Source organism: Pectobacterium artocarpous, assembly GCF_046159765.1.
GTDB lineage: Bacteria > Pseudomonadota > Gammaproteobacteria > Enterobacterales > Enterobacteriaceae > Pectobacterium.
Genome location: NZ_JBJXVK010000012.1, coordinates 57,672 through 115,342, shown reverse-complemented (window position 1 = coordinate 115,342; position 57,671 = coordinate 57,672). Strand labels below are relative to the sequence as shown.

The window sequence follows — 57,671 nt, the reverse complement described above, 5'->3', positions numbered from 1 at the left end:
TTGCGTAGCCCGTTAGCAGCATTAAAAGTTCAAACCGAAGTCGCGCAGTTGGCGCATGACGATGAAGCCATGCGCTGCCATGCACTGGTCAATCTGGACAAAGGGATCGAGCGGGCCACACGGCTGGTGGATCAACTCCTGACGCTGTCGCGACTGGATGCCGACGCATCCCCCGAAGGGATGCAGCCCGTTCAGTTTAATGACTTACTGCAACAGGCGGTGATTGCGCATTACCCTACGGCGCAAACCGCAGGGATCGAACTGACGCTGGATTTACCGGACGCCCCGATTATCCGACAGGGCCATGCGCTGTTGCTGACTCTGCTGGTACGTAATCTGCTGGATAACGCCATTCGCTACAGCCATGAAGGCGGGACGGTAAGTCTGACACTAACGGAACGCGGCTTTAAGGTGGCTGATAACGGACCGGGCATCAGCGAGGAAGCACTGACAAGAATCGGAGAGCGTTTTTATCGCCCACCGGGGCAGGAAAAATCCGGCAGTGGTCTGGGGATTTCCATCGTCAACAATATTGCCAAACTGCACCACATGCGGGTCACGTTCACCAACCAACCCGAAGGCGGGCTGGTTGTGTCAGTGAATTGGTAAAGGCTGTTAGACATTACATTGGGGTAAGATCGAGATACACGGTCGACCACAGGGCGAGGTGTCGGGAACCTCATCCCCGTGTTTCCCTAATAACAAACAACGAGTCGCTGCAGTGTGTTAACGATAGAGAATATAGAGGGATCGCTTAAATCTCGACCTGTATCCCCAGCTCAATCAGCCGGTTCGGCGGTATTTCAAACTGATCCGCCGCTCGTAGCGCATTGCGGCTGAGCATCATGAATAGCTTGCCGCGCAAGCGCAGATACCATGGGCGCTCACCGATAATCAGCGATTCGTTGGACATAAAGAAAGAGGTTTCCATCATTTGACAGGTTAACCCATCTTGCCAACAGCGCTGGAAGACCTCTTCCACATCCGGCGTTTCACGCCAGCCATAGTTGGCTATCACGCGCCAGAACGTCGGCGAAAGCTGTTCAACCGTTACGCGGCGCGCGTTCAGCACATAGGGTGCATCCTCCGTTCGCATGGTTAACAGCACCACGCGCTCGTGCAGGATCTTATTGTGCTTAAGGTTATGCAGCAGCGCGAACGGGATCACGCGAGTCGCACGCGAGAAATAGACAGCGGTTCCCAGTACACGTGTCGGCGGCGACTTCTCCAGCGATGCAATCATCGCATCCAAGGAGTTACCATGCTCATGTAACCGACGCAACAGCCTGAAGCGCTCGCTTTTCCACGTTGTCATGATAATAAACATCACCATACCTAACGCCAGCGGTAGCCAGCCGCCGGACAGAATCTTGACCACGTTCGCCAAAAACATCGGTATGTCGATAACCAGTAACCCCGCCAGCAATACCCACACCAGATAGCGATTCCAGAGCCAGTTCTTCACCGCCACCGTACAGAACAGAATACTGGTAATCACCATCGTGCCCGTTACCGCAATCCCGTAAGCCGCAGCCAGATTGCTCGAATGTCCAAAGCTGACAATCACGATGACGACGGCGATATACAGCATCCAATTAATAGCGGGAATGTAAATCTGACCAGATTCCATATCTGACGTGTGTACGATACGCATTGGCGGCAAATAACCCAGCCGCACTGCCTGACGGGTCAGGGAGAAAACGCCGGAAATCACCGCCTGCGAAGCAATGATTGTCGCCAGCGTAGCCAATATCATCAGTGGAATCAGCGCCCAATCTGGCGCCAGCAGGAAGAAGGGGTTCTTGATCGCCTCCGGGTTCTTCAACAGCAACGCGCCCTGCCCGAAGTAATTTAATACCAGCGACGGCAGCACCACCGTAAACCAGGCCAGACGAATCGGGAATTTGCCGAAGTGCCCCATATCAGCATAGAGCGCCTCGACCCCGGTAATCGCCAGCACTACCGCCCCCAGCGCGAAGAACGATACCGCTTTATATTCGGCAAAGAAGCGCACAGCGTACATCGGATTCAACGCCTGTAAGACTTCTGGGTTGGCGATCACGCTGCGCGCGCCCAGCACACCGAGCGTCAAAAACCAAATCAGCATCACCGGAGCAAACAGCTTGCCGACGCTGCCCGTACCGTGTTTTTGAATGATAAACAGTAACGTCAGGACGACAATCGAGAGCGGGACGATATAGCTGTCCATCGACGGCGCGGCAATTTCCAGCCCTTCCATCGCCGACATTACCGAGATGGCTGGCGTGATGACCACTTCCCCATAGAAGAAGCTGCCGCCAATCAACCCCATAATAACCAGCACAGACGTCATGCGATCGGAAGTATTGCGCCCGGCTAGCGACATTAAGGTAAGAATCCCACCTTCGCCTGCGTTGTCCGCACGCATCACATAGGTCAGGTATTTCAGCGACACCACAAGGACCAACAGCCAAAAGATCAGTGAAAGAAAGCCAAAGACCGAATCAGGCTCGACCCCAAAACCAAACTGCCCTGATAAACATTCCCTTAACGTATAAAGAGGGCTGGTTCCTATATCTCCATAAACCACCCCGATGGCCGCCAGCGTGACAGCCGGAAGCGAACGTTTATGTTCTGAGCTCATAAACCTATCTTCTGTTATTAATCAGTCCGCGAAGCGCGTCATTCACAACAACTCGTCCAAAAGCGCACAGTATGCACAAATCAGGGTAAAACCCCATTTTTATTGTGCTGTTCATCTGTATAGGAAACATCCTGTAAAAAGTGGTTTATTGCTTACTCACCCCGTTAGGGTGTAATAATCCGTAAAAAGTATTCTAATAAAAATCTGTGATCTGCCGTTTATTATCACTATTGTCTTTCTAAAAGTAGGGTTTTTCTTAACCTCGACGTTCAGTAGAGCAACCGAGTTTAAAAATAAACGATTTCAATACATCACATCATGGGACTAACGGATTAATTATGCGTCAAACTGCGGCATTGGCTGAAAGAATTTCTCGTCTCAGCCATGCGCTAGAACACGGGCTCTACGAAAGACAGCACGCCATTCGTCTCTGTCTTCTGGCTGGGCTAAGCGGGGAAAGTGTTTTTCTGCTAGGGCCGCCAGGTATCGCCAAAAGTATGATCGCCCGGCGTCTTAAATTCGCGTTTCGTCACGCGAACGCGTTTGAATACCTGATGACCCGCTTTTCCACCCCGGAAGAAGTATTCGGTCCCCTTTCCATTCAGGCATTAAAAGATGAAGGCCGCTATCAGCGTCTGACCGCTGGCTATCTTCCGGAAGCTGAAATCGTGTTTCTGGATGAGATTTGGAAAGCGGGTCCTGCAATTTTGAACACATTGCTGACGGCCATTAACGAGCGACGTTTCCGTAACGGCAACAGCGAAGACACCATCCCCATGCGCCTGCTGGTCGCGGCATCGAATGAACTGCCGGAGGCGGATGGCGGTCTGGAAGCGCTTTATGACCGCATGCTCATCCGCCTGTGGCTCGATCGTGTCCAGGAAAAACAGAATTTCCGTGCGCTCCTCGTGAACAACAGCAGCGAACGTGATAACCCCGTTCCGCCTGCTCTTAGCGTCAGCGATGAAGAGTACCTACAGTGGCAGAAGGATATTGAGCACGTCGCACTGCCGGAATCGTGCTTCGAGCTGATTTACACGCTGCGCCAGCAGCTCGATATGCTGGAACAGGCACCTTACATTTCCGATCGACGCTGGAAAAAAGCCCTGCGCCTGCTTCAGGCCAGCGCATTTTTCTGCGGTCGGGACGCCATTACGCCGGTTGATATTATTCTACTGAAAGACTGTCTCTGGCACGACCAAAACACCTTGAAGCTCATCGAACACCAACTCGAGCTACTGATTACCGAGCACGCTTACCAGCAGAAAAGTCTGCTGTTCCGGCTGCAACAGGCGAACACCAAACGTCAGCAATACCAGCGTGAACAAAGCGAATTACAGGCATTTTCGGTAGAGAAACAGGGGCACTTCCTCGGCCGGACATTCCATTATGCCTTGCCCGACACAATCGACACTGAAACATTGGAACTGGTGCTGCAACGCCCGTTGATCCTGCACGATATTGAAGTTAACTACCTGATCATTGACAAGAATGCCCTGCAAGGCTGGCTACAAAAAGGCGGGGAAATCCGGGGTAAGCTCAACGGTATTGGTTTTACCCAGCGCCTCGATCTGCTGGTGGACGATCGCCAGCATCTGGCCATTCGCGATATCAGCCTGCAATCCTCAATTCTTTCTCTGCCGGAAAAGCGCGACGTTGCGCTTCCTGCCGAAATTACCGATGAATATGAAAAACTGAACATGCAGTTGCGTGAACAGCGCCGCTTATTCAGCCAGCATCAACCTTGCCTGTTCGTTCCGAGCGAGTGGTTGGCCAAAATAGAGGCCAGCCTGCAACAGGTTGCCGAGCAAATCCAGCAATCAGAGCAACAGGATTAACGCCGATGATCACGCTGGAATCACTGGAAATACTGCTGTCTATCGATGAAAACGAGCTGCTGGACGATCTTGTCGCCACGTTGCTGGCGACGCCTCAGCTCGCTTTCTTCTTTGAAAAGTCCCCCAGCCTGAAGTCAGCGTTACTCAATGACCTTCCTCATTGGAAAGAAACCTTAAAGCAGCGCTTGCGTACCACCCAGGTACCGCCAGAGCTGGAAAAAGAATTTAGCTGCTACCAACGTTCACAATCAGTCGACAACCAGACTTTTCAGACACGCCTGCCTGCGATTATGGATACGCTGAACACCGTGGAGTCACCGTTTCTGACGCAGGCCTCACAGCTTATCCCCCCCCCAGAGCGAACCTTGGGGCAGAAGATCACCAGTGGGCTCCATGCGCTCTTTCTTCAACGCTGGAGGTTGAGCCTCACATTGCAAACCGTTTCACTGCATCAGCAGTTGATGGAGCAAGAACGGGAAATTCTGCTGGATGAACTACAACAGCGCCTGACGCTCAGCGGCAAGCTCGAACCGATTTTGGCCGAAAATGAACATGCAGCCGGACGACTCTGGGATCTCAGCGCCGCACAGCGTATTCAAACCGATCCCCGTCCGTTATTGGATTTTGGCGCTTTTCTGCAACGCCAGCCCGCATTGCAAAAACTGGCAGAACGTCTGGGACGCAGCCGGGAAACCAAATCTATCCTCACACAGGAAGCGCCACAAGAAGCCTTTCGGGTAAGCGTACGGGAACCTGCCACCGTGCCTGAGCAAGTGAGCGGCGTGCATCAGAGCGACGATATCCTACGTTTAATGCCGACAGAGCTAGCCACACTGGGCATCAGCGAGCTGGAATACGAATTTTATCGCCGTCTGCTGGAACACCGTCTTCTGACGTATCGTTTACAAGGTGAGAGCTGGCGCGAGAAAATCACCGAACGCCCCGTGGTGCATCAGCAAAACGAACAGCAGCCGCGTGGCCCGTTTATCGTCTGCGTTGATACGTCAGGCTCAATGGGCGGCTTTAATGAGCGTTGTGCCAAAGCCTTCTGTCTGGCGCTGATGCGCATCGCGCTCGCTGACAACCGCCGCTGCTATATCATGCTGTTTTCTACCGGCGTGGTGAAATACGAACTCACGTCTGCGGATGGATTAGAACAGGCAATACGTTTTCTCAGCCAGTCCTTCCGTGGCGGTACGGATATAAGTGCCTGTCTGTCAGCGCTGCTGGATAAGATGGATGACGCGCTTTGGCATGACGCCGACGCCGTGGTGATTTCGGATTTTATCGCCCAGCGATTGCCAGACGAGGTAGTAAATAAGGTGAAAAGCCGCCAGACGCAGCTACAGCACCGTTTCCATGCTGTAGCGATGTCCGATCACGGCAAACCCGGCATCATGCACATCTTTGACCATATCTGGCGTTTTGATACCGGGTTAAAAAGCCGCTTAATGCGCCGCTGGCAGCACAGCAACGCGTATTAAAGCAGGCCGGAAACCGACTCACGCAGCGGCTGTGGCCACACGCCGCACTGAACCTGACCAATGTGTGACAATTGCAACAACAGCATAACCAGACGAGACTGACCGATTCCTCCACCGATCGTTTGCGGCATTTCACCGCGTAGCAGCGCCTGATGCCATTCCAGCTTCAGACGTTCTTCATCTTGCGTCAGAGCCAGCTGGCGGGTGAGCGCTTCTGCATCCACGCGAATGCCCATGGATGAAATCTCAAACGCATCGTTCAGAACCGGGTTCCATACGACGATATCGCCGTTCAGGCCCGCCAGTTCCTGCTCACCTGGCGTCGTCCAGTCATCATAATCCGGCGCACGCACATCGTGAGATTGCCCACTGGACAACTTGCCGCCAATCCCTATCAGGAAGACCGCGCCCAGTTCTTTCGCAATGGCTCGCTCACGCCCTTTGGCATCCAGATCGGGATAGCGCTGTAGCAACGTTTCGGTATGCACAAAATGAATCTGTTCCGGCAGGAAAGGCTGAATGCCAAATGCCTGATATACCGCAGCCTCCGTCGCTTTGATTCCCTGATAAATACGCGTTACCGTCGATTTCAGGTACTCTACATGGCGCTCGCCGTCTCCCATCACGCGCTCCCAGTCCCACTGATCGACATAAACCGAGTGGATCGGGCTCAGACGATCTTCGTCCGGGCGCAGAGCCTTCATGTGGGTATAAATGCCTTCACCGCTGCTAAAATCATGCGCGCCCAGCGTTTTACGTTTCCATTTAGCCAGTGAGTGCACCACTTCAAATGTGGCATCCGGCAGGGCTTTCACCTTAACCTGCACCGCTTTTTCCGTACCGGACAAGTTATCCTGCGTACCATCACCGATACGGCTAAGAATCGGTGCCTGGACTTCAATCAATCCCAGAAGCTGCTCCAGTTGGCTGGAGAAGAAAGATTTAACGAAGCTGATTTGCTGCTGTTTTTCGATGTACTGCTTTTTCATTGCCGCGTCTCTTATTCACCGTATTTAGTTATTCATTAAGCAATAAAAACAGCTAGTCATTCAATAATCTTATGGATAAATTGCTCTTGTGCTTTTAATCCGTCATTTTATAGCGATATAAAATCATTATTCGCTAAAACAGGAGGCTCAAAGTGGCAGAAATTTATCAGATCGATAATCTCGATCGCGGCATTCTTTCCGCCTTAATGGAAAATGCGCGCACCCCCTATGCCGAACTGGCAAAACAGTTTTCTGTCAGTCCGGGAACAATCCACGTTCGGGTGGAAAAAATGAAACAGGCGGGCATCATTGTCGGCACGCGTCTGGACGTGAACCCGAAACAGCTTGGCTATGACGTGTGCTGCTTTATCGGCATCATTCTGAAAAGCGCCAAAGATTATCCCTCGGCGCTGGAGAAACTGAACAATCTGGAAGAAGTGGTCGAGGCCTACTACACCACCGGACATTACAGCATCTTTATTAAGGTCATGTGCCGCTCGATAGAAGCACTGCAACATGTACTTATCAACAAGATCCAAACCATTGATGAAATTCAGTCCACGGAAACGCTAATCTCTCTGCAAAACCCCATCATGCGGACGATCGCGCCGTAATGCTTTTTTCCTATACCCATATTATCCACAGGTAGATCCCAGCCAGATCACAGCGTACAATGTCCTGTCTTTTATCGGATGGGATCGCTATGGCAGACATTACCTTGATCAGTGGCAGTACCCTTGGCAGCGCCGAATACGTCGCAGAGCATTTGGCTGAACTGCTGGAGAAGGATGATTTTTCCACTGAACTTCTACACGGTCCTGAACTTGATGCACTGCCTGAAAGCGGTGTATGGCTGGTGGTGACCTCCACCCACGGTGCGGGAGAATTTCCTGACAATCTGAAAGCGCTGTTTAACCAACTGGAACAACAGAAGCCCGATCTTTCTCAGGTGAGCTTCGGTGCGATAGGGATCGGTAGCAGAGAGTACGACACATTCTGTGGCGCGATCCAAACAGCGGATCGTGTGCTAACCCAGTTAGGGGCGAAACGGATCGGTGAAATCCTTGAGATCGACATCACCCAGCATCAGATTCCTGAAGATCCGGCTGAAGAATGGCTAGGATCGTGGGTTAATTTACTCAAATAAGATTAAATATTCGGCAGTTGAATGTGGATAACTATACTTAATTCTGGTGTAAAAGCCGTAGTTATCCCAATAAAAACCCGAGTATGTTTTTTGTCCTGTGTATAAACCCACATTAAGATCCCAGCTTATACTGGCCAGGATCACCGATCATTCACAGGTAAGGATCAATGCCATTCTCTTGATCTTTAATGTGAATAATCACTTATCCACACAACCAGACGATCCTAATAAGAGATCTAATAAAGAGATCTTTAAATAAAAAGATCTTTCTTTAATTAACGAGGATCCAACGGACTTGGTCGTTGGCTCAAAGTTGAGTAGAATCCCCCACCCCAGGGCAAATAACGATCGTTTTCCACTCATCATTCGCAATAATGCGAGGAGCAGTACCATGTTTTATCCAGATCCCTTTGACGTCATCGTGATCGGTGGCGGTCATGCCGGAACAGAAGCTGCGATGGCTTCTGCCCGAATGGGCCAACAGACGCTTTTACTTACACACAATATTGATACGCTGGGGCAAATGTCTTGTAACCCGGCGATTGGCGGTATTGGCAAAGGCCATCTGGTTAAAGAGATCGATGCCATGGGAGGGTTGATGGCGCACGCTGTCGACCAGGCCGGTATACAGTTTAGGATACTAAACAGCAGTAAAGGCCCGGCAGTTAGAGCCACTCGCGCACAAGCGGATCGCGTGCTCTATCGCCAGGCTGTCCGCACCGCGCTGGAGAATCAACCCAACCTGATGATCTTCCAGCAGGCTGTTGACGATCTGATTGTGGAAAACGATCGTGTCGTGGGTGCAGTAACCCAGATGGGACTAAAATTTCGTGCAAAAGCCGTCGTATTAACGGTAGGCACTTTCCTTGACGGCAAGATTCATATCGGGCTGGATAACTACAGCGGTGGGCGTGCAGGCGATCCACCTTCTATTCCGCTGGCACGTCGCCTGCGTGAGCTGCCCCTACGCGTTAACCGTCTGAAAACGGGTACTCCGCCACGTATTGACGCCAGAACGATCGATTTTAGTGTGCTGGCTCAACAGCACGGTGATAACCCAATGCCAGTTTTCTCATTCTTGGGGAATGCAAGCCAGCATCCGGCGCAAATGCCGTGCTACATCACACATACCAACGAGAAAACCCATGATGTGATCCGTAATAATCTGGATCGTAGCCCAATGTATGCCGGGATCATCGAAGGGATCGGCCCGCGTTATTGCCCATCGATCGAAGACAAAGTCATGCGTTTTGCCGATCGAAACACGCATCAGATCTTTCTTGAGCCAGAAGGCCTGACCAGCAACGAAATTTATCCTAACGGGATCTCAACCAGTTTGCCGTTTGACGTTCAGTGGCAGATTGTTCGTTCAATGGCAGGAATGGAGAATGCACGCATTGTCCGCCCTGGCTATGCGATTGAATACGATTTCTTTGATCCTCGCGATCTGAAACCGACGCTGGAAAATAAATTTGTTCATGGCCTGTTCTTCGCCGGACAAATCAACGGCACAACAGGGTACGAAGAAGCCGCTGCGCAGGGCATGCTGGCCGGGCTGAATGCCGCTCGATTCGCTGCCGATAAGGAAGGCTGGTCACCGCGTCGCGATCAAGCCTATCTCGGCGTGTTGGTTGACGATCTCTGTACGTTGGGAACGAAAGAACCCTACCGTATGTTTACGTCGCGTGCTGAATATCGTCTGATGCTGCGCGAAGATAATGCCGATCTGCGTTTGACTGAAATCGGTCGCGAGTTGGGAATGGTTGACGATCATCGCTGGGCACGTTTCAACGAGAAGCTCGAGAATATTGAAAAAGAGCGCCAGCGCCTGCGTGATATTCATGTTCACCCGCAGTCTGAGCAGTTAGAGCAAGTTAACTCGTTGCTGAAAACGCCGTTGTCCCGCGAAGCAAACGGTGAAGAACTACTGCGTCGCCCGGAAGTGGATTACGTTCAACTGACTGCGCTACCGCTGTTTGCTCCAGGATTAACCGACGAGCAGGCTGCTGAACAGGTTGAAATTCAGGTCAAATACGAAGGGTATATTGCTCGTCAACAAGATGAAATAGAGAAACAGCTGCGTAATGAAAATACGTTGCTGCCTGCCGCTCTGGACTACAAGCAGGTTAACGGGTTGTCCAACGAGGTTATCGCCAAACTGAACGATCACAAACCGTCGTCTATCGGTCAGGCTTCACGGATTTCCGGTATTACGCCTGCGGCAATCTCCATTCTGCTGATCTGGCTTAAAAAACAGGGTCTGCTGTGCCGCAGCGCCTGATTTAAGGTAAACTTATCCCTTAAATAGCCGGTTATCCGGCTATTTTTATTATTAACCTCATCTTTTTCATCGGGATATTATTGTGCGCAACACACTCGATAATCTGCTAAACGCGGCTGGCATTGTGATTTCAGATAAGCAAAAAAATCTTCTGATACAGTATATTGATATGCTGAATAAGTGGAACAAAGCTTATAACCTGACGTCTGTGCGCGATCCGCAGCAAATGCTTGTCCGCCACATCATGGACAGTATCGTGGTTGAGCCACATCTACGCGGACAACGTTTTATCGATGTGGGAACAGGGCCAGGTTTGCCGGGGATTCCATTAGCAATTGTTCGCCCTGATTCGCATTTTACCTTACTGGATAGCCTGGGTAAGCGTGTACGTTTCCTGCGTCAGGTTCAGCATGAACTGCAGCTTGAAAACATCACACCGGTGCAAAGTCGTGTTGAAGAGTTTCCCGCAAAGCTGCCTTTTGATGGCGTGATCAGTCGGGCATTTGCTTCTCTGCATGACATGATTAGCTGGTGCAGCCATCTTCCTGCCAGAGCGACAGGGCGGTTTTATGCGCTAAAAGGCGTACTTCCAGAAGATGAATTGTCATCCTTGCCACAAGGTGTTCTATTGGATCAGGTTGTTCGCTTATCTGTTCCCGAACTGGAAGGCGAGCGCCATTTGGTCGTGCTTAAACCAAACTAATTTTGTTTTTTATCAAAAAAATTATAACTAAATATTGCGTGTGACGTTGCCACCTCGTTTATCGGCGGCAGCGTTCCAGAACGCATCACGATCACTGAAATTTTACATCTTCGTTTTTTCAGCGTTGTCCTTTTGCTTTCGCACTGAATAATAACGAACGAAAATAAATCATCGTCATCAAAATTTAGTTGTTTTTTTGTTAATTGAGTAAAAAAACGATATCAATAATGTCAATAGGGGGTTGAAACGTTGTTTGTGACGTTTTTAAAATAAAGGTTTTTATAATCTATTGAATTTAAATAAAATAAATAGCTTATTTTGCTAAAGGCAAAAAAAAACATGTTCTATTATAAATAGTCGTAAAGCCTGTTATGTGAGTCACATCACAGATTAGAGGCCTTTAGAAATTAATTACACCAGACGTGAACAGGGATGATTGTTAGTAAAAACGGGGCTTCAGAAAGAAATTTAAATAATTGTTCACCTTTTCGCTACTTATCGATTGAATTCGCAGGTATGACCCGTATAATTTGCTCGGTTTTTGCTGCTTGACTCAATGGTGTAAAGGCAGTTTTATACGTTATTCGGTATACCTCTGAAAAGGTACGGAGAGAGCAAACGTCATGCCTGTATCCCTTTACAGCGGAAAAGTAGCCTTCAGGCTGCTGTTGTTACAGTTAGTGACTTTTGCTTTGTTGAGTGCTGTTTTCAGCCTCAATAGCGTCAATGCTGCCGCTTCTGCATTAGGTGGGGGATTGGCAGCCTGGTTGCCGAATGTTTTGTTTGTGCTGTTTGCCTTACGTCATCAGTCGCACAAGCCCGCTGATGGGCGTGTGGCCTGGTCATTCGCGATTGGCGAGGCGCTTAAGGTATTTATCACCATTGCACTGTTAGTGGTGGCGTTAGGCGTGTTTAATGCGGCATTTTTTCCGCTTGGCCTGACTTATTTATCGGTGCTGATTATGCAGATCGTGGCACCGGCCGTAATTAATCGTTACCGTAGTTAACAACAAAAGGGTAAGGGACATCATGGCTGCTGGAGAAATCTCTACTCCGCAAGAGTATATCAGTCACCACTTGCACCATTTGCAGGTAGGGACGGGTTTTTGGTCGATCAACGTCGATTCGATGTTTTTCTCCATCGCTCTTGGGATCCTCTTTCTGGTTATCTTTCACCGTGTCGCCAAGCGTGCAACCAGCGGTGTGCCAGGCAAGCTGCAAACGGCCGTCGAACTGATTATTGGTTTCGTTGACGGTACCGTGCGCGATATGTTCCATGGCAAAAGCAAATTGATTGCTCCTCTGGCACTGACCATTTTCGTCTGGGTTTTCCTGATGAACCTGATGGACTTGTTGCCTATCGATCTGTTGCCGCAAGCTTGGGCTGGAATCTATAGCTTGCTGGGATACGATCCGGCGCATGCTTATCTGCGTGCTGTACCGACGGCTGACGTAAACATTACGCTGTCGATGGCGCTTGGGGTGTTTATCCTGGTTTTGTTCTACAGCATAAAAATGAAGGGTCTCGGTGGTTTTGTTAAAGAACTGACCATGCAACCGTTCAACCATCCAGTATTTATTCCTATTAACCTGATTCTTGAAGGTGTGAGCCTGCTGTCCAAACCTATTTCCTTAGGCTTGCGACTGTTTGGCAATATGTATGCGGGTGAGTTGATCTTCATCCTGATTGCCGGTCTGTTGCCGTGGTGGTCACAATGGCTGTTAAATGTGCCTTGGGCTATTTTCCACATTTTGATTATTACGCTTCAGGCTTTTATTTTCATGGTTCTGACGGTTGTTTATCTCTCGATGGCATCTGAAGAGCATTGATTTTCTTTCAACAAATAACGTTTTTAACTGAAACAAACTGGAGACTGTCATGGAAAACCTGAGTGTGGATCTGCTGTACATGGCTGCCGCGTTAATGATGGGTTTGGCGGCAATCGGTGCTGCGATCGGTATCGGCATTCTGGGTGGTAAATTCTTGGAAGGCGCTGCTCGTCAGCCTGACCTGATTCCTTTATTGCGTACACAGTTCTTTATCGTCATGGGTCTGGTTGACGCCATCCCGATGATCGCTGTTGGTCTGGGGCTGTATGTGATGTTTGCGGTGGCCTAAGCAGAATGTTTTCTGCTGAGGTTAAAACATCAACTTATTTAACTTTGAAAGAGGCATTGTGCTGTGAATATTAATGCAACAATCCTCGGCCAGGCCATTGCGTTCGTCCTGTTTGTCTGGTTCTGCATGAAGTATGTATGGCCGCCGATGATGGCAGCCATCGAGAAACGTCAGAAAGAAATTGCTGACGGTCTGGCTTCTGCTGAACGTGCCAAAAAAGATTTGAACTTGGCTCAGGCCAATGCGACAGATCAACTGAATAAAGCCAAAGCGGATGCTCAGGTTATCATCGAGCAGGCGAACAAACGCCGTGCTCAGATCCTGGATGAGGCGAAAGCTGAAGCGGAAGCTGAACGTAACAAGATTGTGGCGCAGGCGCAGGCTGAAATTGAAGCCGAACGTAAGCGAGCTCGTGAAGAGCTGCGCAAGCAAGTTGCCGTATTGGCGATTGCTGGTGCCGAGAAAATTATTGAACGTTCCGTGGATGAAGCTGCTAACAGCGACATCGTTGATAAACTGGTCGCTGAACTGTAAGGAGGGAGGGGCTGATGTCTGAATTTGTCACGGTAGCTCGCCCCTACGCCAAAGCAGCTTTTGACTTTGCGGTTGAGAATCAGGCCTTGGATCGCTGGCAGAACATGCTGGCGTTTTCGGCCGAAGTAGCGCGCAATGAGCAGATTGCCGAGTTGCTTTCCGGTGCGGTTGCACCGATTGAGCTGGCGAAAACGTTTATTGCCGTTTGTGGTGATCAACTTGATGAAGCCGGTCAGAACCTGGTTAGGGTGATGGCCGAGAACGGACGTTTACCGGTGCTTCCTGAAGTACTGGAACAATTTATTCAACTGCGGGCAGCTCTGGAATCGACGGTTGACGTCGATGTGATTTCTGCCAACACGTTGAGTGAGCTGCATCTGTCGAAGATCGCTGCCGCTATGGAAAAACGTCTGTCACGCAAAGTGAAGCTGAATTGCAAAATTGATAAGTCTGTCATGGCTGGCGTGGTGATACGCGCGGGCGATATGGTGATAGATGGCAGCATTCGCGGTCGTCTGGAACGTCTGGCAGACGTCTTGCAGTCTTAAGGGGACTGGAGCATGCAACTGAATTCCACCGAAATCAGCGAACTGATCAAGCAGCGCATTGCTCAGTTCAATGTGGTGAGCGAAGCTCACAATGAAGGTACTATTGTTTCCGTCAGTGACGGAATCATCCGCGTCCACGGTCTGGCAGACGTGATGCAGGGAGAGATGATCTCTCTGCCGGGTAATCGTTATGCGATCGCACTGAACCTGGAGCGCGACTCCGTTGGTGCGGTAGTCATGGGCCCGTATGCGGATCTGGCTGAAGGCATGAAAGTAAAATGCACCGGCCGTATTCTTGAAGTTCCCGTTGGCCGTGGCCTGCTGGGCCGTGTGGTCAACACGCTGGGCGCACCGATTGACGGTAAAGGCGCACTGGATCACGACGGTTTCTCTGCGGTTGAAGCGATTGCGCCTGGCGTTATCGAACGTCAATCCGTTGATGAGCCGGTACAAACGGGCTATAAGTCCGTTGACGCCATGATTCCAATCGGTCGTGGTCAGCGTGAGCTGATTATCGGTGACCGTCAGACGGGTAAAACCGCGCTGGCTATCGACGCCATCATCAACCAGCGTGATTCCGGCATCAAATGTGTGTACGTCGCCATCGGCCAGAAAGCCTCCACGATTTCTAACGTGGTGCGTAAACTGGAAGAGCATGGCGCACTGGAAAACACTATTGTCGTCGTTGCTACCGCGTCTGAGTCTGCTGCTCTGCAATATCTGGCGCCATACGCCGGTTGTGCAATGGGGGAGTATTTCCGTGACCGCGGTGAAGATGCACTGATTATTTATGATGACCTGTCTAAACAGGCCGTTGCTTATCGTCAGATTTCTCTGCTGCTCCGTCGTCCGCCAGGTCGTGAAGCTTATCCTGGTGACGTTTTCTATCTCCACTCCCGTTTGCTGGAGCGTGCATCGCGCGTTAACGCCGATTACGTTGAAGCATTCACCAAGGGTGAAGTGAAGGGAAAAACCGGTTCGTTGACCGCTCTGCCGATCATCGAAACGCAAGCGGGTGACGTTTCTGCGTTCGTTCCGACCAACGTAATTTCTATTACCGATGGTCAGATCTTCCTGGAGTCCAACCTGTTTAACGCCGGTATCCGTCCTGCGGTTAACCCAGGGATCTCCGTATCCCGTGTGGGTGGTGCAGCACAGACCAAGATCATGAAGAAACTGTCCGGTGGTATTCGTACCGCTCTGGCACAGTACCGTGAACTGGCGGCATTCTCTCAGTTCGCTTCCGATCTTGATGATGCAACCCGTAAGCAGTTGAGCCACGGTCAGAAAGTGACCGAGCTGTTGAAGCAGAAACAGTATGCGCCGATGTCTGTCGCACAACAGTCTCTGGTTCTGTTTGCGGCGGAACGTGGTTATCTGGAAGATGTTGAGCTGTCGAAAGTCGGTAGCTTTGAGGCGGCTCTGCTGGCTTACGCTGACCGTGAGCATGGCGAACTTCTGCAACAAATCGACCAGACTGGCGCTTATAACGATGAGATCGAGAGCAAATTTAAAGGCATCCTCGATACTTTTAAGGCAACCCAGTCCTGGTAACGCCCGGTGGCCTGCTGTAAAGCAGGCCGCAAGGCTTTGAGGAGAAGCAAAGATGGCCGGCGCAAAAGAGATACGTAGTAAGATCGCAAGCGTCCAAAATACGCAGAAGATCACCAAAGCAATGGAAATGGTCGCCGCTTCCAAAATGCGTAAATCGCAGGATCGTATGGCGGCCAGCCGTCCTTATGCGGAAACCATACGCAATGTGATTGGTCACCTTGCGTTAGGAAATCTGGAATATAAACACCCGTACCTGGAAGAACGCGATGTTAAGCGTGTTGGGTATTTGGTGGTGTCTACTGACCGTGGCCTGTGTGGTGGCTTGAACATTAACTTGTTCAAGAAACTGTTGGCTGATATGAAATCCTGGAGCGATAAAGGCGTTGAAACTGATTTAGCGCTGATTGGTTCCAAAGCGGTTTCTTTCTTCGGTTCGGTAGGCGGAAACATTGTTGCTCAGGTTACCGGTATGGGGGATAACCCTTCCGTATCAGAACTGATTGGCCCGGTTAAAGTTATGCTGCAAGCCTATGACGAAGGTCGTCTGGACAAGCTGTATATCGTCAGCAACAAGTTTATCAATACCATGTCTCAGGAACCGCTTGTTGTTCAAGTATTACCGTTACCGCCTTCGGATGACGGTGAGTTGAAGAAGAAAGCCTGGGATTACCTGTATGAACCTGATCCTAAGTCGCTGCTGGATACCCTGCTGCGCCGTTATGTAGAATCTCAGGTTTATCAGGGCGTCGTAGAAAATCTGGCCAGTGAGCAGGCCGCGCGAATGGTTGCGATGAAAGCCGCGACTGATAACGGCGGTAGCCTGATCAAAGAGCTGCAGTTGGTATACAACAAAGCTCGTCAGGCCAGCATTACCCAGGAACTCACCGAAATCGTCGGGGGAGCCTCCGCGGTTTAAAGCAGGTTTACGAATTACGTATTGTCGAATTACGTAGAGGATTCAAGATGGCTACTGGAAAGATTATCCAGGTAATCGGCGCCGTGGTGGACGTCGAGTTCCCGCAAGATGCCGTACCGAAGGTGTACGATGCGCTTGAGGTAGAGAACGGCGCTGAAAAACTGGTGCTGGAAGTACAGCAGCAGTTAGGCGGCGGTATTGTTCGCTGTATCGCAATGGGTTCTTCTGACGGTCTGCGTCGCGGGTTGAATGTGAATAACCTGGACCACCCGATCGAAGTACCGGTAGGTAAAGCAACGCTGGGTCGTATCATGAACGTGCTGGGTAACCCCATCGACATGAAAGGCGACATCGGTGAAGAAGAACGTTGGGCTATTCACCGTGCAGCGCCTAGCTATGAAGAGCTGTCAAACTCACAAGAACTGCTGGAAACCGGCATCAAGGTTATCGACTTGATGTGTCCGTTTGCCAAGGGCGGTAAAGTGGGTCTGTTCGGTGGTGCGGGCGTAGGTAAAACCGTAAACATGATGGAGCTGATCCGTAACATCGCGATCGAGCACTCCGGTTACTCCGTGTTTGCTGGTGTTGGTGAGCGTACCCGTGAAGGTAACGACTTCTACCACGAAATGACCGACTCCAACGTAATCGATAAAGTATCACTGGTGTATGGCCAGATGAACGAGCCACCGGGTAACCGTCTGCGCGTTGCGTTGACCGGCCTGACCATGGCGGAAAAATTCCGTGATGAAGGCCGTGACGTACTGCTGTTCGTCGATAACATCTACCGTTATACCCTGGCCGGTACGGAAGTATCCGCACTGCTGGGTCGTATGCCTTCTGCGGTAGGTTATCAGCCGACGCTGGCGGAAGAGATGGGCGTTCTGCAAGAACGTATCACCTCAACCAAAACCGGTTCTATCACCTCCGTGCAGGCTGTTTACGTGCCTGCGGATGACTTGACTGACCCATCACCAGCCACCACCTTTGCCCACTTGGATGCAACCGTGGTACTGAGCCGTCAGATCGCGTCTCTGGGTATCTACCCGGCCGTTGACCCGCTGGATTCCACCAGCCGTCAGTTGGATCCGTTGGTTGTTGGTCAGGAACACTATGATGTTGCTCGTGGCGTGCAGTCTATCCTGCAACGTTATCAGGAACTGAAAGACATCATCGCGATTCTGGGTATGGACGAGTTGTCTGAAGAAGACAAGCTGGTCGTATCCCGTGCGCGTAAGATTCAGCGCTTCCTGTCTCAGCCGTTCTTCGTAGCGGAAGTATTTACTGGTTCTCCGGGTAAATACGTTGCCCTGAAAGACACTATCCGTGGCTTTAAAGGGATTATGGAAGGCGAATACGACCACCTGCCAGAGCAGGCGTTCTATATGGTTGGTTCCATTGACGAAGTCGTGGAAAAAGCCAAGAAACTGTAACGCCTTGTAGGAGGGTGACATGGCTATGACTTACCATCTGGATGTCGTGAGTGCAGAACAGCAAATGTTCTCCGGTCTGGTGCAGAAGATCCAGGTAACGGGGAGCGAAGGCGAACTGGGTATTTATCCGGGACATGCCCCTCTGCTTACTGCCATTAAGCCTGGTATGGTTCGTATCGTTAAGCAGCACGGTGAGGAAGAATATATTTATCTTTCTGGTGGCATCCTTGAGGTGCAGCCAAACATAGTCACCGTACTGTCTGATACCGCTATCCGTGGGCAGGATCTGGATGAAGCACGTGCGCTGGAAGCGAAACGCAAGGCCGAAGATCATATCCGCAATTCGCATGGCGATGTGGATTATGCTCAGGCTTCCGCAGAGCTGACTAAAGCGATTGCGAAGCTGCGTGTTATCGAGCTGACCAGAAAAGCGATGTAACAGATAAGCTTGTAATAATTGAAGGCCAGTCAGTTCACACTGACTGGCCTTTTTGTATTTAAGATGATGCCCCTTCCCTGCCTTCATAGATTCGCTTCTTAGTGACATTTTTATGCAGACTAAGAGACGGTTTCGTGCGCGATAATGCCGTCATTTTCATGCGGCTCTGTAGCACGCGCCCGACGTGGCGCAAGCTTTCGCCGCGTCCATGCGGCTCATCCTAAGCCTGCTACCTCCTCAGCATAATTTTTTACGCCGGATAACGGCAAAATCTGTGATGCTCTCTGCGCTGGCTTATTTTTTCTTCAGGAAATCGCCCAGTACCAGATTGCCTTTGGCATCACGCGTAAACGTTTCAGGTACGGTTACCGATACGAAGTTATTTACCGCGATTTCCTTACCTTGCGCGTTAACAGAGCGGTCGCCTTTGATGAAATAGTTGGTGTTATCGATATTGCCGACAACGGCATCATCATATTTACCCGCTTTGGTTTTCAGCGAAATGTTGTGTTTGAAGACGCCTTGTTTTTCCGGGCCAGAGTAAGGGCTTGGGCGGAAAATAAAGTTAAAGCGTTCGTTATCTAACGCGATGTTGTCTTCAACGATCAGTGCGCCAGGGTTGAAGTTGTCAGTGAAACCATCAAGTTGGTTACCCACGGCAATGCTGTTTTTAACCTGATGCGCCACTGGCTGACCTTCGCCACCCATTTTGAAGCCGTTGCTGGTGTTGTTCATGGCAATAGAATTCTCGATCACCACAACGCCGTTGGCACCGTCTTCAATTTTGTTAAACAGGTCGAAGCCGTCATCGATGTTGTTGTGTGAGAACGCGCCGCGAATCACGTTGCCTTCACCCACACGCATTTTCACCGCGAAACCGTCGGCGTTAATTTTTCCTGGGTCCTGGTTGCTGTGAGATTCTGAATTCAGAATCAGGTTATGGCTGGCCCACAGTGGTCTGCCCACATCGGCCGTTGAGGTCACCTGAATACCGGTATCGTCAGCGTGGTGCGCCACAACGCGTTCGATGGTGTTGTAGCTCCCCTCGATACGGAACGGTTTCTCTGTGATTTCAATCCCTCTAACATGCCAATGGCTAGCCTTCAGTTTCAAGCCGTGAATGACGGCTTTATTACCGACAGTAAATAGATTTTTGACGGCTTTTTGCTGACCGCTGGCGTTGACAGGAATTTCAGACGCGCTGTAATCACCATCGCTGAGCCAAATGGTACCACCTGCTGGTAGAGCGGCGACGGCGTTGTCTAAATCGAGCGGTGCGTTTTTACTGCCATCATTACTGGCTGAACCTTGTGGCGAAACATACAGATTTTTAGCGTCTGCATAGGCCACACGTTCAACCTTGAATGTGCTCTCTTTTACCGCTTTGTCATCCCCTTCCGCAGGCTGGTAGGCGACCTTGAATTCAGCACCGTTGCCTGCAATCTTCGCTGGCAGAGAGAAGATCTCTCCCGCTTTTACCTGCTTTGCATCACCCAGCGATTTACCGTCTTGTGATACGGTAATCGTACCGTTGTAATTGGCTTTCGCCTGGATGATATAGTGTTCGCTGGTGGTTTTCGGTGATGACATCACCTGGAGCAGAGGATCAAAAGTCTTAGCCTTAAACGCCGGTGATGTTTTGGTTTGCGCCGGTGTTGTCGTCAACTGTGCATTGCTGACGGTGATTTTGGCGTTACGAGAAGCAAAGAAACCGACGTAGTAGTGGTTTTTATCCAGCTTGGTAACGACGTCCGCGCCTTTGACTTCTTTCGAGACCCAGTTATCCGTGCCTTCAGGAGCATAAGAAGTGATAAAGCCGTCGTTGGTACGCTCCAGTTTCAGGCGGAACGTAGGCGTTTGCTCCAGATTCACATTTTCCTGATAGCTGGTTTTGGTAATCTTCGCGCCTGCATTGCCCCACGGCTGCGTTACGCCATTACGCAAAATCGCCTGTAGTTTGATTTCGGTATGAGACTTTTTATCCTGCGTCATGATGGCGTTCATCACCATGTTGGATGCAGCAGGGAATTCTTCATACCCTTCTTTTAGCGGTTCCTGACGCGGCACGCCGATAATATCGCGCACCAGAATCCCCGCCCCTTCCTGAGCCGCAGGTTTGGCACCGTTTTCTGGCCCAAATTGTTCCACGGTAATATCAGACTGAAGCGTAAAATTCACATTGGCAGGCAACTGCGTATAGAAGAACGTCAGTCCGTCATGGGTGTTGGCAATCTTTCCGCCACGACTTTCGATTGTGATCGGTGCGGACAAATCCGCGTTATCCCCCGGCGCTAATTTCTTGCCATTGATGGTAACGTCATTAACACCAATTTTTTCCGGCAGGACATTGGATGAGAAGTTTACGTCTGTCGACTGACCAAAGGCGACACCGTGCCAGACTGGTGTTGATTCTGTCGCAGCGTGTGTATTGAAGCTGAAAAGTAATGCATTCGTCAACGCGACGGCAGCGAGGTATGAAGAACGGTGTTTCCGTAAAGAATCACATTTTGGTGAAGAACAACGTTTCATTGTATCTCCTTCGTTATTGAATTATTCGCCCGCGTATATTGCTATAAATGAAACGCTGTTTCTTTTGTGTGTGTCACAAATGGAAATACTTAAAAATAAAGTCTGTTTTTTATGAAACTTCGTGCCATTTTTGTTTTTGGGGGCTTCACTCTCCCACCATGAGTATTCATCGTGTTGTGCGAGATTTTCAGAAAAAACTCACCAAAAAGTATCCGCGTTATGCAGCGGCTTAGGTAAACTCTGGTTATTCGCGCCAACTGGTTGGTCATTTTTTATTGTTGCGGAGCGGTGGCTTCGCACTGTTAGGATGCTTATGTCAAATAGTGCTATGAGTGTGGTGATCCTTGCTGCGGGTAAAGGCACCCGCATGTATTCCGATCTTCCTAAGGTGTTACATAAACTGGCAGGTAAGCCGATGGTTCAGCACGTCATTGATGCGGCAATGACAACAGGCGCACAGCACGTTCATCTGGTATATGGTCACGGCGGTGATTTGCTAAAACGTGAATTGATCGATCCGGCCTTGAACTGGGTGCTACAAGCGAAACAGCTGGGAACCGGTCATGCGATGCAGCAGGCTGCTCCTCATTTCGCCGATGATGAAGACATCCTGATGTTGTATGGCGATGTGCCGCTGATTTCGCCGCAAACGCTGGGGCGTTTACGTCAGACTAAGCCGCAGGGTGGAATTGGTCTGTTGACGGTGAAACTGGACGATCCGACAGGCTATGGGCGAATTGTGCGTGAAAACGGTACTGTTGTGGGGATCGTCGAGCACAAGGATGCCAGTGAAGAGCAGCGCCAGATTAACGAGATCAATACCGGTATTTTGATTGCGAACGGCAAGGATTTGAAGCGTTGGTTAAGCCAGTTGAATAACAACAACGCACAAGGCGAGTTTTACATCACCGATATCATTGCGATGGCAGCGGAAGAGGGCCAGCGTGTTGAAGCGGTTCATCCCGAGCGGCTGAGTGAAGTGGAGGGCGTCAATAATCGCCTGCAATTGTCGGCGTTGGAGCGGGTCTATCAACGTGAACTGGCGGATAAGCTGTTGCTAGCCGGTGTCATGCTGCTCGATCCGGTACGGTTTGATCTGCGTGGCGAATTGACCCACGGTCGCGATGTCGTGATTGATGTCAATGTCGTCGTTGAAGGCAATGTTAAGCTAGGCAATCGGGTGAAAATCGGCGCAGGCTGTGTGATTAAAAACAGCATCATTGGCGACGACTGTGAGATTAGTCCTTACTCTGTGTTGGAAGACGCTGTGCTGGAAGCAGAGTGTACCGTCGGCCCATTTGCCCGCTTGCGTCCAGGCGCTGAACTGGCTGAAGGCGCGCATGTTGGTAACTTTGTCGAATTGAAAAAGGCGCGTTTGGGTAAAGGATCAAAAGCGGGCCACCTCAGCTATTTGGGGGATGCGGACATCGGTTCCGGTGTTAATATTGGCGCAGGAACGATTACCTGTAATTATGACGGTGCGAATAAACACAAGACGGTGATTGGTGACGACGTGTTTGTAGGGTCGGATACGCAACTGGTGGCACCCGTTAGCGTTGCCAGCGGGGCGACAATCGGTGCGGGAACAACGGTTACGCGCGATGTGGCAGAGAATGAGCTGGTGATCAGCCGCGTGAAACAGCGGCATATTTCCGGCTGGCAGCGTCCGGTGAAAAAGAAATAATATTTGTTGCCTCCGCTCGCGGCGGAGGCCGTTTTGTCCTGTGTTTTGGCCTAATCCAGAGTACAGAACAAAACATAATAATCCCCAACTCTCTACAAGGCTCGGGGAACCCGGAAAAACCGGAACAATCAGGTCTAAGACATCCCTGGTGACACAATATGTCACTTTTATAGGAATACCATCAATGTGTGGAATTGTAGGCGCAGTTGCGCAACGTGATGTTGCTGAAATTTTGTTGGAAGGTTTACGCCGTCTTGAGTATCGCGGCTATGACTCTGCGGGGTTGGCGGTTGTTGATGGCGAAGGCAACGTTACCCGTTTACGCCGTCTGGGGAAAGTGCAGGCGCTGTCTCAGGCAGCCGAAGAGCGCGATCTGCTCGGCGGTACGGGTATCGCTCACACCCGTTGGGCAACGCACGGTGAACCTTCTGAAGAGAACGCACACCCGCATGTTTCTGAACATATCACTATCGTCCATAACGGCATTATCGAAAACCATGAGCCGCTGCGCGAACTGATGATCGGTCGCGGTTATCGTTTTGTTTCTGAAACGGATACGGAAGTGGTTGCCCATCTGGTTCATTTTGAACAGGCGCAGAACGGCGGAACGCTGGTTGAGGTGGTTAAGCGTGTGATCCCACAGCTGCGCGGTGCGTATGGCATGGTCGTGTTGGATAACCGCGACCCAAGCGTACTGGTTGCCGCGCGTTCTGGTAGCCCGCTGGTGATTGGCCGTGGTGTCGGTGAAAACTTCATTGCCTCCGATCAGCTGGCTCTGCTGCCTGTGACGCGTCGCTTTATGTTCCTGGAAGAAGGCGACATCGCGGAAATCACCCGCCGTGACGTACGCGTGTTTGATAAAGCCGGCCAGCTTGCTACGCGCGAAGAAATTGAATCAAAAGTGAATTACGATGCGGGTGACAAAGGCGCGTATCGTCACTACATGCAGAAAGAGATCTACGAACAGCCTATGGCGATCAAGAACACCCTCGAAGGGCGTCTCAGCCACGGCGAGATTAATCTTTCTGAATTAGGCCCGAAAGCGGATGAACTGCTGGCGAAGGTTGAGCACATTCAGATTATCGCCTGCGGGACGTCTTACAACTCTGGTATGGTTTCCCGCTACTGGTTTGAAGCGCTGGCGGGAATTCCGTGCGATGTAGAAATCGCCTCAGAATTCCGTTATCGCAAGCCTGCGGTGCGTAAGAACAGCCTGATGATTACCCTGTCTCAGTCCGGTGAAACGGCGGATACGCTGGCGGCGCTGCGTTTGTCCAAAGAACTGGGCTATCTGGGGTCTCTGGCTATCTGTAACGTTGCCGGTTCCTCGCTGGTGCGTGAATCCGATCTGGCACTGATGACCAAAGCAGGCGTAGAGATTGGCGTGGCGTCGACCAAAGCCTTCACTACGCAGCTTACCGTTCTGCTGATGTTGGTGGCGCGTGTTGGGCGTCTGCGCGGTATGGATGCGCAGATTGAGCATGACATCGTTCATGGCTTACAGGCACTGCCAGCGCGTATTGAGCAGATGCTGTCTCAGGACAAACTCATCGAATCTCTGGCGGAAGGCTTCTCTGACAAGCATCATGCGCTGTTCCTCGGCCGTGGCGATCAGTATCCGATCGCGATGGAGGGGGCGCTGAAGCTGAAGGAGATCTCTTACATCCACGCGGAAGCCTATGCGGCAGGCGAGCTGAAACACGGCCCGCTGGCACTGATCGATGCGGACATGCCGGTTGTGGTGGTGGCGCCGAACAACGAACTGTTGGAGAAATTGAAATCCAACATCGAAGAAGTTCGGGCGCGCGGTGGTGAACTGTATGTCTTCGCAGATGAAGATGCCGGTTTCACCAGCAGCGAAAATATGAAAATTATTCCGCTGCCACATATCGAAGAAGTGATTGCGCCAATCTTCTATACGGTGCCGTTGCAGTTGCTGTCTTATCACGTCGCGCTGATTAAAGGCACCGATGTCGATCAGCCACGTAACCTGGCGAAATCTGTTACTGTCGAGTAATTTCTAAAAACGAAGGTAAATAGCCCTGGTGCTACTTACCTTCGTTTATTTTTTATATTGCAGCTCATTTTTTATTCCCCATTCTTTTTACGCTCACCGAACTCTCTTCATTAAAATTTATTCGGTATATTGGTTTACCCATATTGAATACTGATTCGTTCTTAATATGAATAACAAACAACAATACCTGGATATCGCCGAGGGAAAGGGCGAAAAAGCGCCTTCAACGATGGTGGCCTTTTCCTCACGAGAGATGAACTATCCACTGTTGGAAAACCTGTTAGAGGCGCAGTCATACTTTACTGATGGTGAAATAAGCTATACCGAACAGGAGCAGGGCGGGTTCTTTTATACCTGTCGCCATCAGGATAGAGAGCTGACCTTTTATCTTGAGTTGTCGGATCGCGATCCCGAAAATAAAATTACACCGATGCATTCAACCGACCCCATTTCGCCCGAGCTGCTGGCGCAGGCGAATGCGGCAATGCAGGAGATTACGGTCGAGTCTATTTTTGGGCAAAATCCGCTGGAAGATTACGTTCATCAACTACGTATATTAAGTGTTGTGGTGCCGGATATTCTTCTGGGCATCGATATTTCCGCTGCTGGTAACGTATTTACCCGCGAATGGCTGAATTTTCAGCTAGAGGATGATGTTCTGCCGGAAATTGAATCGCTGTATACCATTCACGCCGTGTACGACACCGAGAACGATCCGCCAACCACATTCTGGTTTCACTCACATGGTCTGGCACGATGCGGCCTGACGGAAGCGGAACTAGTCATTCCAGAGACGCTGAGCTCGTATTATGGCATCCCGGATTTATTCAGAAGTTTTGTCAATAATGCTATTCAAAATCAGCAAATTACCTTTAATGAGCCGATTCTGTGCGGGCAAACGGACAGCGGCTATGAATATCTGGTGGCGTTGCCGTTTGAAGAAGGGCTACGGCATGTGAATCAATCCACGCCGATTGACCAACTGCGGTCTCTGGAAGAGATGCGCTACGATCTGGAAGGGACGCCGGAAGGCGTATTTCTGGGCGATCGCGCCGATAGGGATGATGTGCATCAGGAACCTTCCTGTATGCTGTTTCGCACCAATGAAGAAAACCCGGTACTGCAAACGTTCTTTAAAGGGTTTGATGAGCAGAATGCCATCATGTTCTGGCGCACGAACGCGGAAACGGCAGAAATGTCGCGTAAGGCGCAGCTACGCTGGCGTTATTTCGTCAATATGTTCAAAAACTATCATGTGAGTGACGAACCCGCTAAGCCCGGTTTTTTAGCTAAGCTACTCAAAAAATCACCTAAGCCTGTCGAAAACGAATGGCGCTTTATGGTGAAGTTTGGCATTCCTCATGGCGAAGAGGGAGAAGAACGTGAGCACATGTGGTTTATACCTGAAAAAATTCATGACACCGTGGTTACGGGAACATTAATCAATCATCCGTTCTACGTTGAGGATATGCAGGAAGGTGGGGTATATTCCGTTGATATATCACGGGTAACTGACTGGGCGATTTATTATCAGGGCGATAGCTATAAGCCTGATACGATTTACAAATTGCTTAGCCATAGCCGGACTCACTGACTTTGCTTCTTTACCAGTCAGAACGTCTGTTCTGGCTGGTTGCCCCTGAATTTTCCCGCCCACGGCTTCATTGTCATAAAACTGTCATATTGCGTACATTTTACTGTCACTAAATTGTCCTATTTTTCCTCCTGCGAACTACACTCTGATTTGACAACTCTGATTTGACAACTCTGATTGATAACGACTCCACGTCGACACGTCGATTATCCCACAGGAGGGATTATGAAACTGATGCGTACCACTCTTGCCAGTGTTGTTGCGGCAACCTTTTCTCTGACGGCATTCTCTGCTTTTGCTGCTGCTAACCTCACCGGTGCCGGTGCGACATTCCCTGCGCCTGTTTATGCTAAATGGGCTGACTCTTATCAAAAAGAAACCGGCAATAAAGTTAACTATCAAGGAATCGGTTCTTCTGGCGGTGTAAAACAGATTATCGCTAAAACTGTAGACTTCGGTGCTTCTGATGCGCCGCTGGCTGACGACAAATTAGCACAGGATGGTTTATTCCAGTTCCCTACCGTTATCGGTGGTGTGGTGCTGGCTGTGAACGTTCCTGGTATCAAATCTGGCGAATTGACGCTGGATGGTAAAACACTGGGTGATATCTACCTGGGCAACATCAAAAAATGGAACGACCCGGCAATCACCAAGCTGAACCCGAATGCCAAACTGCCGGATCAGGATATCGCCGTCGTTCGTCGTGCTGACGGTTCTGGTACCTCTTTCGTGTTCACCAGCTACCTGGCAAAAGTGAATGCCGAGTGGAAAGAGAAAGTCGGTTCTGGCTCTACCGTTAACTGGCCAACTGGTCTGGGCGGTAAAGGTAACGATGGTATCGCGGCGTTCGTACAGCGTCTGCCTGGTTCTATCGGTTACGTAGAATATGCGTATGCCAAGCAGAACAACCTGGCTTACACCAAACTGATTTCTGCTGAGGGTAAGCCAGTTAGCCCGACTGAACAGAGCTTCAGCAACGCGGCTAAAGAGATCGACTGGAGCAAATCTTTTGCTCAGGATCTGACCAACCAGAAAGGCGCAGACGCGTGGCCAATCACGTCAACCACCTTCATTCTGGTTCACACCAAGCAGGATAAACCTGAGCAGGGCGCTGAAGTGTTGAAATTCTTCGACTGGGCGTTCAAGAAAGGCGGCGAGCAGGCGACTGCTCTGGATTACGCCACACTGCCAAAAGAAGTGGTTGAGCAAATCCGTGCTGCCTGGAAAACTCAGGTAAAAGACAGCAACGGCAAAGCGCTGTACTAATTATTGCATCAACAACGTATTGCATCGACCGTCGTGTTGATAACCAGAACGTGATGAGGTTGTCTGATTCTGGGAAATACGTAGTGGAATAACAAGTCGTATCGGGGCGGAGAGGCAATCATAACCTCTCTGCCTTTCATATGTAGTTAAAAATGAGAAGAGAGACGTATGGCTGAGTACAAGCCAACTATCAAAGCCCCGGGGAAATATGGCGATATCCTCTTCAGCACGCTGGTAAAACTGGCGGCGCTGGTCACGCTACTGCTCTTGGGAGGCATCATTGTTTCTCTGATTGTGGCGTCCTGGCCCAGCATCGAGAAGTTCGGTTTTGCCTTCTTGTGGACGAAAGAGTGGGATGCGCCCGCAGAACAGTTTGGTGCACTGGTGCCGATTTACGGTACTGTCGTAACTTCATTGATCGCACTGATTATTGCTATCCCGATTAGCTTCGGGATTGCGTTATTTCTGACCGAACTGGCACCCGCATGGTTGAAACGTCCGCTTGGCGTGGCGATTGAATTGCTGGCGGCCATACCGAGTATTGTGTACGGCATGTGGGGATTGTTCATTTTCGCTCCGCTGTTTGCCGAATACTTCCAACAGCCGGTAGGCAATGTCCTGTCCGGCATTCCTATTGTGGGCGCGCTATTCTCCGGCCCAGCGTTCGGGATTGGTATTCTGGCGGCGGGCGTCATTCTGGCCATCATGATTATCCCGTACATTGCGGCGGTTATGCGTGATGTGTTTGAGCAAACGCCGGTAATGATGAAAGAGTCCGCCTACGGCATCGGCTGTACGACGTGGGAGGTGATTTGGCGCATTGTACTGCCTTACACCAAAAACGGCGTAATCGGCGGGGTGATGCTGGGATTAGGGCGCGCCTTGGGGGAAACCATGGCGGTGACCTTTATCATCGGCAACACCTACCAACTCGATAGCGCGTCGCTGTATATGCCGGGCAACAGTATTACCTCTGCGCTGGCTAACGAATTCGCTGAAGCCGAATCCGGTCTGCACACGGCGGCGCTAATGGAGCTGGGTCTGATTCTGTTTGTGATTACCTTTATTGTTCTGGCGTGTTCAAAGCTGATGGTGATGCGTCTGGCAAAAAATGAGGGGGCGCGCTAATGGCTACATTAGGCATAGAACAAGAAGCCGAATTGGCACGCTCGCGGCGTAAAATGCAGGCCTGGCGTCGCCAGAAAAACCGCATTGCGCTGTTCTTATCCATGTCCACGATGGCATTTGGCTTGTTCTGGTTGATCTGGATTCTGTTCTCGACCGTTACCCGTGGTTTTGATGGCATGTCACTTGCCCTGTTTACCGAGATGACGCCGCCGCCGAATACGGAAGGTGGCGGACTGGCAAACGCCATCGTCGGGAGCGGGTTGCTGATCCTGTGGGCGACGCTGCTGGGGACGCCGCTGGGCATTATGGCGGGTATCTATCTGGCGGAATACGGTCGTAAATCCTGGATCGCTGAAGTGATTCGTTTCATCAACGACATTCTGCTGTCAGCACCGTCGATTGTTGTCGGTCTGTTTGTCTACACGCTGGTGGTGGCAAAGATGCAGCATTTCTCCGGCTGGGCGGGTGTGATTGCGCTGGCGCTGTTGCAGGTGCCGATTGTGATTCGTACCACCGAGAACATGCTAAAACTGGTGCCGGATAGCCTGCGTGAAGCGGCTTATGCGCTGGGTACGCCGAAATGGAAAATGATTTCTGCGATTACTCTGAAGGCCTCGGTATCGGGCATCATCACCGGGGTGCTGCTGGCTATCGCGCGTATTGCTGGGGAAACCGCACCGCTGCTGTTTACGTCGCTGTCGAATCAGTTCTGGAGCACGGATCTGATGCATCCGATTGCTAACCTGCCCGTCACCATATTCAAATTTGCCATGAGCCCATTTGTGGAGTGGCAACAGTTGGCTTGGGCAGGGGTTCTGCTGATTACGCTGTGCGTTCTGCTGCTGAATATTCTGGCGCGTGTTATTTTCTCCGCGAAGAAGCATTGATTGGCTAACAAATATTAGCTTGCTGAGAAACACTAAATAAATTCAAGGCGTTGTCAGGCAGCGCCAGGTAAAAGAGAGAAGTCTTGATGAGTATGGCAACTGAGACATCCACCAGCAAAATCCAGGTACGCGATCTGAATTTCTATTACGGAAAATTCCATGCGTTGAAAAACATTACGCTGGATATTGCCGCGAATCAGGTTACTGCGTTTATCGGCCCGTCCGGCTGTGGTAAATCCACGCTGCTGCGTACGCTGAACAAAATGTACCAGCTTTACCCTGAGCAGCGTGCCGAAGGCGATATCCTGCTGGATGGCAATAACATCCTGACAGATAAGCAAGATATCGCGCTACTGCGCGCCAAGGTTGGCATGGTTTTCCAGAAGCCGACGCCGTTCCCGATGTCCATTTACGATAACATCGCGTTTGGTGTTCGCCTGTTTGAAAAACTGTCTCGTGCCGATATGGATGAACGTGTGCAGTGGGCGCTGACCAAAGCGGCGCTGTGGCAAGAGACGAAAGATAAACTGCACCAGAGCGGCTATAGCCTGTCTGGTGGTCAGCAGCAGCGTTTATGTATTGCCCGCGGTATTGCGATCCGTCCGGATGTCTTGCTGCTGGATGAACCCTGTTCTGCGCTCGACCCAATTTCGACTGGCCGCATTGAAGAGTTGATCTCCGAGCTGAAAAAAGACTACACCGTGGTCATTGTGACGCACAACATGCAGCAGGCGGCGCGTTGTTCAGATCATACGGCGTTTATGTATTTGGGTGAGCTGATCGAGTTCAGCGATACTGATACCCTGTTTACTGCCCCACGGCAGAAACAGACTGAAGATTACATCACCGGCCGTTACGGTTGATTAGGAAGCATCATGGATAATCTGAATCTGAACAAACACATTTCCGGTCAGTTTAACGCCGAACTGGAACATATCCGCACGCAGGTCCTGACCATGGGCGGGCTGGTGGAGCAACAGCTGAGTGACGCGATTACCGCGATGCATAATCAGGACGCGGAACTGGCTCAGCAGGTGATTGAAGGCGACGCCAAAGTTAACATGATGGAAGTGGCGATTGATGAAGCCTGCGTGCGTATTATCGCGAAGCGCCAGCCCACCGCCAGCGACTTGCGTCTGGTGATGGCGATCATCAAAACCATCTCCGAACTGGAACGTATCGGCGACGTGGCGGATAAAATCTGTCGCACCGCGCTGGAGAAATTCTCCCATCAGCATCAGCCGCTGCTGGTTAGCCTGGAATCATTAGGGCGTCATACCGTGCAAATGCTGCATGACGTGCTGGATGCCTTTGCCCGTATGGATCTGGATGAAGCGATTCGTATTTATCGCGAAGATAAAAAAGTCGATAAAGAGTACGAAGGTATTGTGCGTCAACTGATGACTCACATGATGGAAGATTCACGCACCATCCCAAGCGTACTGACCGCACTGTTCTGTGCCCGTTCTATCGAGCGTATCGGTGACCGTTGCCAGAACATCTGCGAATTTATCTTCTACTTCGTCAAAGGTCAGGACTTCCGTCACCTTGGTGGTGATGCGCTGGAAAAGCTGCTGGCGCAGAAAGATAAAAAAGCCGAAGAGTAAGTTTGTCGAACCATTCGACCACAACGCCCGGAAAAGGGCGTTGTAACCCCCCTTCCTGCCACAGTGATCATTACCATTTCACGATGCTTCTTAGTTTCCTTATCGACCTTATATTTCAAGCTACTTGCGTGCCTCTTGCCCTACAAGCCTAATGCTTTGTTTTATTCAAAAACGTTAATGTGTTGCCCTGAAACGTAAATGATTTAAGGGCTAGGCGATCCGTTAATTTATGTAATAAGAATAGATCACTTATTTCCCTTGTTAATTACGTAAGCTACGCCTTATTTACGATAATGTTTTTTTATGACACTGCTTTCTCATAGTGCAATATGACATCGCTTTGCACTGTCATTGTCCTTTGGCATAAATAAAATACTTATGGTATTGGGTAAATATTATTTTTTATTCTCTCTTCTATTCTCAAATAGAGCACGTTCGCTCTATGGTTTCTCATTTTGAGAAGTCTGTGACCTAAAATCAGTAACGATGGTTTACCTTGATTGGCGTCGGTCTTGCAATGAATACTCAGGGAAGATTCAACATATGCTCTGATGATATGGCTGTGAAGGTCTTTGTCATCGGAGGGCAGAAGGTGGGTATATATATTCTGATGCTATGGAGAATAACATGACGCGTTCCGTTGCAAGACTGATAAATAACTATGTAGTGTCTGTATTACTCATGGGATTCGCTGCATATAGTTATGCTGGAAAACAAAATGATACTCTGGTTTATGCTTCGGATAACGAGGTAGAGAATATCAGTCCATACCATAATACTCTGCGGGAAGGCGTGATTCTTTCTAACTTGGTTTGGGATCGACTGATTTATCGCGATCCCAAAACAGGAGAATATAAACCGCAACTGGCTTCAGGATGGGAATGGGAATCACCAGAAACGCTGGTGTTAACGTTGCGCAAGGGCGTTAAATTCCATAATGGCGATGATTTCACTGCTGAAGACGTGGTGTATACCTTCAAAAACATCGCGGGCGACAACACCGGTTCAGTGATGCCACAAAGCGTTAACTGGATTAAAGATACGGAAAAGGTGGATGACTACACGGTAAAACTTCACCTGAAGAAACCGTTCCCCGCCGCACTGGAATATTTGTCCGGCCCTACGCCAATCCTCCCCGCCCGCTATTTTGAAAAGGTCAAACTGGCCGGCTTTAGCAAAGCTCCGATAGGCACCGGGCCTTATAAAGTCGTGAGTGTGTCGCCGGCACAGGGCGTCAAGATGGAGAAAAACACTGACTACTTTAAAGATAGCCCTCAAGGACAGCCCAAAATAGGTAAATTGCAGTTTGTCGTGATTCGCGATCCGGAAACCCGTCTGGCGCAGTTAATGACAGGCCAGGTTGACTGGATCTGGCGAGTATCCGCCGATCAGATGGACGCGCTAAGTGGAATGCCAAACATCACGGTAAAAAGCGGCGAAACTATGCGCGTTGGGTTTCTCGCGTTGAACATCAATGCAAATGGACCTGAAGGCAAACCGCTTAAGGATTTACGTGTACGTCAGGCCATCAACTATGCCATCAATCGGCAAGGCATGGTGGACAATTTGGTTCGAGGAGGCAGCCAACCGGTATATTCCGCCTGCTTCCCTGCACAAACCGCATGTGATACCAGTAAAGTCGTTAAGTACAGCTACGATCCGCAAAAAGCAAAGCAATTGCTGGCTGAGGCCGGATATCCTAATGGTTTCGACACCGACATCTGGGCCTATCGCGAACGTGATTATGCGGAGTCCATCATTGGTGATTTACGCAAAATTGGTATCCGTGCGCGCTTGCATTATGTGCAGTATTCCATCATGGCCGCGGATCTGATCGCCGGTAAAGCGCCGATGGGTTTTTCCACCTGGGGTTCGTATTCTATCAATGATGCTTCCGCATTCGTGACGCCTTATTTCGGTGGTCAGGGCAACGATATCTGGAAAGATGCGGACGTTACTCGCCTGTTGGAAAAGGCTGATCAGACGATCGATCTGAAAGCACGAAGCGCACAATACGCAGATATGCTGGGTCGTATTTCTTCTCAGGCCTATATGGCGCCGATGTTCTCTTATTCATCCAATTACGCTTTTACTTCCGACCTGAACTTCGACAGTTGGCCGGACGAATTGCCGCGTTTTGCGATGGCGAGTTGGAAATAACGCCTTGCGTCCGGCGTGATCCGGTGTTCATCAGGCTCCCAACATGAGGAAGCGGTCATGATTACCTATATCTTTCAACGGCTGATGGTGGCGATGGCTGTGCTATTTACTGTCTCTGTTGTCAGCTTTTCTTTGTTAAATCTGTCTGGCGATCTGGCGGCATCCATCGCCGGACCGGACGCATCCGCCGAGGTTGTGGAGAGTATCCGGGTCCAGTTCGGGCTGGATAAGCCACTGACAACGCAGTTCGGACACTGGCTGTGGGCAGTGCTGCATCTGGATTTCGGTCGCTCCTTTTATTTTGAAAGTTCGGTGATGGAGTTAATTAGCGATCGGATGCCGATTACGCTCAAACTGGGTGTTGTTTCCCTTCTGCTTGCGCTGGTGGTGGCGATACCGTTAGGTGTGTTGGCTGCTGTGTTTCGGGATACCTGGATTGATCGGTGCTCTATCTTCATTTCGGTCATCGGTCAGGCGATGCCTAATTTCTGGTTTGCGCTACTGCTCATTCTGATCTTCGCCGTGGGATTAAAATGGTTGCCGGTGGCAGGTAATGGCACGTGGCAAAACTTCATACTCCCCGCCGTGGCGCTCGGCTATTACGCCATGCCGTCTCTCATGCGTCTGACTCGCTCTGGCATGTTGGACGTGCTGGGTTCCGACTATATCCGTACGGCCCAAGCTAAAGGGTTGAGCGCGTATCAGGTGATTGTAAAACATGGATTGCGTAACGCGATCATTCCCGTCGTGGCACTGGCGATGGTGGAGCTTGGCTTTATGTTGGGGGGCTCGGTGGTCATTGAATCCATTTTTGCGCTTCAGGGGCTGGGGCAACTGGCGTGGGACTCTATTTCCCGCAACGACTTTCCCGTGGTGCAAGCCATCGTGCTGATTATCTCCGTATTTTACATTGGGCTAACATTTCTGGCCGATGTTCTGAATGCGGCGTTGGATCCGCGTTTACGTACGCAGTGAGGGGATGGCATGAAAACATCATCTTTTCTTTCTTCCTCCGTGACCACCCGTGCCGCAGGCGTGGAACCCGAGCTCCTGCCGGAGCCACCGAAATGGCGGCGGTGGTCGGGTCGAATCCTGGGGCACCGCAGTATGACGTTTGGGGTGATTGTTCTCGGTATCGTTGTACTGGCGGCCCTTCTTGCACCGCTCATTAGCCCGCATGATCCCTATGCGCAGGATGTCAGCCTCCGTTTGATTCCGCCGGTATGGCATGAAAAAGGGAGCTGGGAATACGTGTTGGGGACAGACAAGCTGGGGCGGGATTACCTCAGCCGACTGCTTTACGGCGCGCGCGTCTCGCTGCTGATCGGTTTGGTCGCGGTGCTGGTTTCCGGTGTTATCGGCATTACGCTTGGCGTACTGGCCGGCTATTTTGGTGGCCGTGTGGATGCGGTGGTGAGTTATATCCTGACCGTAAGGTTATCCATGCCGGTGATTTTGGTGGCGCTGGCGACGGCTTCGCTGATGGGGGGCTCCGTCAAAGTGGTGATTGTGCTGCTGGGGCTGCTGCTGTGGGATCGCTTTCTCATCGTCTCTCGTTCCGTAACGCGGCAGCTACGCGAAGCGGAGTTTATTGCGGCCGCGAGAACGCTGGGAGCGTCATCGCTGTTTATCATGCTGCGTGAAATCCTCCCTAATTTGTTGGGGCCACTGACGGTGGTCGCAACGCTTGAAGTTGCACACGCGATTCTGCTTGAAGCCACCTTGTCGTTTCTCGGTCTGGGCGTACAGCCGCCAATGGCATCCTGGGGGCTGATGATCGCGGAAGGCAAAGCCTACATGTTCTTTCAGCCCTGGGTCATCCTGATTCCTGGCATCGTATTAGCCGTGGTTGTACTGGCGATCAACCTTGTCGGCGACGGTCTGCGAGATATCACCGCGCTGGATGGGCGCAATTAGAGGAGGCGGAGATGAATACTGACGTGGTGCTTGAAGTGAAGAATTTGCGCGTCGATCTGCCGACGCCTCGCGGCACGCTGCATGCGGTGCGCGGTCTGGATTTTTCCGTCGGGCGCGGTGAAATGCTGTGTCTGGTGGGGGAGTCGGGGTGTGGAAAATCCATGACATCACTGGCGCTGATGGATCTGTTGCCGCGCAAGGCGGTGAGAACGGCAGACGCTATCCGTTTCAAAGGCGTTGAGCTTCAGGGCATGAAAAAACGGGATATTGCCACATTGCGAGGCGATCAGATGTCGATGATTTTTCAGGAACCCATGACATCGCTCAATCCTTCGTTCACGCTCGGCAACCAACTGTGTGAAACCTTGTTGGCGCACCGCAACGTATCGCTTGCTGAAGCGCGCGACAGGGCGGTTTATCTGATGGAGCGTGTTGGAATACCGATGGCGGCGGCTCGCCTCAATCAGTATCCGCATCAGCTCTCTGGCGGTTTGCGCCAACGCATCATGATTGCCATGGCGCTCATGTGCGAACCCGACCTCATTATTGCGGATGAACCCACTACGGCGTTGGACGTGACGATTCAGGCGCAGATTCTGCGCATGCTGCGCGAGTTGCAGCAGGAACTGGGCATGGCTGTGATCTTTATCACCCACGATCTGGGTGTCGTCGCGCGTATCGCCGATCGTGTCGCGGTAATGTATGCCGGGCAGATCGTTGAAACCGCACCGGTGATGGATTTGTTTGAACAACCCCGTCATCCCTACACCAGAGCTTTGCTGGAGTGTATTCCCGTGCAAGGAAAAACGGTACCGGGCGAACCGCTAAAGGCGATCCCCGGTGTTGTACCCAGCTTGATTGGTACCCAGCAGGGGTGCGCGTTTAGCAATCGCTGCGCACATTGCAGCACAGCATGTAACCAGTTACCTCCTTACATTGGCGTGACTGAAGGACATGCTGTGCGTTGCGTACAGGCGTTAACCCCGGAGGAGGTTGTATGAATTGGCAAAATCAGGAAAGCCATCCCCTAACCACGCCATCGATACTACCGACGCATATTCCTGGAAATGATGATATTGCGCTGGAACTGTGTTCGCTGAGCCGGGTATTTCGCTTAAATCAGGGGTTGTTTAAACAACCGGGGGAGATCCGCGCGGTTAACAACGTGTCTCTGAGGGTGCGGCGTGGCGAAACGTTGGGGCTGGTGGGGGAATCTGGGTGTGGGAAAAGTACGTTGGCCAAAATGCTGCTGGGGTTGCTCGAACCCACCTCCGGCAATGTTTTGATCGAGGGGAGGGAGATCGACGCTTGCGATCGCAAAGAAATGGCGTCCCGTATTCAGCCGATTTTTCAGGACCCTTACTCCTCACTCAACCCGCGTAGAACGGTGTCGGATATCGTTGAGGTCGCGCTGCGGTTACACAATATCGGTACGCCAGAGACGCGCAAAGCACGAGTACGTGAAATGCTGGATGTGGTTGGTATGCCGCTTCGTACCCATGCCCAGTACCCAGGACAACTTTCCGGTGGTCAGCGTCAGCGTGTCGCGATCGCGCGTGCGCTGATTATGCAACCGGACATTCTTATCTGCGATGAACCGACATCGGCGCTGGATGTCTCGGTGCAGGCACAGATCCTGAATCTATTGCTGGCCCTAAAGAAAGAGTTTGGTCTGACCTATCTGTTAATCAGCCACAATCTGTCGGTGGTTGAGCACCTTGTTGATCATGTGGCTGTTATGCAGCGTGGCACCATTGTTGAACAGGGAACGCGTGAGCAGGTTTTTCATACGCCACAGCATCGCTATACGCGAACGCTGCTTGCTTCCGTGTTGACACCGATACCGGGGTTGGGGATCCCCGACATCGATTCTCATTAATTTATTAAGGAATGGCTGACGATGACACGTGAAGAGACGATTGAGGCAACCGTGGCGTATTTTGAATCAGGGGCATTCGCCGACATATTGGCGCGCAGGGTGGCATTTCGCACTGAAAGTCAGGAACCCGACAGCGGCCCGCTGCTGATGTCTTATTTGACGGAAGAGATGGTGCCTGCGTTGCAAGCGCTGTCGTTTGAGTGCCTGGTCGTGGAGAATCCGGTGAGCGAACGGAGCCCATTCCTGCTTGCCCGACGTATCGAACCGCAGGCAGAGCTGACGCTATTAACTTACGGACATGGTGATGTGGTGCGCGGCTACGACGATCAATGGCGTAGCGGACTTTCTCCCTGGAAGATGGTACAGGAGGGAAACATCTGGTTTGGTCGTGGCACCGCGGATAACAAAGGGCAGCATACGATTAATTTAGCCGCGTTGGAGCAGGTTCTGAACGCGCGGAAGGGGCATTTAGGCTACAACGTCAAAATCATTCTGGAGATGGGGGAAGAAGATGGCTCTCCAGGGCTCGATGAGATTTGTGCGCAGTACCGCGACTGGCTAAGCGCCGATCTGTTCATCGCGTCAGACGGCCCGCGAGTCTCGGCCTCTCGGCCCACATTGTTTCTCGGATCGCGTGGTGTTTTTAATTTTGATTTGAGTGTGCAACCGCGTGACAGCGCACACCACTCAGGCAACTGGGGAGGGCTGCTCAGCAACCCCGGTATTCGTCTGGCACATGCTCTCGCTTCGCTGGTGGATAGTCGAGGGCGTATTTTGGTTCCGGGGTTGCGTCCCCCCTCCGTCACTCCGACATTGAGACGGATTCTGGCCGATATTGAACTGGGAAGCGGCCTGACCGATCCGGCGATTGATCCCGACTGGGGGGAACCTGGATTGAACGCGGCGGAAAAGGTGTACGGCTGGAATACGCTGGATGTGCTGGCTTTTGTGACCGGCAATCCCAACAAACCTGCACATGCTATCCCCCCTTCTGCGCTGGCGCATTGCCATATGCGCTATGTGGTGGGGAGTGACGCCGAACGCTTCGCTTGCCACATTCGCCACCATCTTGATGCACACGGTTTTAATGATGTGGCGATCCTGAATGCCGTTTCACACTATAAGGCAACCCGGCTGAATCCAGATGACCCATGGGTGGAATGGGGGGTTAGTTCAATTCAAAATTCGGTGGGGAAACGTGCGGCGGTTTTGCCTAATTTCGGCGGCGGCTTACCAAACGCGTGCTTCTCGGAAACACTGGGGTTACCGACGTTGTGGGTTCCACACTCTTATCCAGCCTGTTCGCAGCACGCGCCGAATGAACACATTCTGGCGGATATGACGCTGGAATCGCTCAAGATTATGACCGGCTTGCTGTGGGATCTGGCCGAGCAGGGACGTGACATTCTTCGCCTGCATCATCAAAACACCGCCGAGCAGGAGGAAGGGATGCCGTCTATTTAACCCGTGGCCTCATTACGTGGCGTCAGTAAAGAGAGGGGCAAAAGATGCATAGCAATGAAATTCGCTATTTCATGGCGGTGGCCAGCACAGGCTCGCTGAGCGCGGCAAGCCAGCAACTCTTTGTGGCGGCTTCCGCGATTAGCCGCCATATCCAACGTTTAGAAACGCGTCTGGGTACCTTACTGTTTGATCGTCATGCCAGAGGCATGGTGCTCAATGATGCGGGTCATATTTTAGAAAACTATGTACGGCGCAGCGTGGCTGATATGACGCTGGCGATTGCTGAAATTGAAGGATTGACCTCTTCCCGACAGACCACGCTGCGAGTGGTGTGTACCGATGGTATTGCGTTTAGCTTACTGCCTACGCTGCTGGCGAAGTTCCGACGACAGCACACGACGGTCAATTTTGTGCTAACCGTGGGCAGCGCCAGACAAATACCTGAACTCATACGCAACAGCGAATGTGATGTCGCGCTGAAATACAGTCTGGCTCCAGAACATGGCGTTAAGGTTATTGCCTCTTTTTCCGCGCCTTTTATGGCGGTAGTGCGGCGCGATCACCCGCTAGCTCTAGGGGAGTGTCAGGTTGCGGATCTCAGCCGATTTCCTGTGGTGTTGCCCGATCAATCTGCAACGGTTCGCCAATTGTTCGATCTCTCTTGCCGCATGAACGGCGTATTCATCGATCCCATTTTTACCTGTAATCACTTTTCGACGCTGTACGCGTTTTTGCTTGATACTCCCGATGCCGTCGCGATTTGCAGCCATTTCTCGGTACTGTACCGAACCCGGCAGGATAACCTGCTCGTCAAGACGATGAACATGGAGCCGCTGAACCAGCGTGTGTTGCAAATCCAAGCGGATGCCAACAAAGGGGAAACGCCGGTTCTTAGCTCTTTTTTCGCTTTTTTACGTGATGAGCTAGCACAGCAGGATGTGCTGTTCCGCCAGGAATATGGTTTGGATTCCCCTTCGCCCCAGCTCTTGCCGTGAAGGGGGCTACCGCCGTGTTGGCCTCAGCGTGACGATGAGCATACCGGTAATTATCGCGATCACGCCGATAGCCAGACTGGGAGTTAATGGCTCACCCAGAAAAACCATGGAGAAAAACAGCCCAACGAGTGGTACGCCGAGCATGGATGACGCCATGCTCGTACTGGAAAGCCACTGGCTGGCTGCGTTAACGGCGCAAAAACAAAATGCCGTCGCCAGCGGACCGACAAACAATGCAATATTCCATAGCGTAGGCGAATTATCTCCCGTATAGGGGCCTTCCACTCCCCAGGCGAGGGCGATTAAAGGCAGTGTGGCAATCAGCATTTGCCATGGCGCAAGATGATAAGCGCTGGTGCTGCCCTGGTGGTGTCGCAGATGCAGAATACAGATGGCCCAGCACAGTGATGCCACCAGCAGGAGTACGTTAGCGCGCAGCGTTACGCTGTCGTTCCAGTCAAGCGCCAGCGGATTAAACAGCGTTATCACCCCAGCGATCCCGAGTAGCGTCCCTATGCATTCGCGGCGCGACACCTTGTAACTAAAGAAGAGCAGTGCGCCGGGAAGAACCCACAGTGGCGTGGTATAAGCGAGGATCGCTGAGCGCCCTGCCGGGATGTCTGTCATAGCAATGGCGCCAAGCGCTGTAAAGCTGAGCATTTGCAGCAGTCCAACACTGGCCAGCAATGGAAGATCGCAACGACGAGGAAGCTTTAACGTACCGGTGGCGATTTGAATAGTGAACAGGCAGAGCCCGCCTAGCGCGAAACGCAATGCTGAGAACCAGAGTGGCGTAATGTGGTTCAGGCCAACTTTCATTGCGGGCCAGTTTGCTCCCCAAATAATTATCGCCATTGCCAGTAGTCCAATTCCGCCAAGTTGACGTATTGATAATCCGGATGCTGAGGGAAGAAAATGCGTTTTTTTCTGCCAAACTATTTTCTTATTTCTTAGTGGAGGTAAAAACATTTTATATTTTCTTTTTCCGAGATCTGGATAGAAAAAGTTTATGCGTTTTGGTGCGAAAAATTTTTCCTTTATTTGGTCGTTTTCTTTATTTTTTAGAGCAAATTTTTTGTCTAGGTAATCATTCACAGAAAAGGTTTTTTATGCGCAAACTCGACAGAACCGATATTACTATCCTTAACAAATTGCAGGAAAATGCCAGAATTACGCACGCGGAGCTGGCCAGAGAAGTGAATTTGTCGACGACACCCTGCTTTAACCGGGTAAAAGCGTTAGAAGAACTGGGATTGATTCGCCAGCAGGTCACACTGCTCTCGCCTGAACGACTTGGCCTACACGTCAATGTGTTCATTCATGTCAGTTTGGATAGACAGATAGAGTCGGTATTGCAAGGCTTTGAAGAGGCAATCGCGCAGAGGCCGGAGGTGATGGAGTGCTATCTGATGACGGGAGATGCTGACTATCTCTTGCGTGTTCTTGTTAAAAATATCAATGAGATAGAAAACCTTATTCTTAACCATTTAACCCGAATTCCTGGCGTGGCGAATATCCGATCTAGCTTTGCCCTCAAGCAGGTTCGTTACAAAACGACGCTGCCTTTGCCCCCGGAAGGAATGGTGCTCTCTTGAGGTTAATATTATTTCTTGTTTTGGTTGTTTTATGAAATAAATGAGATTTTTTGTTTTTTATTATGAAATTTTAATATATAAAAAATGATTATTTTGCAATTTATATTTTATTTTTTAGCGGTAATATAAATTTAAGGGAGATGCGGTGATTCCCTATGTTATCCGTCAAACCTAAAATGGATTTTTTTCATTATTTTTCCAAACGATGATTACGACGGCGTCTATTTGTCGCCGATGGTCAATTCAATTATTTTTATCGGAGTATTATTATGAATCTGGAAAAATTTCCGCGTTATCCATTAACTTTTGGACCTTCTCCGATTACGCCGATGAAGAGATTGAGCGACTATCTTGGCGGTGATGTGGAAATTTACGCGAAACGTGAAGATTGTAATAGTGGTCTGGCGTTTGGGGGGAATAAAACGCGCAAACTGGAATATTTAATTCCGGAAGCACTAGAACAAGGATGCGATACGCTGGTTTCTATTGGCGGTATCCAATCTAATCAGACGCGTCAGGTGGCTGCCGTTGCCGCACATCTGGGTATGAAGTGCGTACTGGTACAGGAAAATTGGGTGAATTATGCCGACGCGGTTTACGATCGCGTGGGAAATATTGAGTTATCACGCATTATGGGAGCAGATGTTCGTCTTGATGCGGCGGGGTTTGATATCGGGATCCGCGAAAGCTGGAAACAAGCGATGGATGATGTGACCGAGAGCGGGGGCAAACCTTTCCCCATCCCGGCGGGGTGCTCCGAGCATCCTTATGGTGGTCTGGGTTTTGTCGGCTTTGCGGAAGAAGTTCGTCAGCAGGAAAAAGAGCTCGGCTTTACGTTCGACTACATTATCGTGTGTTCCGTCACGGGCAGTACACAGGCAGGCATGGTGGTCGGGTTTGCCGCCGATGGCCGTGCACGCAATGTCATCGGAATTGATGCGTCCGCGAAACCCGCGCAGACAAAGGCGCAAATTTTGCGTATTGCGCAGAATACCGCGAACCTTGTTGAACTGGGACGGGAGCTTACCGAAGAAGATGTGGTGCTTGATACCCGCTACGGTGGGCCAGAGTATGGCCTGCCAAGTGAAGGCACGCTGGAGGCGATTCGGTTGTGCGCACGAATGGAAGGTGTCATGACCGACCCCGTTTATGAAGGGAAATCGATGCAGGGTATGATTGATATGATTCGCAACGGCGAATTCCCTAAAGGCTCTAAAGTGCTTTACGCTCACCTTGGCGGTGCCCCCGCACTCAGCGCTTACAGCTATATCTTCCGCAATGGCTGATTTGGAGAATAAGCTTCTTTATCGATTGCTGTGCTGCTCAGAAGGGCAGCCTTGTGGTAGACAAGACCTCGCGCAGCCCAATAAATGATCTAATCTGACGCACGCCGGGCAGGAACAGCAACTGCTCGGCGTGAAGACGATTAAAACTCTGATTGTCCCGCGTTCTAATCATGAGCATGTAGTCGAATTCCCCGGTAACGACATGACACTCCATACAGCCGCGAATCTTTTGTGCCGCGGTTTCAAAATCTTTAAACGAATTGGGTGTCGATCTGTCTAGCACGACACCGATTAAGACCACCAGCCCGGCATTCAGCGCATCGGGATTCAATAAGGCCACCAGCCGTTTAATCAGCCCAAGCTGTTTCAGGCGCTCTACGCGTCGCAGACAGGCTGGGGGGCTGAGATTGACCTTCTCGGCCAGTGCGACGTTGGACAGGGAGGCATCTTCCTGCAACAGACGCAGGATAGCGGTATCAAACCGATCCAATTCATGAGATTTTTTTTCCTCGCTGGGAGGAACCTGAGGGACTTTTTTGTCTTTCATGCAGAAACGTCGGCGTGGCTCCAGGGTAGGGTTATGGAAACATAGTTGCGTGAAAAGATCTATTTCCATTGTTTTAATATAGGTTTTTTCTATTTTACGAATGAAAATGCAACATTTCCGTGATACTGAAACTTATTTTGTGCTTGCGTAACGGTAACGTACAGGCTATCACGCAGGATGATGCTAAGCTGGTTGGCCTGTTGGCTAACGTGCCTGATGCACAGAAGGCCGAGTTTGAAATCTCCCCGTTCAGCATAACCAAAGAATATCAGGGTGTCGGGATTCCGAAGGGGGAAGAACGCCTGACGGCAAAAATTAATGACACGCTGATTAATTTGGAAAAACAGGGTGAAGCGAAGACTCTCTACGATCGTTGGTTTGGGCCGAGCACGAAATCCGCTCAGCCGCGTGGCGACTTCACGTTTGCTCCGTTGGATCAGCAACCGAAATCCTGATCGCTGACGCCTTCAGTGCTATGACCCCTGCCCTCTGCCTCGTAGAGGGCATTGCTATTTATAGCTGTCATACTTCAAGTTGCATGTGCGTTGGCTGGTCAATTCGTTCCCGACAATGGTCCTTCCCTTGCCGCCTGCCTGAAACTCGAATTATGTAGGGCATAAATCATTATGACAAAGAGAGAGAAAACGCATGGATACGGCGCTGCACTCGCTTGAGTCGTGGCTGTTGGCTCCTCAGTACCTTATCTGGCTGTGGCATGGCTTCTTGCTCACGCTGGGTATTTCCCTGAGTACGATCGTTCTCGCTACGGGGCTGGGTTTTCTGCTGGCGGCAGCCAGAGATAGCCACATTCGAGGGTTGAGCGGTGTGGTTGTGGCTTACAGTTCACTATTTCGTAATACGCCACTGCTGGTGCAGTTGTTTTTCTGGTATTTCGGTGCTGGGCAGCTTTTTCCCTCAGAAATGATGCAATGGCTAAACACGCCTCATGAGATTTCGCTGTTGGGGACAACGTTAGCGTGGCCTTCTTTTGAATTTCTGGCGGGATTGGCAGGGCTGACGCTCTACTCCAGCGCATTTATTGCGGAGGAGATCCGATCCGGTATTCGCGGTGTCGCACGCGGACAGAAGTATGCGGCACATGCTCTGGGGTTAACGGGCTGGCAGTCCATGCGCTATATAGTGTTACCGCAGGCGCTGAAAATTGCCTTACCACCGCTGCTTGGGCAGTACATGAACATCGTCAAGAACTCATCGTTGACGATGGCAATTGGCGTTGCTGAATTGTCTTATGCTTCTTGTCAGGTGGAGACGGAAACGCTGCGCACATTTCAGGCGTTTGGCGTGGCGACGGTGCTGTACATCGTGATTATTGCTGTGATGGAAGGCTGGGGTATGTGGCGACAACAGCGCAGCCTGGCGGAGAGACACTGAGATGGATTTTACCGTTCTCACCGATAACATCGGTTATTTGATGTGGGGCACGTTCCCGGATGGCCTGCTGGGTGGCGCGGCGCTGACGCTTGCGATGAGTCTGCTGGCGGGCGTAGCCTCTGCCTTATTGGGTACGATTTTGGGCGTAGCGCTGGCAATGTCTCGGGGCGTCTGGAGCGCACTGCTGGCAATGGTGCTAGGGTTCTTCCGCGCCATTCCCGTCATCATGCTGATTTTCTGGACCTACTTCCTGTTGCCGATCGTTTTTGGCGTCGATATCCCTGAAATCACGACCGTGGTGTGTGCGTTGGCGCTGATCGCCTCGGCGTATCTGGCGCATGTGAAGGCAGGTATTGTCGCGATTGGCCGTGGTCAGTGGCAGGCTGGACTCTCGCTCGGCTTAAGCCGCTGGCAGGTGTTGTGGCAGGTTGTCCTGCCGCAGGCGCTGCGGATAATGGTGCCCTCTTTCATTAACCAATGGATTTCCCCGATTAAAGACACCTCGCTGGCCTACATTGTTGGCGTCGGCGAACTGACGTTTCTTGCTACACAGGTCAATAACCGCAGCATGGTCTACCCGATGGAGGTTTTCCTGTTTGTCGCGTTGGTCTACTTTGTGTTTTGCCTGTCATTGGAACTTCTGGCTAATCGGGTTAACGCCCGTTTTAGCCAGCAGGAAATACAGCCGAAACGCCGTTTGCTGTGGTGGCGGAATAAGCCTGCCTGAGACGAATACGGGTCACTTAAGCCCATTATTAGGGGAAACACAGGGGGAGGTTCCCGTAGGGAGGCCTCACCCCTGTGGTCGCCCCGTGTATCTCGATGCTGAAACGATCGGCATTAAGCCTGAATGGCTGCTACTGCGCAGTGATATTCCAGCCTTTTTCACGCCAGATTTGCGGCAGTTCACGCATGTCATCGAACATCGTGACCAACGGGTGATGAATCGGCTGGTTATGGGGATCGGCGCAGTAATAGAACACAGGAATACCCGCAGCAATGCCAGCCTGTACGCCTGCTGCGGAATCTTCCACCAGAATGCAGCGCTCAATAGGAAGCTGTAACTGCTCGGCGGCGTGATACAGCACCGCCGGGTCGGGCTTCCATTTTTTCAGATCATAGCCACTGTAGAGATGGTCGCCAAACAGATCGAGCATGTGCGTCAGACCGAGCGAATGCTGCATTTTGCTGACGGGTCCGTTGGACACCACCGCCATTGGAACGGTAATGGACTGCACTAACTCACGTGCGCCCTCGATAGGTTGCAGGGACTCATCGAACAGCCGTTTCACCTCTTGGCGGAAATGACGCTCCACGTCTTCTACCGATACGGTTAAGCCGTGCTGCTGGCTGATACGGGCAATAATCTCGTACAGCTTCACGCCCTTGTAGGTTTTTATCACCTCCTCCAGCGATAAATTCACCCCATGCGGGATGAAGATATTCACATAAGCCTGGCAACACAGCACCTCGCTATCAACCAGTGTGCCATCACAGTCGAAGAAGACGCATTCAATATGGGGCATGACCAATCCTTATTGATGGAATAAAAGAGGAAGCCCCTACTTTAACCAATTGGCCTGATATTGCGACCGATAAAGCCATTTTCAGCGTGATCTTGCATAAAATTAAGGCGTTTCAACCGAGGGATTACGATGCCATCAGCATGGTATTAATAGGTTCTTCTTATTCGATGAAAAAAAACGTGGGATCAACGTAAAAACGTAGCGTTTTGTTATAGGATACTTGACGACAGTTATTCCCTTCTTTGGATTGTTACTCATGAATAAATCACAACCCGGTCTTGCTACCGAGCAAGGCTTGCTGGAGCGTGTGTTTAAACTTAAACAACACGGTACGACAGCCCGTACGGAAACGATTGCCGGTTTCACGACGTTTCTGACGATGGTTTACATCGTTTTTGTTAACCCGCAGATTCTGGGCGTGGCGGGGATGGACACCAAAGCTGTTTTTGTCACCACCTGCCTGATTGCGGCATTCGGCAGTATTTTGATGGGGCTACTGGCTAACCTGCCTGTGGCACTGGCTCCGGCAATGGGGCTGAATGCGTTTTTCGCTTTTGTCGTCGTGGGCGCGATGGGGCTGCCATGGCAGGTTGCGATGGGGGCTATTTTCTGGGGCGCAATCGGTTTCCTGTTGCTGACCATCTTCCAGATTCGCTATTGGATGATCGCCAATATCCCGCTTAGCCTGCGGTTGGGTATCGCCAGTGGGATCGGGCTGTTCATTGCCATGATGGGCCTGAAAAACGCCGGCATTATCGTTCCTAACCCTGAAACGCTGGTGACCATTGGCAACCTGACGTCGCACAGTGTGCTGTTGGGGGCGCTGGGCTTTTTCATTATTGTTGCGCTGGCTTCACGCAATATTCACGCTGCGGTGCTGATCTCCATCGTCGTGACTACCTCGATTGGCCTGCTGCTGGGTGATGTGAAGTTCGCAGGTGTGTTCTCTATGCCGCCGAGCGTTACGTCGGTAGTTGGTCAGGTTGATTTAGCGGGTGCGCTGAACCTGGGAATGTCCGGCATTATCTTCTCTTTCATGCTGGTTAACTTGTTTGACTCCTCCGGTACGCTGATCGGCGTGACGGATAAAGCCGGTCTGGTGGATGCGCGCGGTAAGTTCCCGCGTATGAAGCAGGCGCTGTATGTTGATAGCGTTAGCTCTGTGGCCGGTTCATTTATCGGAACCTCCTCCGTTACGGCGTATATTGAAAGCTCCTCTGGCGTGTCCGTCGGTGGGCGCACCGGTCTGACCGCCGTGGTAGTTGGTCTACTGTTCTTGCTGGTGATCTTCCTATCACCGCTGGCGGGTATGGTGCCTGCCTATGCGGCGGCTGGCGCACTGATTTACGTGGGCGTATTGATGACATCCAGCCTGGCGCGTGTGAAGTGGGATGACCTGACGGAAGCCGTTCCAGCCTTTATTACCGCTGTGATGATGCCGTTCAGCTTCTCGATTACCGAGGGGATCGCGCTGGGCTTCATTTCTTACTGTGTGATGAAGTTAGCGACGGGACGCTGGCGTGAAATCAGCCCGTGTGTGGTCGTGGTTGCGCTGCTGTTCCTGTTGAAAATCGTGTTTATCGACGCGCATTAATCCGTTCGTGGCTCTGGGGGCTTTCCCGGAGCCACAAGTCTGCAACAAGGCGGCCGGCTACTGTGAGGCGCCAGAGGTGACTTTTTCTATCGTATGGCTGGTTAATTTCATATAGCGTAAAGACTGGCGCTGCTGCTGTAGAATTTCTCCCGATTTTCTCATGCCCGATGCTGATGTATATTTCCACATGATCAATCGGTTAAGTGTAGGGATATGGGCGCAGGCCCAGGCAAGATAATCATCAACATCGCTCATCACTTCTATGGCGGGGATGCAGGTTGAGCGCAGCCTGCCAGAGGCGGGGTGAAGTTTCAGGTGATTGGGAGGGTGGCTGTTTACGCCAGGGATTTTCATCAATGACTGACGGATGGTGCATAACTGCGTTGCCGCTTCAAGCGGATCGCGCTGAGCGTCGATCCACGCCTGCTCGGCCAGAGTCTGCGCCTGCATCTGTGGAATAGCCTGATTCGTCGGCCTGACATGAACGATTTCGATATCCATACCCACGCTTCCTTCTTCGCTCAGGAGGATGGCGATGGTGTTGCCTGCATAGCCGATGCTGAAATTGGGCATATTGGGATCGGCAAAATAAGGGCGTCCTTCAGGGGACTCCAGCAGTGTGGGTAACAGCGGATAGCCGAAAAAATAGAACATCATCTCAGCCAGCAGCACGCGACTTTTCAGATAACGCTCGCGGCGTTTGGCTGAAAACCCCTGTGTTGATGAGATGAGCCTATCGGGCAGTCTTTGTAAGTCAGGAAGCGCTTCCGTGCTTGTCCACCTGACAAAATGGCAGGTCATTGTTCACTCCGTGATCGTGATAAAAGATGGGAACCTATCAGGCATTACCAATGCATATTATCAGACTAATATGTGATCTAAAGAAAAATCGATGGATAAATCGGCGATAATTATTAGTTAGGCACAACGAATTTTCTGCATCGTGTGTTTTGTGGCGATCCTTCCCTGCCCGTCACCTTCCAGTCTGTTTTAATGGCTCGGCCACCCTAGTGCGGAACGCCGCTGTTTTTCCAGCGTCTGCTTGCGCAGCTCATCCTCGGTCACTAATCGCAATGCCGATGTTGGACACACGCTGACACAGGAAGGGCTCTGGGCGACATCCACGCACAAGTCGCATTTGTGAACCTCGCTTTGCGTGAGGTGTGTTTCTTCCTCGTCATTCGACGCTTTCGTTACCACATTGATGGCCCCAAAGGGACAGGAGACAACGCAGCTTTTGCAGCCGATGCAGCGGGACTGAATAACCTGGATGCTATCCCGATCGCGCACCAGCGCGTCATTTGGGCACACGCTGGCACAGGGCGCATTCTCGCACTGCCGGCACAGAACCGGTACGCTGACGCTGGCGCTTTTTACGACCTTCAGGCGGGGAAAGAAGTGAGAGGGCCGCAATTGCGCACGTTGACCACCGCTATGGGCAACCGCGCAGGTCCGGCAGCCAATACATTTTTCTGCTTCGGCGATAACAAATTGATTCATGAGCGGAGCTCCTCGCGGGTTGGGTGCGTTTCAGGGCGTTGCGGGTGTGCAGGAATGGCACCCGTGACGGCGGTCAGTCCCATCGTTGCAATCATTCCCAATGCGGCTTTGCGCCCGTCGGCAATGGCGGTTACCACCAGATCGGCACCGCGTACGGCATCGCCGCCAGCAAAAATACGCGGATGGTTGGTCTGGCAAGGTATCTGACGATTAAGGGGGGCCGTGATGTACCCCCAGTTATCCAGATCGACGTCGGCCTCTTCCAGCCACGGCATACTGTGCGACTGAAAACCAAATGCGGTTATCACGGCTTCCGCAGGCTGGACGAATTCTGAGCCAGGAATAGGGCGCGGACGACGACGGCCGCTGGCGTCAGGCTCGCCCAGCTCGGTACGAACCAGACTAATTCCGCACACTTCGCCCTGTTCATTAAGGCAGATTTTTTGTGGCTGGACGTTAAACATGAACTCCACGCCTTCTTCACGGGAGTTTTTCACCTCTTTTTTCGAGCCGGGCATGTTGGCTTCATCGCGGCGATACGCGCAGGTGACGGATACCGCACCTTGCCGAACGGACGTGCGTAGACAATCCATCGCGGTATCCCCACCACCGAGCACCACGACGCGCTTGCCCGCCATCGAGATATAAGGCTCATCCTCTAATTCAGGTAGACCCATGACGTGTTTGGTATTGGCAATCAGGAAAGGAAGCGCATCAAAGACGCCGGGAGCCTCTTCATTATCAATGTTGGCCTTCATGGAGCGGTAGGTGCCTACGCCGAGGAAAACGGTGTCATAGTCGTCCAGAAGCTGGGCCAGAGAAATATCTTTCCCCACCTCGGTATTCAGCCGGAATTCGATTCCCATGGCGCTGAACACTTCACGGCGGTGAATCAACACTTCTTTATCCAGCTTGAATGACGGAATCCCGAACGTGAGCAGCCCACCAATTTCCGGGTGACGGTCAAATACCACGGCCTGCACACCGTTGCGAGCCAACACATCGGCACAGGCTAGCCCTGCTGGGCCCGCCCCGACGATCGCCGCGCGTTTGCCGCTGGGAACGACTCGCGTTATGTCGGGCGACCAGCCCATTGCCATGGCAGTATCGGTAATGTAGCGCTCAACGTTGCCGATCGTGATGGCGCCGTACTCTTTACCCAGCGTACAAGCTCCTTCGCATAGCCTATCCTGCGGGCAGACCCGGCCACAGATTTCCGGTAGGCTGCTGGTTTGGTGCGACAACTCGACGGCTTCAAGAATCCGCCCCTGCTTTGCCAGACTCAGCAGTTCAGGAATATTGTTATGCAGCGGGCAGGTCCACTCGCAGATCGCGCGTTTGCCGCAGGAAAGGCAGCGGTCAGCCTGATCTTCCGTCTGCTGCATAGAGAAGCCATGATAAATTTCATCAAACGTGGACGTTCTCTGGGTCAGTGGTTTTTTCTCGGCATCCCGGCGCGGCCAGTTTTTTCTTTTACTGAGCGGATTGGTTGTCAGTGCTTTCAGCACGGGCGTTTCACGTTGCCAGTGGGAGGTTGAACGCAGCGCCATCATCTGCTGTTTTTCCTGACGGCGGGCCACCAACGTTTGTTCGCTGATTAACTGCAAGGCTTGCGTCGGACAGGCTTCTACGCACGCTTGCCCCTCAGGGCGGTCGGCGCAGAGATCGCATTTATGGGCGACGGTGCTGTTGTCCACAGGGTTGGTCACCATGGACATCGCACCGAACGGGCAAGCCAGTACACAGCTTTTACAGCCAATACACTTTTCCTGAACGAGCTGAATGCTATTGTCTTTTCTGATCAAGGCCTGCGTTGGACACATGCTGGCGCAGGGGGCATCTTCACAGTGACGGCATGTCACAGCAGCCCGCAGCGTTGGCGTATTGAATGCCTTGATTCTGGGCTGAAACACCGTGGCGTTATCTGGATACCGCTCATCATTGTGTGAAATGACACAGGCGATTTCGCATGCATGGCACCCCATACAGTCTTGAGTACTGGCAATAACAAATCGGTTCATTACCTTCCCACCCTGGATCCCTCGATCGTGGCCTTTATCCTAATCGCTGGATAACACCCTGACCTTGATATAGAGCAGGTATAAAGTCGGATAATGTTAAATCTCACGCTTGTTATTAATGAAATTATTGAATCGTTTCAGTAAGTTGTAATGTTATGTGAAAGTAATGGCATGGTTGCATATAACCTTGTTTTTTATCCGGTTTACAGCGATTTATTCTAGGTGAAAATTCTGGTTTTCATTATTTTTGTCAATTTTCCCATGAAATAACTCGTTACTTTTCCTTACACCCCTCATAATGTCGAACGCTATTTAAATGCAGCAACACACTGTTTCATCAAAACCGTGTTGCAGCTAATTAACGTTTTTACGGAATTTTCATTATTAATCAATAATATATAGTTACTCAGGGTTAATGGATTGTCACTAAGGGATCGTGTTATGAATAAAAAAGTCGTTCTTTGTTCTGTATTCATGTCAGCCGCGTTATTGAGCGGATGTGCTACAGAATCTTCTCGTACCGTAGAAGCACAAAAAGTCACTTCTTACAGTACGCCTTATCAGGGCGTTCGCAGCCCAATTTCCGTCGGAAAATTTGAAAACCGCTCTAGCTACATGAACGGGATTTTTTCTGATGGGGTTGACCGCTTAGGTAATCAATCCAAGACCATTCTTGTGAGCCATCTTCAGCAGAGCGGCCGCTTTAATGTGTTGGATCGCACCAATATGGAAGAGCTGAAAGCGGAAGCGGGTATCAAAGGACAAACGCAGACGCTGAAAGGTGCTAGCTATGTTATTACCGGCGATGTGACCGAGTTTGGCCGCAAAGAAGTGGGTGACCATCAACTGTGGGGCATCCTTGGTCGCGGCAAGACACAGGTTGCTTACGCAAAAACTACGTTGAATGTGGTGAACGTGCAAACGTCTGAAGTCGTGTATTCCGTACAGGGCGCGGGCGAGTACACCTTGTCTAACCGTGAAATTATCGGTTTCGGCGGTACGGCCAGCTATGACTCGACGCTGAACGGTAAAGTGCTGGATTTGGCTATTCGTGAAGCCGTCAATAATCTGGTTGCGGGAATTGAAAGTGGTGCCTGGCGCCCAGCGAACTAATGGAATAGGAATATAACAATGTTATCTCATAAGAAGATTGTCCTGCTGCTTGCAGCGACAGTACTGGCTGGCTGTGCGTCCCAGCCAAAAACGATTTATAGCTGGGACAAATATCAGCCCGCTCTTTACGATTACTATCAACAAGATAAAGTCGGTCCAGAGCAGCAAATTCTTGCTTTGAATGAATCGATCGAAAAAGCAAAAGCCGCGAATAAACCTGTCCCGCCGGGACTCTATGCTCAACTCGGGTTGCTGTATGCCAATACTGGCCGTGATAGCGAAGCTCGCCAACAGTTTGAAACTGAAAAAGCGAAATTCCCTAAATCAGCACCTTTTATGGACTTTCTGTTGAGTAAAAATAAAGGAAATATTAAATGAATCGTTTCTTAGGATTATGCGGCTTGGTTTTTGCGCTTATGCTGACCGGCTGTGCTAAACCCGTTCCCTATGACTACACGGCATTTAAGCAGAGTAAGCCTAAGTCGATTCTGGTATTGCCGCCGGTTAACCACTCGCCTGATGTGAAAGCGAGCTATAGCCTGCTTTCACAAGTCACCTATCCGCTGGCGGAATCAGGCTATTACGTATTACCCGTCGCTGTAGTGGATGAAACGTTCAAACAGAATGGTTTGTCTACTGCGTCAGATATTCATGCACTGAGCACGGCGAAGCTGCATCAAATCTTTGGTGCTGATGCTGCGCTGTATTTGGATGTGAAAGAGTATGGTACTTCATACATCGTGATTAGTAGTGAAACCCGCGTTTCTGCGGATGCACGTCTGGTTGATCTGCGTACCGGAAAACTGCTGTGGAGCGGAAGTGCAACCGCTTCCAGCAACGAGCAGCAATCAAACTCGAACGGCGGCATCATCGGTGCTTTGGTGCAGGCGGCAGTGAGCCAAATTGCGGACACGATCTCTGATAAAGGTCATGATGTTGCTGGTGTGACCAGCACGCGTCTGCTGGCTGCGGGTCATCCACGCGGTATGTTGTACGGGCCTCGCTCGTTGCAATACGGTAAAGAAACGTACTGATCCGTTATGTAGTTCGTTGCTAAATCGACATTACCAACGCCGTTCGTCATTGAACGGCGTTTTTTATCGTCTTAACCTATGGCGTTATACATCAGCGGCCTGATTACGATGTTGTTTATTATGGCGCGTTGTCCACACGAAAGCGGAGGTCAACAGTAGGATCAACGTTGCTGCTGCCAGCACGGTGGAAAATCCGGAATCAAAGGCGGAATGTGCCTGTGCGGTAAGAATACGCTGCATATTTTCCGGTAAGGATTCGGCAAAAATTAATGCCTCGTCCAGACTGTCATAGGCGGTGTCCGGTGCGCTAAACCCGGTGGGCAGCATAAACGTTGCGGAATACGCGAAAGACAGCAAACTCCCCATCAGCGTCACGCCCGTCGCGCCCCCTAATTCATAAGACACTTCTTCGATTGAGGCCGCCATACCCGCTTTTGCCGCTGGAGCAACCTGCATAATGGTGCTCGATGCAGCCGTCATGGTAGAACCCACGCCAGCGCCAATCACCATCAGGCTGATGACTTGTACGAGGATGGGGGCATTGTGGAGCAGCAAATAGCTTCCCATTCCGAGCCCGGAAACCAGCAGGCCAGCGGATAGCATGGTCCCACTATTTACGCGCGGCAGCATCCTTCCGGTCAATGGGCCGGAGATAAAGGACGCCAATGACAGAGGCAAAATGAACAGCCCGGCCTGTAGCGGAGACAGGCCGACCACAAGTTGTAGTCGCTGGGTGAAAGCCAGCTCCATTCCGATCAAGGCGGCCGCTGCTACGATAGCCGCAGCGACGGCGGCGCTAAAAGGCCGCAGGCGGAAGAGCGAGAAATCGACCAGAGGATGCTTGCTGTTACGCTGACGCCGAACGAACAGGATAATGAACGCCACGCCGATCAGCAGTGCGATTAGCGCATCTTCATAAGACGGAACCCGCTTGCCCAGCTCTTTTATGGCATAGGTTACGCCAATCAAACCCACCATAATCAATAGAGAACCAAAGAAATCCCAGCGGTGTGAAGCCTTGCCCGGCCGGTGTGGAATCACGGTGATTCCCATGATGAGCGCAAGCAGAACGACCGGTACGTTAATCAGGAAGACCGAGCCCCACCAGAAATACTCAAGCAGTATCCCGCCCATCACGGGGCCAAATGCCGCGCCGCCGGAGGCTACCGCAGCCCAGATGCCAATCGCCAGTGCGCGTTCCCGTTCATCAGAAAAGGTCAGACGGATAATGGAGAGCGTGGCGGGCATCATCATCGCCGCACCCGCTGCCAGCAAAGCACGGGCGGCGATGAGCATATGGGGAGTAGGCGAATAAGCGGCGAACAATGACGCGGTGCCGAAAACAACCAGCCCGGAAATAAATAATGGTTTATGGCCCAGCTTATCACCCAGCGTGCCCATTCCCAGCAGCAAGCCGGAGGCAACCAACGCGTAGATATTCACGATCCATAACTTGTCCGATGCCGTGGCGTGCAAGTCGTGAGTCAGTGTCGGGAGTGCGGTGTACAGTACCGTCATGTCGATAACAATCAGGAACAGTGCACTGGAAACAATAGCCAGGATCAGCCACTTTGTTGGTGATTGCATAACAGGATCTCTGCCTCGATCTTCCATTTTTCATCTGTTGGATAGCGTTCTGATGATATAGAATTGCTTTTTAAATACAAACGTATTTTAAATTGGGGAAGATATGGGGCGTCATAAGAGTATTGATCGTGCGTGCGTATTGGATGCGGCGGAAAAGATCGTTCATACACAGGGCATTGCCTCGTTGACGATTGATGCGGTCGCCAAAGCGGCGGGCGTGACAAAAGGCGGCATTCAGTCGTGCTTCGGTACGAAAGACGAGCTGATTAATGCCATGTATCAGCGTTGGGAAGATGAGTTTGATGAGATGACGGCTGCGTGCATCGGCACGGATTACAGCCCGGAAGCCAGAGTTCGGGCGTATATTGACGTCACTTATCGCACAGATGCCGCAGAAGGCGATCGCGCGGCGGGCATGATGGCTTCATTGCTGAACATGCCTGATTATCTTGCTAAGTCGCAGGCGTGGTATGATCGTCAGTTAGCCGGGCTTGACCTGAATTCGCAGGAAGGGCGAGATGCCCGGCTGGCGTTTCTGGCATCGGAAGGCGCATTCCTGCTGCGCTATTTTGGCTTTATGGCGGTCGATGACGAGGCTTGGAAAGCCATTTTCACGGATATTTCCCGCCTGCTACCCAATCGCGCCTCTTCCTGAGTAAGAACCTCTGCTCAGGGGGGCGCAATGTTTATAGTTTTATGAGCTATCGCTTGAATGATGATGGCTGGATGGCTTTTTGTTCACCTGACCGCTGTGCTGCCATGATCTCGTCCAGATTCCCTTCAACCCATATCGCCAACGCTTTCACCCGTTCGCCGACCTCTTTGCCTAATGGCGTCAGATTGTATTCAACATGTGGCGGAACAACCGGATAGGCGGTTCGCAGGACAAAACCATCACTTTCCAGCCATTGCAGGGTCTGCGCCAGCATGCGCTCGCTCACGCCGCCAATCCGTCTACGCAACTGGCTGAAGCGATGCGTATCATCAAGTAACGCGATTAAAATCAGTACACCCCAGCGACTGGTAACGTGGTTAAGTATCTGGCGTGAGGGACATTTCTCAGCAAAGACATCACCGGATGGCAGAATAGGCGGCAATAAATCTGCGGATGTTTTGGATTGTTTCACTATACTTACCTTTATGTGTGTACTTACTTAAAATTAGCTTTGCCGATATTATGCCATTCAGTTCTTGTTAACAAAAGACGGTTAATAAAAGACAGTCAATTAAAGGAGCTTGAGATGATTGCTATTACTGGTGCATCTGGCCAACTGGGCCGCTTGGTTATCGCACAATTACTAGAGAAGGTTCCGGCGAGCGACATCGTGGCGCTGGTGCGTGATGTAAATAAAGTTGCCGATCTGTCTGCAAAAGGCGTGCAGGTGAAAGCGGCGGATTACAATCAGCCAGAGGCGCTGGCTTCTGCTCTGCAAGGTGTGGATAAAGTGCTGCTGATTTCTTCAAGTGAAGTCGGACAACGTGCGGCACAACATCGCAATGTCATCGACGCGGCGGTGAAAGCCGGAGTGAAGCTGGTTGCGTACACCAGCCTGTTACACGCAGATAAATCGCCGCTGGCGCTGGCGGAAGAACACAAACAGACAGAAGCGCTTCTGAAAACATCTGGTTTGCCGCATGTTCTGCTGCGCAACGGCTGGTATACCGAAAACTACGCGGCCAGCATCCCTGCGGCGCTGGAGCACGGTGTATTTATCGGTAGCGCGGGCGAAGGGAAAATTGCCTCCGCTACGCGCGAAGACTTCGCTGCCGCAGCGGTCGCGGTGCTGACGCAGGAAGGACAGGCTGGCAAGGTTTACGAACTGGCTGGTGACGAGCCTTACACGCTGACGGAGTTGGCGGCAGAGATTAGCAAACAGTCTGGTAAATCTATCAGTTATCAAAACCTGTCTGAAGCGGAGTTCACCGCCGCGCTGGTTTCCGCTGGGCTACCCAATGTTTTCGCGCAGATTATTGCCGATTCAGACGTCGGAGCCTCCAAAGGCGGTTTGTTTGATGACGGCAAGCAACTGAGTCGCCTGATCGGTCGCCCAACGACGCCGCTGTCAGCCGTCGTGAAAGCGACGCTGAAATAATGCGTAAAAAGTAACGCTTAAAAGATCGGCCCAGAGATAATTCTGGGCCGATTGCATCTTATAAAACAGCCAACCGCGATAGTAACGTTAACATCTCTTTTTGTGGCCAAAGATAACCCTTATCTTTTACGGAACAAGGTCTGTCTGCCATTTGCTGGCTGAGGGCGTACCCCGATAGTTCTGCAACCTTAAGATTATCAAACCAGACAATGTGCTTAATATCACCTTTCATCTGATTCAATGTACCTTGCACAGAACGGCTGCACTGCGTATCTACTTGTAGTGGGCGCAAATAATGTTGTGCTGCGTTGAGTTGAGCTTCATCTGCACCACACTTGAGTAGGGTATTGATGAAGCTATCCACAAAGTAGTTATTTAGCTCTGCGAAATCCTTCTTTATCAACGCCGGAATGACCAACGGAAATCGGGTGGCATCGTGCACCAGCAGTACACAATTTCTACGCTGCAAGGTGATTAAATTTCCGTGCCAGTTACTCAGTGGGTTGATATCTATGGCTGGTTGCGTAAATAACCACTGGCTGCGGGGTGTGGCAGCAAACTGTCCGCTGTTATTCAGTGGTAAATGACCGAACAATTTGTGTGTGGAATGAAGTTGAATCATCTTATTCCCCTGTTCTTCAGTATCCGCCT

General features: G+C 51.1%; 53 protein-coding genes and 1 pseudogene (1 of these 54 only partly in view). 42 read left to right on the top strand and 12 right to left on the bottom strand.

What is annotated here, in order from left to right:
* On the top strand, positions 1–609 hold the end of the coding sequence (qseC, locus tag ACKQAD_RS09915; protein WP_409160007.1) for a quorum sensing histidine kinase QseC. Its footprint begins 741 nt before the window's first position; 609 of the gene's 1,350 nt are visible here — the last part of the coding sequence; its start codon lies off the left edge, out of view; the stop codon is at positions 607–609.
* Positions 610–754: 145 nt separating this feature from the next.
* Here qseC and kup read toward each other — a convergent pair whose 3' ends face one another.
* A complete protein-coding gene (gene kup / locus ACKQAD_RS09910; RefSeq protein WP_409160006.1) occupies positions 755–2,623 on the bottom strand; it encodes a low affinity potassium transporter Kup in 1,869 nt (622 codons plus the stop codon).
* Between the two features lie 338 nt (positions 2,624–2,961).
* Here kup and ravA point away from each other — a divergent pair, with 338 nt between their 5' ends.
* Positions 2,962–4,461 carry an ATPase RavA gene (ravA, locus tag ACKQAD_RS09905; protein WP_409160005.1) on the top strand — a complete coding sequence of 500 codons (1,500 nt, stop codon included), beginning with the start codon at positions 2,962–2,964 and terminating at the stop codon, positions 4,459–4,461.
* Between the two features lie 5 nt (positions 4,462–4,466).
* Entirely contained in the window at positions 4,467–5,945 is a 1,479-nt protein-coding gene (gene viaA, locus ACKQAD_RS09900; RefSeq protein WP_409160004.1) for an ATPase RavA stimulator ViaA, read from the top strand.
* Here viaA and asnA read toward each other — a convergent pair.
* Positions 5,942–6,934, bottom strand: coding sequence for an aspartate--ammonia ligase (asnA, locus tag ACKQAD_RS09895; protein WP_409160003.1), 993 nt, complete (start codon positions 6,932–6,934; stop codon positions 5,942–5,944). The two genes, viaA and asnA, sit on opposite strands and share 4 nt — an antisense overlap.
* Positions 6,935–7,086: 152 nt before the next feature.
* Here asnA and asnC point away from each other — a divergent pair, with 152 nt between their 5' ends.
* The 13 genes from asnC to ACKQAD_RS09830 all read left to right on the top strand — a co-directional run bounded on the left by asnC (position 7,087) and on the right by ACKQAD_RS09830 (position 18,605).
* The gene (gene asnC, locus ACKQAD_RS09890) at positions 7,087–7,548 is read left to right on the top strand and encodes a transcriptional regulator AsnC (protein ID WP_010300103.1); all 462 of its coding nucleotides are present in this window, start codon (positions 7,087–7,089) and stop codon (positions 7,546–7,548) included.
* An 89-nt stretch (positions 7,549–7,637) separates the two neighbouring features.
* The gene (gene mioC, locus ACKQAD_RS09885) at positions 7,638–8,081 is read left to right on the top strand and encodes an FMN-binding protein MioC (protein ID WP_409160002.1); all 444 of its coding nucleotides are present in this window, start codon (positions 7,638–7,640) and stop codon (positions 8,079–8,081) included.
* Between the two features lie 391 nt (positions 8,082–8,472).
* Positions 8,473–10,362: a tRNA uridine-5-carboxymethylaminomethyl(34) synthesis enzyme MnmG gene (mnmG, locus tag ACKQAD_RS09880; protein WP_409160001.1), complete on the top strand. Its 1,890-nt coding sequence runs from the start codon at positions 8,473–8,475 to the stop codon at positions 10,360–10,362.
* Positions 10,363–10,444: 82 nt separating this feature from the next.
* Positions 10,445–11,065, top strand: coding sequence for a 16S rRNA (guanine(527)-N(7))-methyltransferase RsmG (rsmG, locus tag ACKQAD_RS09875; RefSeq protein ID WP_409160000.1), 621 nt, complete (start codon positions 10,445–10,447; stop codon positions 11,063–11,065).
* 623 nt (positions 11,066–11,688) lie between these two features.
* A complete protein-coding gene (gene atpI, locus ACKQAD_RS09870) occupies positions 11,689–12,072 on the top strand; it encodes a F0F1 ATP synthase subunit I (protein WP_409159999.1) in 384 nt (127 codons plus the stop codon).
* A gap of 22 nt (positions 12,073–12,094) precedes the next feature.
* On the top strand, positions 12,095–12,895 hold the full coding sequence (gene atpB, locus ACKQAD_RS09865) for a F0F1 ATP synthase subunit A (protein WP_015842329.1): 801 nt from the start codon (positions 12,095–12,097) through the stop codon (positions 12,893–12,895).
* Positions 12,896–12,944: 49 nt separating this feature from the next.
* Positions 12,945–13,184, top strand: a complete 240-nt coding sequence (gene atpE / locus ACKQAD_RS09860; protein ID WP_005976545.1) for a F0F1 ATP synthase subunit C — start codon at positions 12,945–12,947, stop codon at positions 13,182–13,184.
* Positions 13,185–13,247: 63 nt separating this feature from the next.
* Positions 13,248–13,718 carry a F0F1 ATP synthase subunit B gene (atpF, locus tag ACKQAD_RS09855; RefSeq protein WP_409159998.1) on the top strand — a complete coding sequence of 157 codons (471 nt, stop codon included), beginning with the start codon at positions 13,248–13,250 and terminating at the stop codon, positions 13,716–13,718.
* 14 nt (positions 13,719–13,732) lie between these two features.
* Positions 13,733–14,266 (top strand): F0F1 ATP synthase subunit delta, encoded by a 534-nt coding sequence (gene atpH / locus ACKQAD_RS09850; protein ID WP_409159997.1) that lies wholly within the window; start codon positions 13,733–13,735, stop codon positions 14,264–14,266.
* Positions 14,267–14,278: 12 nt separating this feature from the next.
* The gene (atpA, locus tag ACKQAD_RS09845) at positions 14,279–15,820 is read left to right on the top strand and encodes a F0F1 ATP synthase subunit alpha (protein ID WP_409159996.1); all 1,542 of its coding nucleotides are present in this window, start codon (positions 14,279–14,281) and stop codon (positions 15,818–15,820) included.
* 52 nt (positions 15,821–15,872) lie between these two features.
* Entirely contained in the window at positions 15,873–16,736 is an 864-nt protein-coding gene (atpG, locus tag ACKQAD_RS09840) for a F0F1 ATP synthase subunit gamma (RefSeq protein WP_005976554.1), read from the top strand.
* A 47-nt stretch (positions 16,737–16,783) separates the two neighbouring features.
* On the top strand, positions 16,784–18,166 hold the full coding sequence (gene atpD, locus ACKQAD_RS09835; RefSeq protein WP_409159995.1) for a F0F1 ATP synthase subunit beta: 1,383 nt from the start codon (positions 16,784–16,786) through the stop codon (positions 18,164–18,166).
* Between the two features lie 19 nt (positions 18,167–18,185).
* Complete coding sequence (locus ACKQAD_RS09830; protein ID WP_039363748.1) at positions 18,186–18,605, top strand: F0F1 ATP synthase subunit epsilon; 420 nt, start codon at positions 18,186–18,188, stop codon at positions 18,603–18,605.
* Positions 18,606–18,899: 294 nt separating this feature from the next.
* On the opposite strand, the gene pelX is transcribed toward ACKQAD_RS09830, so the two are convergent.
* Positions 18,900–21,134, bottom strand: coding sequence for a pectate disaccharide-lyase PelX (gene pelX / locus ACKQAD_RS09825; RefSeq protein ID WP_409159994.1), 2,235 nt, complete (start codon positions 21,132–21,134; stop codon positions 18,900–18,902).
* A 313-nt stretch (positions 21,135–21,447) separates the two neighbouring features.
* Here pelX and glmU point away from each other — a divergent pair, with 313 nt between their 5' ends.
* From glmU to ACKQAD_RS09750, 15 genes are all read left to right on the top strand, one after another.
* The gene (gene glmU, locus ACKQAD_RS09820; RefSeq protein WP_409159993.1) at positions 21,448–22,818 is read left to right on the top strand and encodes a bifunctional UDP-N-acetylglucosamine diphosphorylase/glucosamine-1-phosphate N-acetyltransferase GlmU; all 1,371 of its coding nucleotides are present in this window, start codon (positions 21,448–21,450) and stop codon (positions 22,816–22,818) included.
* A 184-nt stretch (positions 22,819–23,002) separates the two neighbouring features.
* Entirely contained in the window at positions 23,003–24,835 is a 1,833-nt protein-coding gene (gene glmS, locus ACKQAD_RS09815) for a glutamine--fructose-6-phosphate transaminase (isomerizing) (protein ID WP_409159992.1), read from the top strand.
* Between the two features lie 166 nt (positions 24,836–25,001).
* Positions 25,002–26,429: a DUF4026 domain-containing protein gene (locus ACKQAD_RS09810; protein ID WP_409159991.1), complete on the top strand. Its 1,428-nt coding sequence runs from the start codon at positions 25,002–25,004 to the stop codon at positions 26,427–26,429.
* Positions 26,430–26,654: 225 nt separating this feature from the next.
* Positions 26,655–27,695: a phosphate ABC transporter substrate-binding protein PstS gene (gene pstS / locus ACKQAD_RS09805; protein ID WP_409159990.1), complete on the top strand. Its 1,041-nt coding sequence runs from the start codon at positions 26,655–26,657 to the stop codon at positions 27,693–27,695.
* A 168-nt stretch (positions 27,696–27,863) separates the two neighbouring features.
* On the top strand, positions 27,864–28,823 hold the full coding sequence (gene pstC / locus ACKQAD_RS09800; protein ID WP_015842338.1) for a phosphate ABC transporter permease PstC: 960 nt from the start codon (positions 27,864–27,866) through the stop codon (positions 28,821–28,823).
* Positions 28,823–29,710, top strand: a complete 888-nt coding sequence (gene pstA, locus ACKQAD_RS09795; RefSeq protein WP_409159989.1) for a phosphate ABC transporter permease PstA — start codon at positions 28,823–28,825, stop codon at positions 29,708–29,710. Before pstC ends, pstA begins: the two co-directional genes overlap by 1 nt.
* An 86-nt stretch (positions 29,711–29,796) precedes the next feature.
* Positions 29,797–30,573 (top strand): phosphate ABC transporter ATP-binding protein PstB, encoded by a 777-nt coding sequence (gene pstB / locus ACKQAD_RS09790; RefSeq protein ID WP_039346412.1) that lies wholly within the window; start codon positions 29,797–29,799, stop codon positions 30,571–30,573.
* A gap of 12 nt (positions 30,574–30,585) precedes the next feature.
* Positions 30,586–31,317, top strand: a complete 732-nt coding sequence (phoU, locus tag ACKQAD_RS09785) for a phosphate signaling complex protein PhoU (protein ID WP_409159988.1) — start codon at positions 30,586–30,588, stop codon at positions 31,315–31,317.
* Positions 31,318–31,944: 627 nt separating this feature from the next.
* Positions 31,945–33,477: an ABC transporter substrate-binding protein gene (locus tag ACKQAD_RS09780; RefSeq protein WP_409159987.1), complete on the top strand. Its 1,533-nt coding sequence runs from the start codon at positions 31,945–31,947 to the stop codon at positions 33,475–33,477.
* A gap of 57 nt (positions 33,478–33,534) precedes the next feature.
* On the top strand, positions 33,535–34,452 hold the full coding sequence (locus tag ACKQAD_RS09775) for an ABC transporter permease (RefSeq protein WP_409159986.1): 918 nt from the start codon (positions 33,535–33,537) through the stop codon (positions 34,450–34,452).
* Positions 34,453–34,461: 9 nt separating this feature from the next.
* Positions 34,462–35,394: an ABC transporter permease gene (locus ACKQAD_RS09770; RefSeq protein ID WP_409159985.1), complete on the top strand. Its 933-nt coding sequence runs from the start codon at positions 34,462–34,464 to the stop codon at positions 35,392–35,394.
* 11 nt (positions 35,395–35,405) lie between these two features.
* Positions 35,406–36,395, top strand: coding sequence for an ABC transporter ATP-binding protein (locus ACKQAD_RS09765; RefSeq protein ID WP_409159984.1), 990 nt, complete (start codon positions 35,406–35,408; stop codon positions 36,393–36,395).
* Positions 36,392–37,273: an ATP-binding cassette domain-containing protein gene (locus ACKQAD_RS09760; protein WP_409159983.1), complete on the top strand. Its 882-nt coding sequence runs from the start codon at positions 36,392–36,394 to the stop codon at positions 37,271–37,273. Before ACKQAD_RS09765 ends, ACKQAD_RS09760 begins: the two co-directional genes overlap by 4 nt.
* Before the next feature lie 21 nt (positions 37,274–37,294).
* Positions 37,295–38,737, top strand: coding sequence for a M20 family metallopeptidase (locus tag ACKQAD_RS09755; protein ID WP_409159982.1), 1,443 nt, complete (start codon positions 37,295–37,297; stop codon positions 38,735–38,737).
* A 44-nt stretch (positions 38,738–38,781) separates the two neighbouring features.
* A complete protein-coding gene (locus ACKQAD_RS09750) occupies positions 38,782–39,732 on the top strand; it encodes a LysR family transcriptional regulator (RefSeq protein ID WP_409159981.1) in 951 nt (316 codons plus the stop codon).
* A 6-nt stretch (positions 39,733–39,738) separates the two neighbouring features.
* Here ACKQAD_RS09750 and ACKQAD_RS09745 read toward each other — a convergent pair whose 3' ends face one another.
* Positions 39,739–40,701 carry a DMT family transporter gene (locus tag ACKQAD_RS09745; protein WP_409159980.1) on the bottom strand — a complete coding sequence of 321 codons (963 nt, stop codon included), beginning with the start codon at positions 40,699–40,701 and terminating at the stop codon, positions 39,739–39,741.
* Positions 40,702–40,841: 140 nt separating this feature from the next.
* Between ACKQAD_RS09745 and ACKQAD_RS09740 the strand changes: the two genes are divergently transcribed.
* Both ACKQAD_RS09740 and ACKQAD_RS09735 read left to right on the top strand, forming a co-directional pair.
* Positions 40,842–41,327, top strand: coding sequence for an Lrp/AsnC family transcriptional regulator (locus tag ACKQAD_RS09740; protein WP_409159979.1), 486 nt, complete (start codon positions 40,842–40,844; stop codon positions 41,325–41,327).
* Between the two features lie 269 nt (positions 41,328–41,596).
* A complete protein-coding gene (locus ACKQAD_RS09735) occupies positions 41,597–42,613 on the top strand; it encodes a 1-aminocyclopropane-1-carboxylate deaminase (RefSeq protein WP_409159978.1) in 1,017 nt (338 codons plus the stop codon).
* A 37-nt stretch (positions 42,614–42,650) separates the two neighbouring features.
* Here ACKQAD_RS09735 and ACKQAD_RS09730 read toward each other — a convergent pair whose 3' ends face one another.
* Positions 42,651–43,160: an Lrp/AsnC family transcriptional regulator gene (locus ACKQAD_RS09730; protein WP_409159977.1), complete on the bottom strand. Its 510-nt coding sequence runs from the start codon at positions 43,158–43,160 to the stop codon at positions 42,651–42,653.
* 143 nt (positions 43,161–43,303) lie between these two features.
* Here ACKQAD_RS09730 and ACKQAD_RS09725 point away from each other — a divergent pair.
* The 3 genes and pseudogenes from ACKQAD_RS09725 to ACKQAD_RS09715 form a co-directional block, all read left to right on the top strand.
* Positions 43,304–43,615 (top strand): annotated as a pseudogene (locus ACKQAD_RS09725) (amino acid ABC transporter substrate-binding protein); the annotation flags it as partial.
* Positions 43,616–43,808: 193 nt separating this feature from the next.
* Positions 43,809–44,552: an amino acid ABC transporter permease gene (locus ACKQAD_RS09720; protein ID WP_409159976.1), complete on the top strand. Its 744-nt coding sequence runs from the start codon at positions 43,809–43,811 to the stop codon at positions 44,550–44,552.
* 1 nt (position 44,553) lies between these two features.
* Complete coding sequence (locus ACKQAD_RS09715; protein WP_409159975.1) at positions 44,554–45,279, top strand: amino acid ABC transporter permease; 726 nt, start codon at positions 44,554–44,556, stop codon at positions 45,277–45,279.
* Positions 45,280–45,409: 130 nt separating this feature from the next.
* Here the strand turns inward: ACKQAD_RS09715 and yieH are convergent, their stop codons facing one another.
* Positions 45,410–46,078, bottom strand: coding sequence for a 6-phosphogluconate phosphatase (gene yieH / locus ACKQAD_RS09710; protein WP_409159974.1), 669 nt, complete (start codon positions 46,076–46,078; stop codon positions 45,410–45,412).
* A gap of 256 nt (positions 46,079–46,334) precedes the next feature.
* Between yieH and ACKQAD_RS09705 the strand changes: the two genes are divergently transcribed.
* Positions 46,335–47,672 (top strand): NCS2 family permease, encoded by a 1,338-nt coding sequence (locus ACKQAD_RS09705; RefSeq protein WP_336870220.1) that lies wholly within the window; start codon positions 46,335–46,337, stop codon positions 47,670–47,672.
* 57 nt (positions 47,673–47,729) lie between these two features.
* Here the strand turns inward: ACKQAD_RS09705 and ACKQAD_RS09700 are convergent, their stop codons facing one another.
* The 3 genes from ACKQAD_RS09700 to aegA form a co-directional block, all read right to left on the bottom strand.
* Positions 47,730–48,473 carry a 4'-phosphopantetheinyl transferase family protein gene (locus ACKQAD_RS09700; protein WP_409159973.1) on the bottom strand — a complete coding sequence of 248 codons (744 nt, stop codon included), beginning with the start codon at positions 48,471–48,473 and terminating at the stop codon, positions 47,730–47,732.
* A gap of 189 nt (positions 48,474–48,662) precedes the next feature.
* A complete protein-coding gene (locus ACKQAD_RS09695) occupies positions 48,663–49,172 on the bottom strand; it encodes a 4Fe-4S binding protein (protein WP_409159972.1) in 510 nt (169 codons plus the stop codon).
* Positions 49,169–51,193 carry a formate-dependent uric acid utilization protein AegA gene (gene aegA / locus ACKQAD_RS09690; protein WP_409159971.1) on the bottom strand — a complete coding sequence of 675 codons (2,025 nt, stop codon included), beginning with the start codon at positions 51,191–51,193 and terminating at the stop codon, positions 49,169–49,171. Before aegA ends, ACKQAD_RS09695 begins: the two co-directional genes overlap by 4 nt.
* Positions 51,194–51,634: 441 nt before the next feature.
* Here aegA and ACKQAD_RS09685 point away from each other — a divergent pair, with 441 nt between their 5' ends.
* The 3 genes from ACKQAD_RS09685 to ACKQAD_RS09675 are packed head-to-tail and all read left to right on the top strand — an operon-like array spanning position 51,635 to position 53,340.
* Entirely contained in the window at positions 51,635–52,306 is a 672-nt protein-coding gene (locus ACKQAD_RS09685) for a CsgG/HfaB family protein (RefSeq protein ID WP_409159970.1), read from the top strand.
* Between the two features lie 18 nt (positions 52,307–52,324).
* Positions 52,325–52,684: a DUF4810 domain-containing protein gene (locus ACKQAD_RS09680; protein ID WP_409159969.1), complete on the top strand. Its 360-nt coding sequence runs from the start codon at positions 52,325–52,327 to the stop codon at positions 52,682–52,684.
* Positions 52,681–53,340, top strand: coding sequence for a DUF799 domain-containing protein (locus ACKQAD_RS09675; protein WP_409159968.1), 660 nt, complete (start codon positions 52,681–52,683; stop codon positions 53,338–53,340). Before ACKQAD_RS09680 ends, ACKQAD_RS09675 begins: the two co-directional genes overlap by 4 nt.
* Positions 53,341–53,424: 84 nt before the next feature.
* Here the strand turns inward: ACKQAD_RS09675 and ACKQAD_RS09670 are convergent, their stop codons facing one another.
* Positions 53,425–54,927, bottom strand: a complete 1,503-nt coding sequence (locus tag ACKQAD_RS09670; protein WP_409159967.1) for an MFS transporter — start codon at positions 54,925–54,927, stop codon at positions 53,425–53,427.
* 103 nt (positions 54,928–55,030) lie between these two features.
* Between ACKQAD_RS09670 and ACKQAD_RS09665 the strand changes: the two genes are divergently transcribed.
* Entirely contained in the window at positions 55,031–55,582 is a 552-nt protein-coding gene (locus ACKQAD_RS09665; RefSeq protein WP_409159966.1) for a TetR/AcrR family transcriptional regulator, read from the top strand.
* A 46-nt stretch (positions 55,583–55,628) separates the two neighbouring features.
* Here ACKQAD_RS09665 and ACKQAD_RS09660 read toward each other — a convergent pair whose 3' ends face one another.
* Complete coding sequence (locus ACKQAD_RS09660) at positions 55,629–56,054, bottom strand: winged helix-turn-helix transcriptional regulator (protein WP_409159965.1); 426 nt, start codon at positions 56,052–56,054, stop codon at positions 55,629–55,631.
* Positions 56,055–56,168: 114 nt separating this feature from the next.
* Here ACKQAD_RS09660 and ACKQAD_RS09655 point away from each other — a divergent pair, with 114 nt between their 5' ends.
* Positions 56,169–57,020, top strand: coding sequence for an SDR family oxidoreductase (locus ACKQAD_RS09655; RefSeq protein WP_409159964.1), 852 nt, complete (start codon positions 56,169–56,171; stop codon positions 57,018–57,020).
* A gap of 58 nt (positions 57,021–57,078) precedes the next feature.
* Here ACKQAD_RS09655 and ACKQAD_RS09650 read toward each other — a convergent pair whose 3' ends face one another.
* The gene (locus tag ACKQAD_RS09650) at positions 57,079–57,642 is read right to left on the bottom strand and encodes a DUF6933 domain-containing protein (RefSeq protein WP_409159963.1); all 564 of its coding nucleotides are present in this window, start codon (positions 57,640–57,642) and stop codon (positions 57,079–57,081) included.
* Positions 57,643–57,671 lie beyond the last annotated feature (29 nt).

Coding starts and splice junctions, on each gene's coding strand:
- kup (WP_409160006.1), bottom strand. CDS start 2,623: ATGAGCTCAGAACATAAACGTTCGCTTCCGGCTGTCACGCTGGCGGCC.
- ravA (WP_409160005.1), top strand. CDS start 2,962: ATGCGTCAAACTGCGGCATTGGCTGAAAGAATTTCTCGTCTCAGCCAT.
- viaA (WP_409160004.1), top strand. CDS start 4,467: ATGATCACGCTGGAATCACTGGAAATACTGCTGTCTATCGATGAAAAC.
- asnA (WP_409160003.1), bottom strand. CDS start 6,934: ATGAAAAAGCAGTACATCGAAAAACAGCAGCAAATCAGCTTCGTTAAA.
- mioC (WP_409160002.1), top strand. CDS start 7,638: ATGGCAGACATTACCTTGATCAGTGGCAGTACCCTTGGCAGCGCCGAA.
- mnmG (WP_409160001.1), top strand. CDS start 8,473: ATGTTTTATCCAGATCCCTTTGACGTCATCGTGATCGGTGGCGGTCAT.
- atpI (WP_409159999.1), top strand. CDS start 11,689: ATGCCTGTATCCCTTTACAGCGGAAAAGTAGCCTTCAGGCTGCTGTTG.
- atpB (WP_015842329.1), top strand. CDS start 12,095: ATGGCTGCTGGAGAAATCTCTACTCCGCAAGAGTATATCAGTCACCAC.
- atpE (WP_005976545.1), top strand. CDS start 12,945: ATGGAAAACCTGAGTGTGGATCTGCTGTACATGGCTGCCGCGTTAATG.
- atpH (WP_409159997.1), top strand. CDS start 13,733: ATGTCTGAATTTGTCACGGTAGCTCGCCCCTACGCCAAAGCAGCTTTT.
- atpA (WP_409159996.1), top strand. CDS start 14,279: ATGCAACTGAATTCCACCGAAATCAGCGAACTGATCAAGCAGCGCATT.
- atpG (WP_005976554.1), top strand. CDS start 15,873: ATGGCCGGCGCAAAAGAGATACGTAGTAAGATCGCAAGCGTCCAAAAT.
- atpD (WP_409159995.1), top strand. CDS start 16,784: ATGGCTACTGGAAAGATTATCCAGGTAATCGGCGCCGTGGTGGACGTC.
- ACKQAD_RS09830 (WP_039363748.1), top strand. CDS start 18,186: ATGGCTATGACTTACCATCTGGATGTCGTGAGTGCAGAACAGCAAATG.
- pelX (WP_409159994.1), bottom strand. CDS start 21,134: ATGAAACGTTGTTCTTCACCAAAATGTGATTCTTTACGGAAACACCGT.
- glmU (WP_409159993.1), top strand. CDS start 21,448: ATGTCAAATAGTGCTATGAGTGTGGTGATCCTTGCTGCGGGTAAAGGC.
- glmS (WP_409159992.1), top strand. CDS start 23,003: ATGTGTGGAATTGTAGGCGCAGTTGCGCAACGTGATGTTGCTGAAATT.
- ACKQAD_RS09810 (WP_409159991.1), top strand. CDS start 25,002: ATGAATAACAAACAACAATACCTGGATATCGCCGAGGGAAAGGGCGAA.
- pstS (WP_409159990.1), top strand. CDS start 26,655: ATGAAACTGATGCGTACCACTCTTGCCAGTGTTGTTGCGGCAACCTTT.
- pstC (WP_015842338.1), top strand. CDS start 27,864: ATGGCTGAGTACAAGCCAACTATCAAAGCCCCGGGGAAATATGGCGAT.
- pstA (WP_409159989.1), top strand. CDS start 28,823: ATGGCTACATTAGGCATAGAACAAGAAGCCGAATTGGCACGCTCGCGG.
- pstB (WP_039346412.1), top strand. CDS start 29,797: ATGAGTATGGCAACTGAGACATCCACCAGCAAAATCCAGGTACGCGAT.
- phoU (WP_409159988.1), top strand. CDS start 30,586: ATGGATAATCTGAATCTGAACAAACACATTTCCGGTCAGTTTAACGCC.
- ACKQAD_RS09780 (WP_409159987.1), top strand. CDS start 31,945: ATGACGCGTTCCGTTGCAAGACTGATAAATAACTATGTAGTGTCTGTA.
- ACKQAD_RS09775 (WP_409159986.1), top strand. CDS start 33,535: ATGATTACCTATATCTTTCAACGGCTGATGGTGGCGATGGCTGTGCTA.
- ACKQAD_RS09770 (WP_409159985.1), top strand. CDS start 34,462: ATGAAAACATCATCTTTTCTTTCTTCCTCCGTGACCACCCGTGCCGCA.
- ACKQAD_RS09765 (WP_409159984.1), top strand. CDS start 35,406: ATGAATACTGACGTGGTGCTTGAAGTGAAGAATTTGCGCGTCGATCTG.
- ACKQAD_RS09760 (WP_409159983.1), top strand. CDS start 36,392: ATGAATTGGCAAAATCAGGAAAGCCATCCCCTAACCACGCCATCGATA.
- ACKQAD_RS09755 (WP_409159982.1), top strand. CDS start 37,295: ATGACACGTGAAGAGACGATTGAGGCAACCGTGGCGTATTTTGAATCA.
- ACKQAD_RS09750 (WP_409159981.1), top strand. CDS start 38,782: ATGCATAGCAATGAAATTCGCTATTTCATGGCGGTGGCCAGCACAGGC.
- ACKQAD_RS09745 (WP_409159980.1), bottom strand. CDS start 40,701: ATGTTTTTACCTCCACTAAGAAATAAGAAAATAGTTTGGCAGAAAAAA.
- ACKQAD_RS09740 (WP_409159979.1), top strand. CDS start 40,842: ATGCGCAAACTCGACAGAACCGATATTACTATCCTTAACAAATTGCAG.
- ACKQAD_RS09735 (WP_409159978.1), top strand. CDS start 41,597: ATGAATCTGGAAAAATTTCCGCGTTATCCATTAACTTTTGGACCTTCT.
- ACKQAD_RS09730 (WP_409159977.1), bottom strand. CDS start 43,160: ATGAAAGACAAAAAAGTCCCTCAGGTTCCTCCCAGCGAGGAAAAAAAA.
- ACKQAD_RS09720 (WP_409159976.1), top strand. CDS start 43,809: ATGGATACGGCGCTGCACTCGCTTGAGTCGTGGCTGTTGGCTCCTCAG.
- ACKQAD_RS09715 (WP_409159975.1), top strand. CDS start 44,554: ATGGATTTTACCGTTCTCACCGATAACATCGGTTATTTGATGTGGGGC.
- yieH (WP_409159974.1), bottom strand. CDS start 46,078: ATGCCCCATATTGAATGCGTCTTCTTCGACTGTGATGGCACACTGGTT.
- ACKQAD_RS09705 (WP_336870220.1), top strand. CDS start 46,335: ATGAATAAATCACAACCCGGTCTTGCTACCGAGCAAGGCTTGCTGGAG.
- ACKQAD_RS09700 (WP_409159973.1), bottom strand. CDS start 48,473: ATGACCTGCCATTTTGTCAGGTGGACAAGCACGGAAGCGCTTCCTGAC.
- ACKQAD_RS09695 (WP_409159972.1), bottom strand. CDS start 49,172: ATGAATCAATTTGTTATCGCCGAAGCAGAAAAATGTATTGGCTGCCGG.
- aegA (WP_409159971.1), bottom strand. CDS start 51,193: ATGAACCGATTTGTTATTGCCAGTACTCAAGACTGTATGGGGTGCCAT.
- ACKQAD_RS09685 (WP_409159970.1), top strand. CDS start 51,635: ATGAATAAAAAAGTCGTTCTTTGTTCTGTATTCATGTCAGCCGCGTTA.
- ACKQAD_RS09680 (WP_409159969.1), top strand. CDS start 52,325: ATGTTATCTCATAAGAAGATTGTCCTGCTGCTTGCAGCGACAGTACTG.
- ACKQAD_RS09675 (WP_409159968.1), top strand. CDS start 52,681: ATGAATCGTTTCTTAGGATTATGCGGCTTGGTTTTTGCGCTTATGCTG.
- ACKQAD_RS09670 (WP_409159967.1), bottom strand. CDS start 54,927: ATGCAATCACCAACAAAGTGGCTGATCCTGGCTATTGTTTCCAGTGCA.
- ACKQAD_RS09665 (WP_409159966.1), top strand. CDS start 55,031: ATGGGGCGTCATAAGAGTATTGATCGTGCGTGCGTATTGGATGCGGCG.
- ACKQAD_RS09655 (WP_409159964.1), top strand. CDS start 56,169: ATGATTGCTATTACTGGTGCATCTGGCCAACTGGGCCGCTTGGTTATC.
- ACKQAD_RS09650 (WP_409159963.1), bottom strand. CDS start 57,642: ATGATTCAACTTCATTCCACACACAAATTGTTCGGTCATTTACCACTG.